Source organism: Pseudomonas bharatica (assembly GCF_048586865.1).
GTDB lineage: Bacteria > Pseudomonadota > Gammaproteobacteria > Pseudomonadales > Pseudomonadaceae > Aquipseudomonas > Aquipseudomonas bharatica.
The window spans coordinates 171,295-228,965 of the sequence record NZ_JBMAWR010000002.1; the positions used below are offsets into that span (position 1 = coordinate 171,295).

The following is a 57,671-nucleotide window of genomic DNA, read 5'->3' on the forward strand; positions in this document are numbered from 1 at the left end:
CTGCTGTGGCTCGAGAACAATCGCGAGCTTTACACGCAACTGCTTGAAGACGATGCATTACTCGATCGCCTGATCGAAGAAACCCTGCGTTTGAATCCACCTAACCACGGCACGGCGCGCACTGTTGCTCGCGATATGGAGCTCAACGGCCAACAGCTTAAGCAAGGCGACCGCGTGCTGCTGTCGTGGGCAGCGGCCAACCGTGACCCGGCGGTGTTCGAATGCCCTGCCGAGGTGCGCCTCGATCGACCTAACGGCAAAGAGCATTTCTCCTTTGGGGGCGGCGAGCACCGCTGCCTTGGTGCGCCACTGGCACGGGTTGAAATCCGCCAAATGGTCAGGGCAGTCATCACTCACATGCCTGACTACAAGATCGATCGTGAACGCCTGCGTTACTACCCTTCGTTCGCCAATACCGCCGGTATCTCGAGCATGCCGGCCACCTTCACTCCCAAATCCAGCGAGCGTTGAGTCATGGCCGTCGACAACAGATTTGCTGCTGCCGATCTTGCCGACGCCATCACCCGAGCCCGCGCCTCGCGGGATCGGGGCGTGGCTTGGCTGCTAAGGCACATCGACCCCACTGGCAAACCTGTAGGTGCCGAAAAACGCAATGGCTGGGCCAGGGTGCCCTGGGCGCTTGCCGTATCAGGCGAGACCGACACCGCCGCCCAAGTTGTGGCGTGGGCCGAGCGCACTCAGTTGTGCGGTGATGGCAACTTCACTGCCGGCCCTGCTTATGGTAGCGGCCGCTTCCTGGCCTATCCGCTGGCCCATTTTGCTATTGGCGCCTGGCTTACCGAACGCTATGACACCGCCCGATCAGTGATGGGTGCCTTACGGCGGCTGCAGGATCCAGCAACCGGTGGGTTTCCTATCGCGCCTCCACAGGACCGAGCCACCGACCTGCACGACTTACTGTCGACCGCTCAGGCTGGGCAGGCTGCGGTCATTACCGGGCAGCACGATATCGCCGAGGGTGTGTACCGTTGGCTGACGGATTTGCTGCAGCAGCAACCACCATCAGCCGGTAGCCGGTTCTATACGTTCCGCCAAGGTGCGAACCTGGTGACTCAACCGGCGCAAGCGCTGGAGTGGCTGGCGATTACCGATTTCGATGTGCCACGCCAAACCTTCTACACGCCCGGGATGGCAGCGGTGTTTCTTTGCGCCTACGCTGGAAGCCAAGGGCTTAAACACCCCGTGGAATTGGCATCAGCGCTGCTGGCGCGCAACCTGTCAGGTACCGCAGCCCAGTTCGACGACCTGTCATCTGTCCAAGCCTGCAAATTCGGCTGGGGGGCAGCTGCCCTATATCCACTCGACGTACAGCGGGACTGGACGCCACACCTGAAGCGGATGGTGGGGTGGTTCGAGGACAGGCAAGCCGAAGATGGGTCCTGGGCGCCTTCTGCATTTCTACAGCCAGCCCCGGATGATGTCGATCGCCTAGTAAAGACCGCCGAACATGTCATGGAAGTCAACACCCTACTTGGCGCGCTGGGTTCGGCAGCAGCTGCTTAGCTTTGCCCTGCAACACATATAACAAAAAGCGCCGGTCGTTGACCGGCGCTTTTTGTTATTAAGGTCATCAGGGTATTCAACTGCTTCTGTCCAATCCCAGCGAGAGCAGCACCATCAGTAACCATGCCAGGAGGAACCGCAGCAAGAGAGCCCATCGCCCACTTGCAACAGGAGCGGAGGGTGGCATGCGTGGCTCGACAAAATGGCTCGGGACCTGCTTGGAGGTAGCCTGCATTTCATCAGGATCGCACACCACGCCGCAGCCTCAGACCTTGTCTGCTTCACGCGCCCAGCGCGGCAGCGGAATACCTTGGTCGTGGTGCCAGAGCAAGCGCACCTGATCACGCTTTCCAGGGTCGAGCATTGATCTTGCCAAGTCAGCCAAGCGCTCACCAGGGCGCTCTCCCCGGTTCGCCCAACTGCGCAATCGGCGACTATACAACTGCACGTCGTATTCCATGGCAAACCCATTACCCCCGAAAGTCTGATGCACCGTTGTCGCAACGGAGCGCGCAGCCTCGATCGCTTTGGCGCGGACCATGATCGCAAATGCAGCGGAAGGCGCACCATCACCGCCCACATCTGCGCGTGCCGTAAAGGCGGCCTTGCGAACCAGTAGTTCGGCAGCGTCCAGCAGCACACTGGCATTGGCCAAACGGTTGGCCACCCCCTGGTAGCTGCCGATGATCTTGCCGAATTGCTCGCGCTCCTTCGCATAGCCCAAGCCGTACTGCAGAAGAGCCTGGCCGGCGCCGGTCATCCGCGCCGCATCCACCAAAGCGGCATAACGAGACAGCCGATCCGCCAGATCGGAATCGCCCAACCACTGGCCATCCACATGCCCGCGCTGGTGTTCAACCAGCAAGTCGCCCGCCGTCGTGCGCCGGGCATCGCCGCAAAGCGCTTCGAGATAAACACCTTGCGACCGGATCACAGCCACTTGCGCCACCGACGCAGGCACTGGACCGCTGAATGCGAGTGCCACGTTAGATCGACCGGTCAGCGCCAGTACAGGAATCGTTTCGACATAAGCGGTCGGTGCCAGCGCATGGCCCAGTTCGTAGGCAATACGAGCGAACAGATCAGGTTCCGCCTCCAGGTCATCCAGGCCAAAAGCCGAAAGATGCTCGGCCACAGCCGGCGATAGACCATCATTGCTCGCCTCCGCCGCACGTACCTGCTCAGAACTACACTGCTTTGCCAGCACTTTACGCAGCGTGCCACCAATCTCTTCGACCTCTTCACTCCAGCGTTCATCCAGCATTTCAATTGCTCCTTGGCAGGTGGAGTTGGCGATTGGCGATAATGTTGCGCTGAACTTCACTGGTGCCGCCGATCACGGTCAACACGGTCGCAACGCGCAACTGCTGCTCCAAATCCTGGGCAAGTATGTCTTCGCCTTCCTGGTATAGGGTTTGATGTCCCATCAGCTCCGTGGCCCACTCGATGAAACGCTGAGCCAGCTCCGATCCATGTACCTTGCTCATCGGCCCTGTACCGGAGGTATCTTCACCACGTGCGGCACTGAGGCCAACCCGCAGGTACAACAGCCGATCGGCCTCCAGATCCATGATGAAACGGCCTAGCTTTTCAAGATCGCTTTCTGACAACTGATCAGCCATGCCCGAAAGGCGATGAATCAATCGTGCGCACAGCAAGCGGGTCTCCGTACCGCCAAAACTCATGGCTCGTTCTTCGTCGAGATTGCCGGTGATCACCTGCCATCCTTGGTTTTCCTCACCCACCAGATTCTTCACCGGAACCCGTACGTCATCATAGAAAACCGCATTGACGCGCCAGCCACCCATCACCCAGACCGGCTGAATTGTCACACCTGGTGATTTTAGGTCGACCAGCAGCAAGGACAGGCCGCGGTGTCGGGTTTGCTCCGGGTCGGTACGCACCAGCAAGCTGCACCAGGTAGAGACATGCGCCGAAGAAGTCCACAGCTTGGCGCCATTGACCACATAGTGATCACCGTCGCGCACGGCACGGGTTTTCAATGACAGCAAGTCACTACCCGCACCAGGTTCCGACAAGCCTTGGCAGTAAGTCCACTCGGCGTTGACGATATGCGGCAGGTGCTCGGCAATTTGCTCTGGCGAACCGCTGCGCAACAACATGCCGCCGCCGCGCTGGTTGGTGGTCAAGCCATAGCCAGGGAAGCCCTGGCACTCCAGCTCTTCGGCCATGAGGAATTGCTGATCGACCCGTGCCTCTTGGCCATATGGTTTTGGCCAGGTCAGGCCTATGAGGCCACGGTCGGCCAACTGCTTCTGAAACGTCATCGAATAACGCTCGATGCTCATGGCCTCGACTTCTTCACGCAAGGCATGCATCTGTGCCCAACCGTAGCTGTCGGCCAACTCTCGCATCTGGTCGCGATAACGGTTTTCCTCATCGCCCGGGAAAAAGTTCATAACCGCTCCAAATAGATAACTTAGATAACCTAGTTAGTATAGATTGATCCTGTATGCGCTGTCATCCCACCTCCGAAACCTTCAGCCACGCAGAAGCCGACCCGCACCGACTGGCCGCTCGATCACCGAAAAGCCATCAGCCAACTTATCCAGGCGCTCGATTACATCGGCCGGAAACGCTGCCGAACGCCGGGTCTCGAGGCTGACGCTGGTCGAGACATATTCGATGGTTGCCACCAAGGCGCCCTCACCCCCCTTGCGCATTTCGTGATAGTGATAAAACCGCTTGAGATCGAAACCCAGGAGCCAGCTGCGAATGACCACCGGGTCACCCAGTTTCAGTTCACGCTCGTAGACGATATGCGCTTCGCGCTGGAATATAGTCAGCCCGCGCGCTCTATAAGCGGGGCCGAACCCCAGCGGACGAAATAGCGGCGGCAAGGCTTTCTGGAAAAGATCGACGTAATGCAAGGCCCCCATGTGCCCATTGAGGTCGATGACCTCGGGCCCGACTTGGCTGTTCAACGCTTCTATCGGCAGGGCTATGGGCAGCGGCGGTAAAGGTGTGGATGTCATCGCCAGGCTCCTGTTAGTTGCAGGTTTTCCCGGCCAACTGCCGGGCGATGGATCAACGGCCGGCCCATACCGGTTTGCGACGCTCCAGAAATGCCCTGGGGCCCTCCTTGGCATCCTCACTCTGACGAACTACTTGCCCAGCCTCACGCATGGCGGCGAACAACTGCTGTTCATCCAGATCCTGGGCCATTCGGGCAATCTTCAAGCTCTGCTGTACAGCCACCGGTGCACACTCGGCAATCTGGTTGGCCATATCCAAAGCGGCCTGAACCGCACCACCCTCATCCACCAGGCGGTTTACCAACCCCAGTGCATAGGCGCGTTCCGCAGAGATCGGCTCCCCAGTCACCAGCATCTCGCACGCGACCGCAGGAGCGATGCGCCGAGGCATACGAAACACTCCAGCACCTGCAGCAATGATGCCGCGCTTGACCTCTGGCAGTGCAAAACTGGCCCGACGGGAAGCCACCAGCAGATCGCACGCCAGGCAGATCTCCAGCCCCCCCCCATATGCCGGCGCGTCTACTGCAACGATCCACGGTTTGGTGCGGCAAGCCTGGATCAGTCCGGCGAATCCACCTGCCTCGGTCAGCAGCGCTGCATGGTTACCGGCGGCCACCTCTGCGAGATCCGCACCGGCACAGAAGCTCTGCTCGCCGGTAGAAGCTAGCACCACCGCGCGTATGTTCGGGTCCTCCTCGGACAGCTTGACCGCGGCACCAATACCTTGGGCGATCGCGCCATTGATGGCATTGCGTTTATGTGGCCGGTTGATCCTGACCAGCAGCACATGATCATTTGCACGCGTCACCTCAAGCTCTGCATCCATCCTCTTCTCCTCACGTTGCGATATGGCTTGCCAGCAAGCGCCCACATCACTATGGTTTAATAAGTGATCATAGTTAACTACGTTAGATAGGAGGTTGCAATGTCGAAGCATGATCAGGTCGATCACGACCATCTGCATTACATCGGTGGTGAATTCGTAACCTCGGCAGGCTCGGCGTCCATCGAAGTGGTCGATCCTGCCACAGGCTTGCGCATCAAGGACGTGGCGGCTGGCGACGCGCAGGATATCGATCGGGCGGTTCACGCCGCCCGCGACTGCTTCGACTCACGAGCCTGGCGCAAGATCGCGCCCGCAGATCGGGCCAACACTTTATGGACCTTAGCGGACCGCATCGCGGCCCATACCGATGAGTTCGCCGAACTGGAAACGCGTGACAATGGCATGCCTCTGATGTTCGCCAAGGCGACCATCGCCAGCCTTGTCAACGGTTTGCGCTACTACGCAGGCATGGTCACCAAACTGCATGGGCAGACGGCGGATATCTCTGGCAACGGTCGCGACTTGCACGCTTACACCCAATCCGAACCGGTCGGGGTAGTCGGCTCGATCACACCGTGGAATGCCCCCTTGGGTGTGCTGATCAACAAGATCGCCCCCGCCCTGGCTGCCGGCTGCAGCATTGTCTGCAAACCTGCCGAGCAGACCCCGTTGTCAGCAGTGCGCCTGGCCCAATTACTGGATGAATGGAAGCTGTTTCCTGCGGGCCTTATCAACATCGTCAACGGCTATGGCCACATCGCGGGTCAAGCCCTGGCGGATCACCAGGATGTCGACAAGCTGACATTCACTGGGTCCACTGCTGTTGGTAAGAAACTCGTTCACGCCTCGGCACAGAGCAATCTCAAACGCGTCACGTTGGAACTGGGCGGCAAGTCTCCACTGTTCATTTTCGACGACGCCGATCTTGAGAAAGCCATAACCGGAGCGGCAATGGCCATCTTCGCCAACAGCGGGCAAGTATGTTTCGCCGGATCGCGCCTTTACATCCAACGCGGCATCTTCGACAAAGTCATCGAAGGTGTGGCCCGGGTAGGTGCAGCCATGCGCCTAGGCAGTGGACTCGATCCCCAGACCCAGATGGGGCCTCTGGTTTCAGCGCAACAGATGGCCCGGGTACTGTCGTATGTGGAAAGCGGTATCGGTGAAGGGGCCGAACTGGTTTGCGGCGGGACCCGCCATGGTGAGCAGGGCTTCTTCGTCAGCCCTACAGTATTCGCCAACCGTGACCGCAAGCCACTGACCATCGCAGAAGAAGAGATCTTCGGGCCGGTGGTCACTGCAATGCCTTTCGATGGGCTGGAGGAACTCGAGGTCCTGGCAAACGCCACGCCTTACGGTCTGGGTTCGGGCATTTATACCAGCAATGTCTCCACCGCCCACCGGGCAGCCAAACTGATTCGTGCCGGCAACGTCTGGATCAATTGCTACGGCATTCTCGATAAAGCCATGCCTTTTGGTGGCTTCAAACAATCAGGTTGGGGCCGCGAATCGGGCTTCGAAGGTATTGCTCCGTTCCTGGAAAGCAAATCGGTTTACACCCTGCTGTAACTACAAGCTTGAGCCAGCCTTGCGTAGCCGAAAGCGGCTACGCAAGGTATGATCCAGGATTCAGGTCAGACTGACGAGTACAGGACCACAGACCGCACCGACTCCCCAGTACGCATCAATGTAAGGCCATGGTTGATCTCGTCAAGCTGCAGACGATGCGAGATCAACGCATCAAGGTCGAACTCACCAGCCACGTATTGGTCCACGTAGCGCGCTACGTCTTGGCGCTTGGCCCCCCCCATCAACGACCCCGTCCAGCGGCGACCGCTCATCAGCGTGAAGGGCGCAGTGCTGAGTTCTTTGCCAACCGGAATCACCCCGACGCATACCGCAAGCCCCCAAGCCGGATTTGTGGACTCCAGGGCTTGTCGCGCCAGCTCTGGCACCCCCACACACTCGAAGGCGAAGTCTACCCCCATTGGGCTCAACGTTTGGATCTGGGTGATTACATTGTCGACCGCCTTGGGGTCGATGAAGTCGGTCGCACCCATTGCTCGGGCCACGCTTTCTTTGCCTGGATTGGTGTCCAGCGCAATGATGCGGGCGGCACCCGCCAGCTTCGCCCCCTGAATCACACTCAGCCCTACCCCACCCGCTCCGAACACCGCCACGCTGGAACCGGGTGTTACCTTGGCGGTGATCAGCGCCGCCCCTAGCCCCGTGGAAACACCGCAGGCGATGCAGCAAGCATGCCCGACCTCAGCGTTGCGGTTGACTCGCACCAGGCTGTCAGCCGGCACCACGGTCATTTCAGCGAACGTGCCCAGACCGCAGTAAGCCGCCACTGGCTGGCCATCCAAACTGAACGGTGACCGCGGCGCCTGGCGCCGGGCTAGCATCTGTACACACAGATTAGTGCGCCCTGACGTACAGAACGGACATACACCGCAATCTGGCACCAAGTAAGGCATGACACGATCACCCAGGGCAAAGTCGGTGACGCCTTCACCAAGCGCCACCACGTCGCCAATCCCCTCATGGCCGAGCACGACCGGGAATGCCTGGGGAATCTTGCCTTCCAGCGCACTGAGATCCGAATGGCATAGACCGGTCGCCAACAGCCTGACCATGACCTCTCCCGGCCCTGGGTCGGCCAAGGTCAATTGACGAATTTTCAAGGGCTCATTGGCCGCGAATGCAACTGCGGCTCTTACCTGAACAGGCATGGCAATCACTCCGTTTCTCGTGGGAGCCGGCGCACTGGCAACAGCAGCCGGCAGATCTTGGAAATCTGCATTCAGGCTGTCATTGCAGGTAGTCGAGCAAGCCCGAGACCGCGCGATTGACACCCCGCTCGACAGTCCGCGTGACCAGGTAGTTACCCTGATAACCCCTGCGGCCGCTTTTCGAGAAGCTGATCAGGGTGCCCGCGCCACCAGCCGCAGCCGGCAGCATGCGGACGCGCTCAAGGGCCTGTTTGAGGCCCTCGGGTGTGGAGGGGGTCATGTTCGACAGCGCTACCGCCAACGTGCGACCGATGTCGAACCCGATCGCCTGATAGGTATGCGCTGCCGTTCTGGCGAAGCGTCGCTCAAAGGCCTGCACCATGGCCGCGAAAGTTGGATTGGCGGCGTCGAACTGATCGATACCGGTCCAGCCCTCGAACCACTCCGGCCCATCGAAGCCCGTCGTGGCCGCGACAAAGTTGCAGACCATCAGCTTGCCCGGGTCCCATCCAGTGCTTTCCAGCGCGCAGACAAACTGGCGGTGCATACACACCGAGATGACCAGAAGCGCATCGGCACCGCTGCGCTGTGCATTGGCCACCGCCATGTCGACACTGACTTGGTCCGGTGCAGGATCGATGGTGTAAGTGCCAGTGACCTCAAGCCCGGTTTCCCGCATGGCCTGGTTGAAGGTCTGCGCATATTCGTTCCCCATCATGCTGGCGTCACGAATCAGTGCAACGCGCCGGTAACCCTGCTTGCGGGCATGACGAACGATCATGCGGATCTCATCGCAATAGGTGCCGTTGGGTAACTGGAACAGATAAGGGCTGGCCAACTCCAATGTGCCGCCGAACGAAATCACCGGGACCTTGGCCTGATTGATTTCGTCCTCGCACGCCATCAGGTCATCCGGCAAGGTCGGTCCGATGATGCAGTGCACTCGCTGCTCACAGGCCAATTCGCGAAACGCCTGGCGCACATCCAGCGCACTGGCATTAGGGCCGCCATACACTTTCCGGGTAATCAGTTCGATGTCGCGGTCAATCACACCCTGCTCTCGGGCTTGCTCGAACGCGAGTACGATGGCATCGGCGTAATCGAGCAGCGGCTGGGTTGCATAAGCCCAGTCCATCAGCAGGCCAATGCGCCAAGGCACCTTGGTCGGACGCCTTGGGTTCACGAGCGTTTCATTTGCAGTCATGGCCGGCCCTCACTGAAAACGTGCGCGCCACGGCGCGAAGACGGTCGGCTTGAGAATGCCTGTCGGTGCTGCCGCCACCTCCGGAATGGCGTTGATGCACAGCGCCGCGATGGCCTTGCCGTTAGGGTCATAGCCACGATCGGTCAGGGCGTCGGCGCCGATCGCCTCAAGAGGCATTTCCGCGCGCAGGCGAGGTTGGCCATCAATATCGACGATCCACACGTTTCGAGTGTCCCACCCAGGCACGGGCTCGACGTACCAATGGGACTTTTGCGTGACTCGTAGACCATTGGTCATGAGTATGGTCCAGGTCCATACGGTCGCCTTAGAAGTGCCTTCGGCGATCAAGCCTGCCTTCAAATGAATGTCGTGGGTTGCCGGGATCCACTGGAGGTCGAGCGAAATGGATTCGACCTGAGTCGCCCAGTGCTCGGCCATCAAGTGGTACATCTCGCTGTACAGGGTGGTCAGCGTACGTGGCGTTTGATGGTCCACGGTGATGGTACCCGGAGGATGCCCCAGGCCGATCACATCGTAGATGGTGTGAGCGGGGCGCATGCGTAAGTCGAAGTACTCGATGAAGTCGACGCCCTGTACCTGCGTACAGAAACTGCTCAGGGTAGGACCCATCCGGTCGAAGACAAAACCTGGGCAAATGCCGTTGCCGTGCAACGTGCTGCCCCCCTGTTCGCATGCTTGAATGAACCGCTGTTCGTAGGCAGCGCCGCGCCATCTTGGCCAGTAGTAACCGCGCACCGAGATCACGTTCTTGCCTGCACCGAGCAATGCCAGGACTTGATCGTCGCTGACGTCGGTGGTCGATTCGAGCATTGGCATGTGCAGAACGAAGTCGGCATCGAGCTCAAGAATCGCAGCCATGTCATCGGTTGCTTTGATTCCAGTATCAGGTCTGCCACACAAAGCCCCAGCGTCTTGGCCGGCCTTGTCGCCACTGTAGACGAACACGCCTGCAAGCTGCAGGTCCGGATGATCGATGATCTGTCGCAGTGACTCCCGCCCTAGTTTGCCAGTTGCCCATTGCACGACCTTGTAAGGTGGCTGGGGAATACGCTTACCCATGTAGAGCTCCCTTGTTGGATGATTGACTGGAGTTGATGGCCTGGCAGTCCAGCGTCATCTCGGCGGGATATTGGCCAACGTGGCCAGCAGGATCTGCCAATCCAGTCGCCTGACGTCGAACAACCGTCTGAGGCTCCAGCGATTGGGCACATTGCTGCCGGCAGGCATTCGAGGATCATTCCTATTCATAGGGGCTCCCTTATGGTTTTTGTCGTTCGACGGAGCACAAACGAGAGTTTCAGTTTGGGCAGAATCGATCAGAGCACCCCGACAAACTAGTTAACTTATCTAACCACGTCAACAGGCCTTTTCATCTTGTATTTGCCGTCAAACCCTTGATTCACTCGCTCAGCTGCGCCTGTTGCAAGCGCCACTGCACGGCAAAGCGATGGAGCAACTCATCCAATTGCCGCCACTGATCCGTGGTAAGCGCCTGAATCACCTGCGGCGTGTCGTGTTGACGTGCACTCACTGCCATCGCGCGCCCATGATCGGTGAGACGCACCCGGCTAGCCCTGCGATCTTCGCTGTCCGCTTCCCTGACGATCATTGAGCTCTTCTCGAGCCGGTCGATGCGTTTGGACATACCTCCCGAAGAAATGTCCAGCATCGAGACCAAGTCAGTGACACGAATCGGCCGTTGCGCCCGATCCATCCTTTCAATCGTGTACAGGGTATCGAGATCCCCCGCTGAAAGACCGATCATCGCGGCTTTGCGCTCCTTGTGCTGCGTCAGCTCCTGAGCCAGGTGCATCATCCGAGCTAGGGCGAGAATCGCCGGCGCTTCCCCTGATTGTCCTTCGGACTGTGTAAGAAGCTCGGAGAACGCTGCCAGCGCCTGATCTTGAGTAGCGCTTTTCAAGGTTGCTCCACGTGCTTTGGAAATATTCACCACCATTTTCCTCGATCGATACTTGCCAAATAGCTTCCCGGGAAGATACTTTTTAGGAAGATAGTTCCACAGATGCAATTCAAGTGAATCTTGCCACAAGGCGAGTATTCGATTCGACAACGCGACAGTTGATGAGTGAACGACTATGGACGAACCCTGCGAAGTGCTACGTGTGGAGGATGTGGCGGGTGTCAGAACACTGACACTGACCCGACCGCATCGCAGCAATGCCATCGACCCCGTCTTGCATCAGGCACTGCTGTACGCCATTGATGCCGCCGGCGCCGATCCGGATGTCCGCGTTATTGTGATTACGGGTGAAGGGGACAAGGCATTTTGCGCTGGAGCGGATATCAAGGCCGCCGAAGCGACCAGCACTCAGCCGTTTCGACTGCCTATGACAGGCCTGCAGCGCAATCTCTACGAAATGCTGTTGGAAACCTGGAAACCCACCATTGCAGCAGTCAATGGTGCAGCCGCTGGCGGCGGACTGGAACTGGCACTGGCGTGTGATATCCGCCTGTGCGACCCGAGTGCTCGCTTCATCGTCCCAGAAGCCAAGCGTGGAATGGGGGCGCACTTCGCTACCACCCTGCTACCGCGCCTCATCGCCCCCACCCATGCTCTGCGCATGCTCTACCTGGGTGACCCGGTAGATGCCGAAGAGGCACTGCGAATCGGTCTCGTCAGTCAGATAAGCGCGCCAGGCTCAGTGCTCCGGCAGGCCCAGGACCTGGCAGCTCGCATTGCCAGTAATGCACCGGTAACCCTGCGCAGGATCAAGGAAACCACGGTCAAATCATCGGGACTGCCTCTGGCCGCCGCTTTGCGGTTGAACGAGGGTATCAGCCCTTACTTGAGTGAAGACCGCGAAGAAGGGTTTCGGGCCTTCCTAGAGAAACGCCAACCACAATGGAAGGGACGCTGAAATGACCGTATCGCTCAAATCCGTTTTTCATCCAAGCACGGTCGCCGTGCTCGGTGCTTCGGCAGACCCGCGAAAGATCGGCGGACGGGTCATGAACCACTTGCTGGATAACCGCTATCCCGGCACGGTGTATCCCATTTCGCTCAGTACGGCTGATATCAGTGGCATCAAATGTCTCAGCTCGATCGCCCACGCGAGTGCCCCAGTGGACATCGCTTTCCTTGCCATTCCGGCCTCCGCGACCTTGGCGGCAGTGCAGGACTGCGCAGCGGCGGGGGTAGGCGCGGTGATCATTGGTTCATCCGGTTACGCCGAAAGTGGAGAGCAAGGCAAGGCCTTGCAGGAAGAGCTGGCGCACCTGGCAAAAGCCACGGGCATTCGCCTGATCGGCCCCAACTGCAATGGCATCTATAGCGCCCACGCGGGCCTTAGCCTAGGGTTCAACAGCGGTCACAGCCTGGCGATTCCAGCTGGCGATGTGGCGATCATCTCGCACAGCGGCGCCTTGTTTGATGTCTTCGCTCGCCGACTCATCCAATACGGTGCCGGCTTGTCCTTCTTCGTCTCCGCCGGCAACGAGGTGGACTTGGGCATGCACGACTACCTGGATTACGCCATAGAAGACCCCAACACACGGGTCATTGCATTGGTTCTCGACGGCATTGGCGATGGCCAGCGGTTTCGCCAGCAGGCCAGGCGTGCCCACGCGGCCGACAAGTCGATAGTCGCCTTGAAAATTGGCCTATCTAGCCGGGGCGAAGCAGCTGCCGTCGCGCATTCCAGCCGGATGGCCAGCGGCGCCCAGGTTTATCGCTCCTTCCTACAAGCGTGTGGCATACCCTTGGTCGAAACCCCAGAAGGCCTGCTGGCCGCCGCCGCGTTCCTCTCGCGCCATGGCAAGGGATCAGGCGCAGCGGTGGTTCTGTCTACCTCGGGTGCTGGCGGCGCCATCATGGCGGATCTGGGTGAGCGCCACGGTGTTGCCCTGGCCGACATCGGCGAGCACACCCACGCAAGGCTGGCCGGCCATCAGCAGTTTTCCACCATCAGCAACCCGATCGACATCGGCGTCTTCGGCACACTGGATCATTTCGACCAAATCATCGATGCAGTCACCGATGACGCCGCCGTTGGCATGACCATCGGGCTGTTCCCTACCCTGCCTCCGGCCACCCACGCAAGCGTAGTGCAGGCCTTGGGCGCGGCACAAACGCGCACTGGCAAAGCCAATGTACTGTTGCTGCCAGGTGGGTTGAGCGATGCTGCGGCTGAGCTTTGCAAGACCCATGGGATTACCTGCTTCACTGAAACCGTCGCCTGCCTCGAAGCAGCACAGGCCTACCTAGCACCTGTCGCTAGTACCGATCCGTTTGCGCACCCCATAGCAACGTTGAAGCTACCAGGCTCGGGCCCCCTCGATGAGGCTGCCTCCTTAGCATTACTCGCCCGACACGGTGTGCCAGTAGTGCCTGCACAGGTGTGCAGGGATGCCGACAGTGCCGAGCATGCGGCACGCAACATTGGTTTCCCAGTGGTAATCAAGGGCATTGCCGAAGGCGTTGCCCACAAAAGTGACCTGGGGTTGGTCAAGCTGAACGTGGCAGACACTGCCGCAGTTCGCGAGACGTATGAGGCTCTGGGCTGCCATGCCGTATTGGTGCAACCCATGCTCAAGGGTGAGCTTGAAGTCATCGTCGGCTATAGCCATTGCAACGATGCAGGCGGCATGTTGATTGCCGGCCTGGGCGGAATTCACGCCGAAGCGATACAGGACACAGTCATGTGGGCGGTACCTGCCACCCGCCACGCTGTCGAGGCCACACTGAGTCGCAGCACCATCGGGCGCATCCTCTCCAGCTCCCGCTGGCGCCATCCCCAGGCCTTGCCAGCGTTAGTGGATGCTTTGCTTGGTGTACAAGCCTTGGCCATGGCTGGCACTGATCGAGTAGTCGGCATCGATGTGAACCCGCTGCTGCTAGGTGCCCATGGCGCGGTGGCGGTCGACGGCTTGGTGGTGTTATCGGACCCCGTTACGCCCACCTCGGCTACTAGCCTCCCGGTGCCCACTGAACAACTGAGGTAATCGACATGACCTATCCGCGTGCAATCAGCATCAACGAAGAAGGGCCACGTGAGGGGTTCCAGGCTGAACCACGTTTCATCGCTACCGAACTCAAGCTTGCCTTGATCGATGCTCTAGGCCAAACGGGTCTCAAACGGATCGTTGTCACCTCCTTCGCCAACCCTGAACGGGTGCCTTCGATGCGCGATGCCGAAGAGCTGGTGGCCCGACTGGAGCGACGCCCTGGAGTTCGTTATTCAGCTATCTGGCTCAATCAACGCGGACTTCAGCGCGCGGTTGATACAGGACGCCTGGACCTCGAGGGCACATTGGGGCTGACTGCCTCTGAAGCATTTCTGCAGCGCAACCAGCGTAGAACAGCCAAGGAGGACATTGCCGCCGCACGTGCGTCGGCACAGGCCTATGAAGCCCTCGACATCCCGGTGACCCGCCTCGGCATCATGGCAGCATTCGGATGTAACTACATGGGAAGCATCAGTGTCGAACACGTGTTGCAGCAGGTTGACACCTTGGTCGAAATTGCTACCGAAAGATGCCTGCCCGTTAGCCGCCTAACCCTCGCCGACACCATGGGCTGGGCCAACCCGCAGGCGATCAAACGACTGGTTGGCGCAGTTCAGGATCGCCACCCGCAGTTGGCGATTGCGCTGCATCTACATGATACCCGCGGGCTTGGCATCGCCAACGCTTATGCCGGCCTGGAAATGGGCATTGCCGAGTTCGATGCCTCGATAGGCGGCGTTGGGGGTTGTCCCTTCGCAGGGCCAAATGCCGCGGGTAACATCGCGACCGAAGCGCTGGCCTTTCTCTGCGCAGAGATGGGCATCGACACTGGCCTGGACCTGGCCAGTTTGATCGACGCGGCACAGTTGGCCGAGCGAATCTTCGAACGCCCCCTGCCCTGCACACTGTCTCGCATTGGCGCCAACGCATTGCGCCTTGCACGCACAGCTCAGTAGACAATTAGGACGACTAAGCCAACGGCGGCGGGTTACTCCATTGGTTGTATCCACGCCGCTTTGCGAAACTCGCTAGGCGTAGTGCCCTGGCGCTGTCGAAATACTCGAGTAAATGACGACTCCGACGCATATCCGCTCTGATGGGCCACCTCGGCAATGGTCAGCGCGGTGCTCCGCAGTAACGTGGCAGCATGGTTCAGACGGATCGACGCTACATGCTGCATAGGCGGAACTCCGGTCCTTGCCAGATACTTTTCCGCGAAGCTGGCGCGAGACATGCCGACCAGCTTGCACAACGTCTCAAGGGTCCATGGATAGCCGGGCTCGGCTGTCACTGCCGCGACAGCGCGCTCAATTCTATAGGTGCGCAGCCACACGTGGGCAAGCTCGGACACTTTGGCCATCACATGCGGGGTGCTACGCACCGCCTCAAGCAGCATGAGATCGGACAGGCGCTGCACCAGTGCCCGTCCGCCCGGCGCCATCACTGCTTCAGCCAAGGCGTCACCCGAGACAATGCCATGACCGGAACAGGGACGCTGCATTACCGCAGGCAAAGCGGCGACGATGGGATTGGCGGTCAGCGCAGGAAAACGAAACACCCCCGACAATGTGCGAAAGGCCGGCGCAGCGCCGTGACCAAGGCGCAGGAATGCCGGCACATCCCGGGCCAAAGCAAGGGGTACACGCTCTGCCTCACGCGCCGGAATCGGGCGCACCTTTGCGTCGACACTTAGACTGTGTCGACGTCCGTGGGGCAACACCACAAAGTCACCACCTTCGAGTTGAGCCTGAAACGAGCCATCTTCAGCCGCAAGGTGGCAAGCACCGTCCAAAATAAAATGAAAGGTAGGCTGCATGGCCACGAAAAGGGCGCCACGTCCGGGCGCCACCTCCATGAGCGAACACTCGAGTTCTGTGATATGAACCTGGCCTAGCACCTGCGAAGCGGTTGTCTTGTGCATGTCGAGCAGCCGGCTCCGGCATAGTGATTAGATCAAGTAGGTGATGTTACTCATGTAACCGTCATTGTTCACCAGATAGACCGTCTTGCGCACGATCCTGAAGTTCTCACCCTCGGGGCGCAGGTGGTGAACCACCCGCGCTGCCAAAGTTTCGATGATGTCCCGCCGAAACGCCGTGATATTGAACACCGAGCGCGCCTCGACCAAGCCATCGTCTCGAAGTGTCGCACGTACATTGGCCACCACCCGCAATGTTCGGGTACGCGGCGACTGTGTATGCGCGTACCCTGTCATCAAGCGCCTTACCCGGTCTTCAATACCTGAATAGGCCTCGTAGACCAGTGCAACGTGCGTCTGCGGGTCAGCGTCATCGTCATTGCAAGGTATCCAGTACTGGCAGTCTTCTGCCCACAACGCCAGCCACTGCGGGTAGGCATGCTGGTCTGCAAGCTCCGCCTCTTCGAACAGAAACGCTTCGACCCGCTCTTTCAACGTCGCCATGCTAGATCCCCTCGCTCATCAACTGCTGCCAGCGTGCGAAGAACGCGCGGTTGGACAACTCATCGGTTATCTGCCCAGACGTGGAGCCATCGTCATGCTGTGTTTCCAGATGAATGCCACGGCTGATTAACGACCAAGGGTCGACCGTGGCGGACAAGCCTATCTGATTGCGCTCGAAGATCTCGATGTCGTCGGACTGCCCTCCCCCGGCCGGCCCATAAAAGGCCTCGTGGTTGCGCAAGCGGCGGGTGTTGATCTCTTGTGGCACGCCCTTGAGCATGATCGGGAACAGATGCACCCGGGTTTCCTTGGCTGAGACAGGCTGGAACAAACGGAAATGCGCGCCCACGTAACCAAAGTTCGGGAATATGTAAAGGTGCGTGCCACTCTTGGCCAGCAGGTGGTCGGCGCGCTCCTGACCATAGCGCTCGACCAGGGCCTGGTGATAGACCCTAGTCGCCTCTTGGCCAGGCTGGTTGCCAGGAAAGCTGCGGGTGCCGCCAGCGATGATCGCACTAGAATCCCAGGCGCAATGGCCATTGCCCAGATGCCGAATGCGCGCCGGTGATGCACTGGTAGTCAGAAGGCCCGGGTTCTTGCCGGTTCTCGCCTGGACATTCTCGAAGTAACTGCGATGAACCGGCACAGCATGGTAGCCATCGATGGCGTTTTCGATCATCAGCTTCCAGTTGCCGGCGAAACGAACCTTGTGCACACCAGCATTGACCATCAGCTCGCCGACCGGTGACAAGTCGGCGATATCATCAAGCTCACTCATCACCAACGGGCCAAGGTACTCACTTAACGGCGGTACATCGGCATTCAAAGAGGCAAAGACGAACCCCCGGTGCGAATCCACCCTTGCCGCCGGTCGCAGGCCGAAGGCGCTTTTATCGAAGTCAGCATCGTAACGGTCGGGAAATGGCACCACCGCCAAGGAGCCATCGGTCTTGAAACGCCAGCCGTGATAGGGGCAAGTGAACGCCTTGGCATTGCCGCGCTCCAGGTGGCAGACCGCGTTCGCCCGGTGGGTGCAGCGGTTCATCAGGACCCTGACCACGCCCGCGTCATCACGCAAGAAAATCACTGGTTGGCGACCGATCACTCGTTGGCGATAGTCACCGGGCTCGGCGACTTCGCTGTCATGACCAATGAAGATCCAATTGCGGGAAAACAGCACATCGATTTCCCGCTCGAAAATAGCCGGGTCCTGGTATACATCACCGTGAACGCGGTCGGTTGCCACCAGTTCGGTGACCTGCAGTTTCTCACTCATGCTTCGGGCTCCTGAGAATGACAAGACACAGTGTGGCAACGCTCAGGTGAGCACACTCGCATCGGCGAGCACCTCACGGCGGATCATGGCGTGATACATACGGTTGCCTGACTTACCAGCCAACACCGAGGCCATCAATCCGTCTACCGCCTTGGGCTTCATCGGCAGGCCACGCTCGGCACCGAGTGCCTTGACCCGCCATGCCATGCGGCTGCGCATTTCCAGAGACACACAGCGCTGGTGAGCACGCGCAATGCTGTCGGCGAGCACGAACACCCCATGGTTGGCAAGAATGGCGGCGTTGGCGTCCCCCATGGCCCGCACGTTCAGCTCGGCAATCTCATTGAAGGTCACATCGGCCGCGTACTCGTTGTATAGCTCCAGCGCTCCCACCTGGGCAGAGTTTTGGTTATAGATCCCGGGGACCTCGCCCAATGCCCCCCAGACCGTTCCCCATTCGCTGTGGTGGTGGACTGCGACTTTGACATCGGGACGCAAACGGTGGGCAGCCAGATGCAGGGCAACTGCTGGGGTGACGGTCCAGCGTCCTGAAATCAGCTTCCCGTGTTCATCAATGCGCAGAACATCCGAGGCGCGGATTTCGTCCCACGGCACCTCCCACGGATTGAGCAGGATGCTGCCGTCTGGCTGCAGGTAGCTGATATGGCCCCAGTTGTGGTCGTTGTACCCTTCCCGATGCAGCATGCGTGCTAGCACAGCAACCTCGGCTTCAGGCGACAAAGAGAAATACAGGGTTTTCTGCTCAGGTTCTGCCCAAGGCTTGGGCTGAATGGGCTCGGCGCTTGTTGTTGTCATTTGGCATGTTCCTCATCACGGTCGTGTTCAACGAAAAGCTCAGATACGAGCCTCGATCAGGTGTGGACCTGGTAATGCGAAGGCGTCTTTCAGCGCGGTGCTGAAGCCGCCCTGGGTATCGACCCGGACACCTGGTACACCGAAGCCACGGGCAAGGGCGACCCAATCGATGTCCGGGCGGTCGATATCCAGCATTTCCCTCGCGTTCCCCCCCAGATCAGCAACCCCCATGCGAGCAAGCTCTGCCTGCAGCACCTTGTATTTGCGGTTGGCGTAAATCACCACAACAATGTTGAGTCGCTGCCTGGCCATGGTCCAAAGTGCCTGGAGGTTGTAGAGGCCACTGCCATCGCTTTCCAGGCACAGCACCGGGCGTTGCGGGCAGGCCACCGCGGCACCGACGGCAAGGGGCAAGGCAATGCCGATGGCCCCGCCGGTAATCTGCAGCAGGTCGTGTCTGGGAGCGGCTGCGGTGAACTCGCGCAGCCTTTCACCCGAGGTGTTTGCCTCTTCGGCGATGATTGCCTGTGATGGCAGCAGGTGCGCCACGGCGGCAGAGATGGCGGCTGCCGTCAACGCGGCTTCACCGCGAGGCAAGGGCGGCAACAGGCCAACCGGCTCGCTGTGCAAGGCTGGCGCCTCGAGCGCGCTGGCCAGCCGCTCGAGCCCGGCGCACAAGTCTTCGCGCGGTTCGGCAAAGGTGTGCACGACCATGTCGTCCGTCACCGGACTGCAGGGGCGGTCAGGGTATGAAAATGAAGCTACTGGTGCTCGCGCCCCTACAAGCACGATCAGGTCCACACCCTCGAGAAAGGCCTGTGCCTGCCGGACATCGAGTGGCAGCCGCGCAAACTCCGGCAGCCCTGCCCCTCGCTCACTCCTTGCCACCACCCACGGTGTACAAACAGTGGCCCCCGTAGCGTTGGCGATACGTGCCGCGGCCTCAAGCCCAGGCGCACGCAGTGCCGCACCATCGATGAGGATCAGTGCACGCTTGGCCTTGCGCAGCAAGTCGAGCGTCTGCTGCACCGTGGCCTCGGCCGGTACCGGGGCATGCCGAGGAGGTGCAAGTTGCGCTACCCCTTCACTGGGGCCCCAACTGGCATCGGCAGCGATGATCAAAGAGCAAACCTGCCCTGGCGCCTGCCGCGCTGCTGCGATGGCTTCTGCAGTATCTCGTGCCAGGTCACGGGAGTCGTAGGCAAGCCTGACCCAATCGGAGAACGGGCTGACGATACCTTCGATTTCAGCATCCAGAGGGAAATCGTGGCGCAGATGGCGGATGCCGTTCTGGCCGATCAGGTTTATCACAGGCGTGCGGGCCTTGTGGGCATTGTGCAAGTTGGCCAACCCGTTGGCGGCTCCAACCCCCAAGTGCAGCAGCGTGGCAGCCGGATTGCCGGCCATCCGTCCATAGCCATCGGCAGCACCGGTAACGACCCCTTCACTCAGGCACAACACACAGTTGAACTCTGGAGCCTTGTCGGCCGCTGCCACGAAGAGCATTTCGGACGTACCGGGGTTGGCAAAACAGGTGTCTACCCCCCCAGCTAGCAAGGTGTGTATCGACGCTTCAATACCGTTCATTAGTTGTCCCCTGACGTGCGATGCAAGGCCTGGTAGCCACGGCATCGCTCAAAGCTTGGTGTGATCGAAGCTTACGTCAGGGCCGCTGGTTTGAACGCGACCGAACTTTGGAATTGGACGCCTGCACAATCAATACAGACGTTCTGCACATTTTCGCCTGCCCGCAAAAACAAGCTACAGGGCTTTGGCGCTAGCACGCGAAGTCCCGACACCGGTTTGGCAAACGGTTATGCCAGACACAACGAGCAGCCGATCAGGCAGGACCGGCAGTGACCGAGTTGGAAAGCAACTTGCGGTCCCCCAAGCGCGTGCGCTCGAGAAACTCCAGCGCGCGCTCCATGTAACGCTGCCAGAATGCAGCCGCTTCATCGACCTTCCCCTTTTCCAGCAGATTGCACAGCGCGTCATAGCCGGCCACCGTCTTGGTCATGTTTTTGTGCAGGGCTTCTGGCGAGTCGGCACTTTCCGAGAGGTTGATCGAATAAATGCCATGGGAAATGGTCTGCAATACACTCAACAGCATGGCGATGGTCTTGTTGCCAGACGCCTGCGAGAGCATTTCGTGGAAGCGGTTGGTACCGGTGACGACATCAACGTAATGCCGCGCCTCGAGTTGCACCTGCAATTGCTCAACGATGGCGCGCAAGCCGTCGCTGGCTTCCTTGAGCTCAGCGCTTCGTCCTTTCAATGAACGAATGATCGCCGGCTCGAAGAACATACGCGCCTCATGAAGGTCGCGCATGGTCACCCCATCTGCTGCCAACATGAAGTTGGCGTACTGCGCCACCTTCTGAATACTGGGCCCGAGGATCGTGGCACCCGAGCGCATGCCACGTCCAATGCTGATCAGGCCTTCCGCCTCCAGGATACGTAGTGCTTCGCGCAGGGTTGGCCGTGACACGCTGAACAGCTCCAGCAACTTGCTTTCAGGTTGCAGCATCGAGCCGGCCTTAAGATTGCCCGACGCAATCTGGTCACGCAGCCTGCCAGCGACCATATGTGAAAGCTTGGGAAGCTTGAGATCATCACCGATCGACGCCATCAAAGCGCTGTCACCACCATTCTCAGACGATTTCTTAGCCATCATAACCTCCAGAAAAACCATTCAGTAATATCGCATTTGATCGCTAACTTAGCCACTTGTTTAGTTAACTCACGCAGCCGATCCACCTACGCCCGCCTCTCTTCGCATTGACATGCCACCACGTTCAACCCTTGCATACCGACAGGTTTAGCTCTAAATTGCTAACTTAGCTAACGAGGTTATCCAAATAGGCGAGGATGCAGCGTGTCGGAACTAGAACTTTCGGGCCAGGTGGCCCTCGTGACGGGTGCCAGCTATGGCTTGGGCCGGGCAATCACCGAAGAGTTGCTCAAGCGTGGCGCCACAGTGATGCTGACGGATATCACCGATCGCGTTGAGGCAACCGCCGCGCAACTGCTTGAACAGGGCCTGCCGGTGGCACACACGCAATTGGACGTCACCCGCAGCGAGTCCGTGGACAAAGCCGTCCAGGAGACGCTTTCGCGCTTTGGCAAACTGGACATCTTCGTCAACAACGCCGGCTGGTCCAGAGTGATGAAGCCGCTGCTGGAGCTCACCGCCGAGGATTGGGATGTGTATATGGACATCAACATTCGCGGCAACCTCTTCTGCATCCAGTCTGCCGCCCGGGCAATGATCGCAGGTGGCAAGGGCGGGCGAATCATCTCTATTGCCTCTACCGCAGCCACCAAACCCTACAAACGGGCAGCCGCTTACTGCACCAGCAAGGCGGCCATTCCCATGCTGGCCAAGGCAGCAGCGCTGGAGTTGGGTGAGCATGGCATTACCGTAAACTGCGTGGCGCCAGGCCCGACTCGGACCGAGACCAATTTGGCCCACAGCGCGGGTGCCATCGACCCCAAAATGGGGGAAGAAAAGCGTCGCCGTGAGGCACTGATTCCACTAGGCAAGAACGATCCGGAAGACATCGCCACTGCAGTGGCCTATTTCGCCTCACCTGCTGCACGCCGCGTAACCGGACAATTGCTGGTTGTAGAGGGTGGGGGGCTACTGCTTTCATGAACCAGCCCATGATCGAAAATGGCCTGTTCGACCTTACAGGCAAGGTGGCTCTGGTCACCGGTGCCGGCCACGGCATCGGTAAAGCCACAGCTACACTGCTTGCCGCCGCAGGGGCCACCCTCGTCATTGCCGATAAAGATTTTACGGCCGCGCAAGATGTTGCCCAGCAACTGGGCGCCGCACACCAAGCGGTCTCCTTTGACCTGGCCTCGCAGACATCGATAGAAGCCTTGTTCGCCCAAGTGGCCGATATGCACGAGCGCCTCGACATACTGGTCAACAACGCAGGTATCTATCCGCGCTTCGCCCTTGACGACGTTACCCAGGCGCAGTGGGAGCAGATGCAACACATCAATGTCTGGGGCTGCTTTGTCGTGTTGCGCGAAGCTGCTCGCTTGATGCGCCAGCATGCCAATGGCGGGCGCATCGTCAACGTGTCGTCAATCGGTGCGGCCCGTACCGCAGTCAATGACCAGGTAGCCTACAACGCCTCCAAGGCTGCGCTGGACTCTGTGACCCAGTCGGCGGCACTCGAATATGCCCCGCACGGCATTCTGGTCAACTCCATCCTGCCAGGGGCCGTGATGCCGCTCGACCCGCGCCCAAAGCCTGCAGCCCACCAACCGGCCACCGGGCCGTTGCTGTCATCAGGACGCATGCCGCTAGGGCGCCCGGCGCACGCCCATGAAGTGGCTGGCCCCATTCTGATGCTGGTAAGCGCTGCAGGTGCCTATATCACCGGGCAGACTCTGATAGTCGACGGCGGATTCTCCGTGACCTGAACCGGAGCGTGAAGGTGGATCACTCCCCGCCTCACTAGGGCACTCAGCCCTGAACGCCTTGAGCCCATTGCAACAAGAACAACCGGGTCGAGTAAGGTGAATCGTGGAAAGGTACGACTATGTAATCGTGGGAGGGGGATCGGCCGGCTGTGTACTGGCCAACCGCCTGAGTGAGAACCCAGCATGTCGAGTGCTGCTGCTCGAGGCAGGGGGGGAAGCGGACTCTTTGAAAGTAGGGCTTTCATTCGGCTTTCCCATGATGCTCAACAACCCCCATTACGACTGGTGCCTGGAAACCGCCAGTGAGCCCCACCTCAACCAGCGCAGGCTGGCCTATCCCAAAGGGCGCTTGCTAGGCGGCTCCAGTTCGATCAACGCCATGGTCTATACCCGGGGTCTAAAAGACGACTACGATGCCTGGGCCGCAGGTGGGCTGCCCGGATGGAGCTGGGACCAGGTTGAGCCCTACTTCCGCAAAATGGAAAATTACCATGGAAGCTCCCCTTGGCTGCGTGGTAAAAGCGGGCCGGTCGACGTCAACCCTGCGCCGAATTTCCACCCCCTGAGCCAGAAAATACTGGAGGCCGCCAACCAGTCACCGGTAGGCGCCAGCCAGGATTACAACGGCAGCAAGCCCACCGGTATCGGTCGGGCCCAGGTGTTCTTCCACAATGGCCGGCGGTGCGGCTCAGCAACGGCCTACCTTAAGCCTGCCCGTGAACGCGCTAATTTGCGGGTCGAAACGCAAGCCAAAGTTCAGCAGATACTCATCACCGGCAAACGCGCAATCGGGGTGCGTTATCAACGCGAAGGCGTTGGCTGGATCGTCCATGGCCGCGAAATCATCGTCTGTGCAGGTGCAATCGGTAGTCCACATTTGCTGGAGCTATCTGGCATCGGTCAAACAGCCCGCCTACACGCCCTGGGTATCTCACCCCGTCACCATCTGCCAGCGGTTGGCGAATACCTTCAGGACCACTTGCTGGTGTTCGTGGTTCATGCGCTGCATGGCATACGGGGCCTGGGCGCCGAGTACAGCGGCTGGCGTTGTGCACTGAACGCGTCCCGGTACCTGCTGTTCAACTGCGGCCATATGAATGGCACCGCCACGCAACTGTGCGGCCATGCCTACATCGACGTCGAGGGCGAACAGGTAGGGCTGCAATTCCTGGGGATGCCGCTGAGCTTCATGTACGACGCAAACCGCAAGACGGTGGTGCGTAACCCCGAAGCAGCGCTGACGCTCGGGGTAACCGTATGCCAGCCTCATAGCCGAGGGCATGTTCACGCCTGCACCGCCAACATTGATGACGCACCGCAGATCAGCACCCATTTCCTAAGCGACGATCGTGACCTGAAAGCCACCATTGCCGGCCTCAGGCTTTGCCGGGAAATCATCGCTCAGCCCTCACTGGCAGCCATCAGTGCCATAGAAACCGCACCAGGCACACAGGCGCAATCCGATGAACAGCTTAGCCAGTACATTCGCTCTGCCGGCACCCCGGCCTATCACGCCGCAGGCACCTGCCGGATGGGGATCGACCCGAACAGCAGCGTCGTTGATGGCCAGTTGCGCGTGCATGGCATTGACGGCCTGCGCATTGTCGATGCCTCGGTCATGCCGCAGCTGGTGTCCGCCAATACCTATGCGCCTACCGTGATGATCGCCGAAAAAGCCGCCGACCTGATCAAGGCTACGCGCAAGTCACAAGCGGCTTGACCCTCATTCAACACGCCTCACGCATGAGTCATGTGCTGCGTATGGCACGGCTAAACCCTGTCATTTATCGAGAGACTGGACAATGAACGACACCTCATTACAACAACCGAGTTCATACAACCAAGGTGAGTCGTCGCGAGCCCGCTGGTATGTGTTGCTTCTGCTTATCTGCGGTTATGTCATCTACACCTTGGACAAACAGATCATCTCAGTGCTGATCGAGCCCATCAAAGCAGAATTTGGCATCAGCGACACCACCATCAGCCTGTTGGCTGGCCTAGCCGTCACCCTCCCATTCGCCTTGGCTTGCATACCTATCGGCATGCTCGCCGACCGGGTCAACCGCAAGCGCCTTCTGGTCATTCTGGTGGTCGGCTGGAGCCTGATGACCGGCATGGCTGGCCTGGCAACCACGGTGGCATTGCTGTTTCTCTCCAGGGCGGGTGTAGGGGCCTTCGAGGCTGGCTTCTCTCCACTCAGCCTATCCGTGATCAGTGACAGTTTCGCCCGCCGGCAACGCGCTACTGCCATGGGCTTGTTTACCCTAGGCCCCCCCATCGGGGCATTTCTCGGCCTGGCAGTTGGGGGCTATGTAGCAGCAACCTATGGCTGGCGCATGGCATTTTTCATGTGCGTCATCCCGGGACTGCTCCTGGCGTTGCTGATCGGTCTGACGGTGCGCGAGCCGGTACGCGGACGCTACGACCCGCCAAGTGCAGATGCCACTTCGATGCCCTTGACCGCGGTGCTGCGGCATATCTGGAAAGACCGGGCGCTGTTCAACATTCTCATGGCCATGGTGTTCTGCACCGTGCTGCCAGCTGTTATCACGGTGTGGACACCGAGCTTTCTGATCCGTGTACATGGCATGAGCCTGCAACAGGCAGGCGTGGCGTCATCAATCGCCTTGGGCCTATTCGGTGCACTGGGTGCCGCAGGTGCCGGCGTCATCGCGGACCAACTGGGCAAGCAACATGAATGGCGCAAGCTACTCTGCCCGTTGATTGGCATCAGCTTGTCGATCGTGTTTGCAGCGCTCACCTTCCTCACACTCCCTGGCCCTACGCTTACCGTCGTCCTGCTGTCAGCGCTGGCCTGTTTCGCCCAGTTCTACATGGGTACTGGCTACAGCGTGGTCACCACACTGTGCCCGCCCAACATGCGCGGCACCACGCTGTCGATACTGCTATTGGCTTTTAATTTCGGCTCCTACGGTCTGGGCTTGCTGATGCTGGGCATGCTTAATGATGCCCTCCAGCCGTTGGCCGGAAGCCGAGCAATCGCTTATGGCATGTGCGCTTCAGCACTGTTCAGCGTAGTCGGGATGTTGTGTGTGTGGCGCACCATCTCTCACATGCGCAACCCACACCGCGCGACGGCAGTTCAACATGCAGCCGCTTGATACAAATGGCAGGCCGGTCAGCGAACAGGCTCATAATCTGCCAAACCGCTCACAGACTCTCACCCCCTGGATTCTGGGGGTGGCTGTACTGTTGCAGACCCTGGACGCCACCTCGATCGCAGTCGCACTGCCAGCCATGGCCAAAGACTTAGGCAGTGATGCCCTCAGCGTGTCCGCTGTCATCTCAGCCTACCTGCTGGGTTCAGCGGCAGCAGTGCCGGTTTGCGGTTGGCTGGCAGATCGGTTCGGTGGGCGCAACGTGTTCCTGACCAGCATCCTGGTGTTCGTGATCGCCTCACTCGCCTGCGCCATGTCCAGTTCCTTGCAACTGCTGACTGCTGCTCGCTTCATCGAAGGCGTGGCCGGGGCGATGCTCATGCCGGTTGGTCGGATGATCATCATGCGCACCTTCGCACGAGAGCAACGGATACAGGCTTACACCACCTTTGTGCTACCGGCTTTGATGGGACCCATGCTAGGCCCAGTGCTCGGGGGGCTACTGGTCGACCATGCTGACTGGCGCTGGATTTTCCTGCTCAACATCCCACTTGGAATTGTCAGCCTACTGGCCTTGGGTTTGCTGGTGAAAAATTTTCGGGAGTCGTCACCCAGGCCGATCGACGCGCGCGGCATGGCCCTAACCTGCACAGCCATGCTGGGGCTGTTCTATGGCTTCATACAGCTGTCCAAAGGCCAGTGGTGGAGTGGGCTGCTCGCTGCCGGTGCCGGCTTCGCCTTGTGCTTATTGGCCGTGCGCTATTCGCAGGGCCGCGAACATGCCCTGTTGAAGCTTTCCCTGTTCAAGCTTGTCCTGTTCCGCCGCGCGCTGGGTATAGATCTGAGCTGGCGCTTGCTGATGAACGCCGCGCCCTTTCTGCTTTCGTTGCTCCTGCAGACTGAACTAGGCCTATCAGCGTCGTTGGCCGGCCTGCTGATCGTCATGCTGGCGATGGGTTCGTTGCTGACCAAACCTATTACCTATCGCTTAGCGAATGCTTTCGGGGTACGTCCAGTGATGGCGGTTTCTACAGTAACGGCGGTACTGGCGCTAGTAACTTGTGCCTTCTTGCCCATCGGAACATCACCCACCTGGATTGCCACGCTGCTGCTGACGTTCGGGTTCTTTCGCTCACTGGTCATCAGCATCACGGCAGTGAAGATATTCGACCCTGTACCGCCTGAAGACACTGGTGCCGCCACCACCCTCGCGGCAATTGGGCAGCAAGGTTTTCAGGTCATGGGGCTGACCTTCGTGACATTGCTGATGCAGGTGTTGAACAGCACCTTGCTGGCAATGCACTCCATATCCATCGCTATCACCATCAGCGGGCTTGTAGCGCTGGCTAGCCTCTACTTCATCTGGAACCTGCATCCGGCATCAGATGGTGCCTGATAACCGCTATTCACTTACCTGCATGCAAAGAGAACAACAATCATGAAACGCTTATCTGCACGGCCCACCTGGCTGATCATGCTGGCCTTGGCAATTGCCGAAATCACCAGTTCGTTCGAAGTCAGCATGGCATTCGTCGCCTTGCCGACGATGAATAGAGTGTTCGCTGACCCTGCAACCGTCAGTTGGATCTTGTCGGGCTTTTTCATCGCCTCGGCAGGCAGCGTCGCCCTGTTTTCCCGCCTTGGCGACATGTACGGCCGGCGCCGCATGCTGATTCTGATCCTGCTGGTGGCAGCCATTGGCTCACTCATGAGCGCCATGTCGGACAGCCTCGCCGGCGTGATCGCTGGACGCACCCTGCAGGGCCTGACGGGTGCAGTGCTGCCACTATGCCTAGGCCTGATGCGGGAGAATATGCAGCCGAAAACCTTGGCGGTTAACATCGGGATCATGAGCGGCATCCTTGGTGTCAGTGCCGGCCTTGCTTTTCTGGTGGCAGGCGCGATCATTGATCACTTCGACTGGCGCGCCATGTTCTACTTCAGTGCCGGCATGGCACTGATTGGTGCGATCGCCATCTGGGCCTGGGTACCGGCCTCCCAGCCGGACGCCAACCGCCCGCGGCTGGATACGCTGGGCGCGGTGTTGTTCGTACCCGCCATCAGTGGCGTCATGCTTTCCATTACATTCGGCAAGGCCGGCTGGCTGCAGCTGCAAAGCGGCGGGTTACTCATCGCCAGCTTGCTATTGCTGGCAGTTTGGGTACGGCACGAACTGCACCACCCGTGGCCGTTGATCAATGTTCGCCTGCTTGCCGACCGCCGAATCCTGCTGGCGAATCTGGTCTTCGCCGCCATCGGTATCGGTCCTATGCTTAGTGCCACGGTGATCCTCGCTATCGCGCAGCAGCCTGAATGGACGGGCGCAGGCTTGGGCCTCAGCGCGACAGCATCTTCGCTGCTAACCCAACCGACCACCTTCATGGGTTTCATCGCCGGCCCTGCTGCCGGCCTGCTAGCTGCGCGCTATGGGGTCAGGACAGCGATGATGACCGGAGCAGCGATCGTGGCATTGGGTTGGCTACCTTTACTTGTCAATCTGACGGCCATGCCCATTCTGTTGCTTAATGTGATTGTCTTCAGCTTCGGCATCGTTGTGCTGTTCAGCGCGGCCAGCAACCAGATAGTTCTGGCATCACCGCTGGAACGCACCAGCGAAGCCATGGGCCTTGCCCAGGTGTCCAGGGGAGCCTGTGCAGCGCTGGGTAGTCAAGTCATCGCGCTAATTCTGGCGGGCTCAATGGTCGAGCCGAATGGCCCAGGTCAAGCCTTTCCGGATGCGGGGGCTTACCGTCTGGTATTGATTTACCTGGTTCTATGCAGCCTGGCGGCCTTGATCAGTGCATGGCTTTTGCCACGACCGCCCAAGTCCTTGGACGGTGCAATGACCCAAAGGGTCTGCTGATTCCGGCAAAAAAAAGGGGCGCCTGAGCGCCCCTGATTTTCGTGCGGTAGATCAGTGAAGCGGTAAGCTCACGGTGACGCTACCCGGCCCCACGCTCAAGCCACCAGCGTTTTCCGACCAAATTTTGATCTCAGCCAAGCCCCGCTCGCCTTCACGCCAGGTACTCACTACTTCGCCACGTACGGTCACCGTGTCCCCGACCAGATTGAAGCGGCTCATGCGAAATCCCTTCATGGCCAGCATCTGACCATCCAGACCGATGAAGTCGCGCACGGCGCGCTCCCACATACCTTGCAAGAACAGGGTATTGGCATACATCTCTGGGGCGCCGGTCGACTTGGCATATTCACTGTTATGGTGAATCGCATTAAAGTCCCGGTTCGCACCTGCGGCGACAACCAGACGGATCACCGAAAGCGGAAAGGCCACTGGGCTTAGTTTTTCGCCAACCGAAAGATCGTTCCAGTATCGAGTGTTCACGCCAGATTCTCCTGTTTAGCAACTACTGGCTTGTAGAAAAACAAGGTGGTGCGCACGCGTGCAACCACTTCAAGTTGGCGCGTGACGATCTCGGACTCGAACGTGACGAAGGCGCCACGCCCCACTTTGGTTTCCTTGACCGAGCAGCCCACCAGCTTGCGCCCGCGCTTGCCCAGGTGCTCACCGACCAGTACCGGGCGCAGGTAATCCATTTCGATATCTGTGGCGAAGTAGCCTTCACAGTACGGCGCCTCTTCCGGCAACAGAGGGCGGATCGCAGGGCCGGCAATCTGCGCATCTCTCTGCTCGGAAACGAATACTGACCGCCCGGGTGTCCATAATGCAGGCATGGCAAAGGACAGCAGGCTGCTACTAGGCGCTACGAGATTCGTATGACCATGTGCTTTGGCCATCTCAACGTCGGTGTGCAGCTGGCAATCGAACTCCAGTGGTTCCAGGAAACGTCTCACGGCCCCCTGCTCCACCGGATCAGCGCCCCACTCCACCTCTTCCCCGCCAAACGATTGGCCGATCTTCGCCTGCAGTGGCAACCATTCTTCTTTCCAGGATTCACTCATGATCAGGTCCTTACTTGAAAACGCCCTGCTCTTCGAGCTCGGTAATACGTGCCTGCGAGTACTCCAGCAAAGTCTGGAGAACGTACGCATTGTCTCTGCGATAATGCGGTGCCGGGCGTTCGAACTTCGGTGGCGTGGCAGACAGCTGGTAACTGGCATTCTCGACAATGGCCGTGCCCATCAACTCGTGGGGCAACTCGATGAAGTGCTGGCGATGGCGAAGCTGAGCATCCTCAAGCAAGTCCTGAGAACTGGCGACGTTGTGTGCGGCGATACCGGCATGCTGCAAGGTGACCTCAACCTGCAACGCAGTCAGCGAGGCAGTCCACTGTGCGACCAGTTCTTCGAGTAATTGCTCGTTGTGCTTGCGCGCGGTGAGTGTGTCGAAACGTGGATCACTCGCCAGTGGCTCACCACCAATGATGCCCGCGAGGCGTTGCCACTGGGCGTCAGAGGCCACTGAAATCGCCACCCAAGACTCGTCCTGCGTGTTGACGGAAGCACACCTGAAAACGCCATGCGGGGCCATGCCAGGGTCACGATTACCCTGTGTCTCGACAATCCGGCCGGTGGCTGCGCAGTCAGCTATCTGTGGCGCGAGGAACTGAATACCTGCCTCGCATTGTGAGACATCCAGATAGCAACCTTCACCCGTCCTGCGACGATGATCCAAGGCGCCGAGTAAGGTCAAAAGCGCGAAACGCGGTCCAACGAAATCGGTGTAAGGGCCATACGGCCCGGCAGGCAATCGTTCAGGCCATCCGACCAGGGCCTGGTAGCCGGAGATCGCCGCGCCAACGTTGCCAAAACCGGCAAAGCCCGACCATGGACCGGTCTGCCCCATCAGTGAAGTACTGAGCATGATGATGTTGGGGTTGATGACCCGTAGGTCATCATACCCCAGCCCCCAACTGGCCATTTGGCCGGGCGAGAACGATTCGAGCACGACATCCGCCCATGCCACCAGCTCACGGACGATGGCCTTGCCCTGCTCGGTAGACATGTCCAAGGTCAGGCCCAGCTTGCCAACGTTGCAGCTTTCGAACAGTGCAGACTTTTCGGTGTTGGCGACGCCATCTGGGAATGGCCCCATCATGCGAGCAGTGTCGAGGCGAGTCGACGACTCGACTCGCACTACGGTCGCGCCATTGATCGCGAGGGCGCGACCGATCAGTGGGCCGGCTACCACCCACGCCATGTCCAGTACACGCAAATCCTTGAACGCAGTGATCTGGCTCATGCAATGACTCCGTCGATTTCAAGCTGGTCAATCTGTTCCGGCCGCAATCCCAGCCACTGCTGAAGTACCTGTGGGCCGTCGACCCCAAGTGCCGGGGCTGGGTTTACCTGGGCGAAGCCCGCTGGTGCCCCATGGGCATAACCACCTGGCAGGGTGCGTACTCGCCCGGCATCTTCCTCGACAGTGACGAAATACCCACGCGCCTTCAGCTGCTCGCTGTCCAGCAGGTCTTGGATCGTCGCAATCGGCGCACACAGAAAGCGCTGTTTGAGTGCGTGCTCAAGCATCTCGCTTTTGCTGAAACGAGCAAAAAAATCAGCGACGCATTGGCGGGCGCGCTCTATATCCTGCTCGGTCACCTCATCCTCGAGAATACGCTGGGGCAGTTTTACCCAGTCCCACGCTGCAATGTCCGCTGGGCACGCCCCACACTCAGCCATCCAGCTGAACAGGTTGTTGGTGAAGCGCCCACTGCCTGGCCCGATACCCAGGTGCATTTCCACCAGCCCATCACGTACATGCCATTTGGATCGTCGTGTCCGTGCACCACTGCCACTGAGGTCCAATTGCTTTTTGTCGCTCTTCACCCCCGAGGCAGCGCCCAAGGTAAAATTCTCATGGCGGTAGGCTGCCGACAGCGATGCTGCGAGCGTGCACAGCGTAGCGCTCTGCTGCGCCGACACATCTACGTGCTGGCCAGTTCCGCTCTGTAGCCTCGCAAAGTGCGCAATCAATGCGGCATTCGCGGCGTCTGCCGCAGCATTGAGAAAACTCTGCGGAACACTGAAACGCAAAGGGGCGAGCTCGGCGTCACGGGTCAGGCGCATGGGCCCGCCCGCGGCCCAGACCGTCAGGTCGCTGGTGACGTAATCCGCTTTAGGGCCCGTAGAGCCAAAACCTGTGATCGAGACATGGATCAGCCTGGGGTTGAGCTGTAGAGTCTGCTCCGCATCAAGGCCCAGGGCCTTCATGGCCCCGGGGTCTGCAGACTCGATGAAGAAGTCGGCCGTCTTGAGCAGCTCCCGTATTAACTCTCGCCCTTCGGCGGACGACAAGTCACAAGCGAGGCTCTTCTTGCCCGCAGCATATGCCGACCAGTAGAACGAGTTGTTACCCGCCTCTGCGTGTGGGTCAAACGGCCCTGAGAAACGTGCGCTCGAGCCTTCCAGCGGCTCAATCTGTACAACCTCGGCGCCCAGCCTGGCCAGCATGCAACCGGCCAACAGCCCTCGCTCATCACTCATGTCCACGACACGATACGGGGATAAGAAACCTGCCATATCCACCAGACCTCCAATGATCCATTGTTGTTTTACAGCCTGTCACTCAACCGAGTTGGGCCAGCAATTCCTTCACCGCAGGGCGGCTGATCTTGTCTGAAACCGTGCGTGGCAGCCGGCTGACGACATGCACCCGAACAGGCACTTCATAGGGCGATAGCCGCTGCTTGGCGAATGCCCGGATGGCCTCGCCGTCGAGCTCACTGCCTGGATAGGCCTCGACCACAGCCACCGGTACTTGACCAAGGCGCTCATCGTCCAGGCCGAGCACGATCGCGTCGTAAACCCCTGGGAATTGCTTGAGCGCTTCGGCGACTTTTCCCGCCATGACCTTGAAGCCACCGCGAATGATCGCGTCATCTGCGCGCCCAACGATGTACAAAAATCCATCTTCATCCAGGCGAGCAAGATCAGTGGTCGCGATCCAGGAGGCCCCCCCGTCGATACGCTCCAGCTTCGCTTCCAGGATTCCCTGCTCACCTACCGGCAGTTCTGCCCGTGAGGCGGGATCGACGATTCGTAACTGAACTCCTTTGGAAACCCGGCCCACGCTGCCGCGTTTGGTGTGCGCATGAAGGCGGTGGTCATCCAACGTCCAACTGGTGACGACGCCCATGAATTCGGTCGCGCCATAAGTAGTCAGCACTGGCACGCCAAACCTGGACTCGAAGGCTTCCTGCAATTCCACCGACAGTGGCGCGGTTCCCGCCCTGACCGCACGCACGCTGGCGAAGTCTTCGCGGGTCGCATCGCTATCGACCATCATCTTTATCGCGGTCGGCGGCAATGGCGCGAACTTGGGGCGGTACTTGATCAGTGCCTGACGGTAATGCTGGGCATCGAATTTCTCGAAAAGCACGATCGGACGGACTTCGAACACGGACATCAACGTATTGAAGGTACCACTGGTATGCACCAGTGGGCTGAACATCAGCGTCGGCGAGGTTTGCGGCTTCAGTTCAAAGTTTTCCACCGTCCCCTTGGCACTGCGCACGCCATCACGCAACGACGCGCTAATCGTATGCTCTGATACCGGTATGCGTTTAGGCGCACCGGTCGTACCGCTGGTCTGGATCTCGATCAAGGTACCCACCGGCCGCAGTCGGTGGGCTTGACCTCCAAGTGGGGTCAGCGTCTCGAAGAAGACGCCGTCTGGCGTGACATCGACCGCGATCACCAACGTCCCCGATGCACGGGCAGCTGCAACCACATCACTCCCCAGATCTTCGCGCTCCCCGATCAGGCAGGCAAGGTTGAGCTCGGCGACCTCCTCGGCGATCAGTCTGGTCGGGCGTATGGCATTGATCAGTACCATGGCGTGATCCGCCCCAAGGATGGCGATGAATGCGCTGACCGCTTCGAGTCGGTTACGCCCCAGCAGACCGACCATCTTGTCGTCACCGACGCCCTGATGCCCAAGCACAGTGGAGAGATCGTCAATGGCTGCGGACAGTTGCTGCCAACTGAGCAATCGGCCTTCGAAATCAATGGCAGTCAGTCTTCCACCCGCCTGTGTGGCACGCAGAATGTGATCAGCGATAGCAGCCATTCAGCGCACCTCGTAGCTTTTACGTTTGCCACTTTGCAGCATGTTTTCGATCTGAGAGATACCGATCGGATTGCCCAACTGGGTGTAGCTGAGCCCGCGTGCCATGGCCTGAGTTCGCCCGCTGTCCAGAGACTCCCAGATCGCGCGCACCGTGCCTTGGGTGGATACACTGGGTTTGGCGGCAATGATCGCTGCGACCTGGCGTGCCCGCTCATGCAAGGCATCGTGAGGTACCAGTTCGCTGACCAAACCGATTTGGTGAGCGCGCTGAGCGCTCATGCGCTCCTCCACCCCCATCAACGAAACCCGCAGGATCTCGCCCAATGGCATTCGCCGTGCCATGCTGATCGGCTCAAGCGCTGCGACCAAGCCAAAATCCACATGGGGGTCGAAAAACGTTGCGTCCTCGGAGGCGATCACGATATCAGCCCCTCCGACCACGTAGAACGCGCCACCTGCGCACATACCGCTGACCGCGCAAATCACCGGTTTCCAAACCTTGTGGTGTTTAGGATCCAGGCTTTCACCCGGGTCTGGCTTGTTCCAGATGTTGTCGGGGTAGTTGAAGCCTTGGACGCGGTCCAGCCCCGTGGAGAATGCGCGGTTGCCGTCAGCACGGAAAACCACGGCATGAATGTGGTCATCATCACGCACTACCTGCCACAGGCGCTTGATTTCCAGCATCATCTCGGCATTGATGGCATTGAGCTTGTCAGCGCGGTTGAGCGTGATCGTGGCGACGTGATCGTCACCCACATCGAATTGCACTAGGTCAGTCATGTTCAGGCTCCCGGGCGCTGGCGCGGCGTCACATAGTCACCAGAGGCGTCGCCAAGCTTCATGCCCCCGTCACAGTCAAGGATGGTTCCAGTGATATAGCTGGCATTCTCGGACGCCAGGAAGATGGCGGCCTTGGCGATGTCATCCGGAGTGCCGAAGCGACGTAGTGCGGTGTGCGCACTCCACTTGGCCTTATCTTCAGCCGTCGGCGCCATGCGCTCGACCCCCTCGGTACCCTGAATGGGCCCAGGCGAGATGGCATTGACCCGCACTCCCGCTTGCCCCCACTCCATCGCCAGCACCTTGACCACCATGTTGACTCCAGCCTTGGCGGCGCACACGTGTACCTGCTCCGGCAGCGGCTGAACGGCCTGCGGCGCGGTGATGGCGATCAGCGAAGCACCTGGTTTGGCGAGCAGGTCGAACGCTGCGCGGAAGACGTTGTAGGTCCCCAGCAGGTCAATGTCGACCACCGTCTTGAAGCCATTAGCCGAAATGTTCACGGCTGGCGCCATGAAGTTGCCTGCAGCCCCCGCGATAACCACATCAGGGGCGCCCAACTTCTGTGCCGCATCACGAAACAACGCGCTGATGGCGTCTATATCACGCACGTCGGCACTGCCGGCCAGGGCGATACCGCCAGTCTGCTCCATGATCTCACGGGCAGCCATTTCGGCCTTGTCGGGATCCCGACCAAATACCAGAACCTTGTCGCCCTGCGCAGCGAAGGCCTTGGCGATACCCAGATTGATGCCACTGGTTCCGCCGGAAATAAAAACGCTCTTGCCTGCCATGTGCTTCCTCTCTTACCAGTCGTTCATCGCCGCTACACGGCTGCGATGGAGCTGGGGCATGCCTAGATAAGCCTGATTGAACAGTGCACGCTTGAGCCACACGTGCGCGCCGTACTCCCATGTGTAGCCAATACCGCCATGGGCTTCGATCATGCGCCGGGTGACCTTGGGATACATTTCGCTGATATGCGACTTGGCCAAGGCAGCCGCTTCGGAACTGCCGGGCATGTCCGTATCGAACTGGTGCGCTGCGTACCAGTAGAGGCCAACACAGGGTTCGACCATCAGCGCCATGTCGGCCAACTGGTGCTTCACGGCTTGGAAAGCCCCGACAGGCTTGCCAAACTGTTCACGCTCCTTGCAGTAATCAACTGATAGCTTCACGGCTTGTGAAGCACCGCCGAACGCGTCTGCCGCCAACAGTACGAGACCGGCATCGACCACCTTGGCACCAGCAGAAACAGGCAGGTGTTCAAGCCTGACGTCACTGAACTCGACATGGGCCAACTGCCGCCCGGCATCTGTAGATACCAGCGGCGTGCACACGATTCCTGGCGCATTGCCTTCAACGATCGCTAACCTACCCCCTTTCAGACCCACCACGATCAGGTCGGCACCCTCCGGATGTAGCACGTAGCGTTTGCTCCCCGTCAAAGTCCGATCACCTTCAAGGGTCCAGCTATCGACGCACCATTGCCCCTTGCCCTCGGCCAATGCCACGGTGGCACGCAACTCACCACTCACCAGCCCAGGCAGCCACTTGCTCTTCTGCTCGTCGCTGCCGGCAAGCGTGATGGCCAGCGTTGCCAAGGCATGCTCGAAGAACGGACCGGGCATGGCGTATCGCCCTACCGGCTCAGCCACCACCGCCAGGTCGAGCAAGCCCAGACCCAGGCCACCGTAAACTTCCGGCACCATCATGCCGCCGATGCCCAGGTCCATCAGGCCTCGCCAGAGCTGAAAGTCCGCTGCGGCCTGATCATGCGGTTTCAGTGCCCGATGAACCGGACACTCAGCCTGCAGGTAGTCCACCACGGCGTCCTGGAACGCGCGTTGCTGTTCGTCTAGATCGAACCTCATTCTTGATGGCTCTCCCGCGGTAGACCAAGCCCTCGCTCGGCGATGATGTTGCGTTGGATATTCGAGGTACCACCGGCAATGGCGGCTGCAAGCGAATTCATGTACTGGTTGACCCAGCGCTCGCTGCCCGGTCGTGGGTTGCCGATGGGCGATACCAGCGCGTCGTCTTCGATCAAGGCATTCGCCAGCTCCGCTACCGCAGCGGCGAAGTTGGACTGTGCCAGTTTGTTCATCATCTGCAGCATGCCGCCGCCTTCACCGGACAGCTCCCGGCTCATCTGGATCAGGCTGGAGCAGCGCTGAACCTCCAGTTCGGCCTTCAGAGCCGCAAGGCGGTCACGCACCCACGGGTCCAGCAAGGCAGCCTGGCCACGCAACTCGCAACGCCTGGCCAACCCGACCACACTCTTGAACAGTGACTCCGAGCGGTCGATCCCGCCGAGCATGTTGCGCTCGTGCTTGAGCAGGGACTTGGAAACACTCCAACCTTCGCCCCGCGCGCCAACAATCCAGTCCGCTGGCGTCACTGCGTCGGTGAAGAAGACTTCGTTGAAGTCGTTGCCACCGTTGATCTGCTTCATGGGGCGAATATCAACCCCTGGCTGATCAAGGTCGATCAGCAGGTAGGAAATACCATCGTGCTTGCCTGCCTGCGGCTCGGTGCGAATCAAGGCGAACATGTACTGGCATTCACGAGCGTAAGAGGTCCACACCTTCTGCCCATTGATGACCCATTGCCCGTCACGCAGCTCGGCCTTGGTGCGCAGGCTCGCCAGGTCACTGCCTGAACCAGGTTCGCTGAATCCCTGCGCCCAGCGGTACTCGCCAGTCAAAGTCTTCGCGATAAACCGCTCTTTCTGCCACTCTTCGCCGCGTTCGAGCAACGTGGGCACCAGCATCTGTACACCATTGCCCTTGATTTCGCCCGGCGCCTTGGCGGCCGCGAACTCTTCGCTGATGATCCTTGCGCGGATCACATCGGAAGGTTGCTCCGAGCCGCCGAAGCGCCTGGGGATACCACGATAGAGATAACCTGCCTCGACGGCGGCACGGCGAAAGGCCGCTACATTCGTACCTTCGCGCCACTCGCTGCGCAGAAACGCCCGCACCTGCTCTCGGAAGGTGTCGTGCTCCGGCCCGTAATTCAGTTCCATAGTTGCTTACCTCAATCGAAACCGAGGTCGTCCCAGACCTTGTTGATGTTCTGCATGGCCTGACGTCCGCCTACCCGGTCACGCTCACGCAAGAAGTTGATTTCGTCCTCGCGCCAGACCACATTGGAGAACAGCGGATGGCCAACACTGGCAAAGTTCAGGAAGGCGCCAACCCCGAGGCCATGGAAGTATTGCTGCAGGGCTCGCTTACCCAGCATCAGGTTGTCAGTGCTGTGGGCAGCAACAGCGCGGGCATAGCGCAGAGCCTCGTCTTCAAGTTTGTCGCGAGGCACCACCGAGTTGGCAACGCCCCACTCCTTGAGCTCCTGAGCAGACATCTTGCGGCCGGTCAGCAAGATCTCCATCCCGCGGTTCAAGCCCAGACGCAGCATGGTCATTGGCAGTTGGGTTTCGAAGGCGGCGAAACCGATGCGGCTTTGCCTGCGGGCAACATAAGCATCCTCCGAAAGAATGAGAATGTCGGCAGTCATGGCAAATGAGAAACCCTGCCCCAACACGGCGCCCTGCGCCGCAAGAATGACCACCTTGTCACCCCAGACAGTGCCTGTGAGCGTGCTGTCCAGCAGCTTGCGGATACCGCGCATGCGCTTGGACTGCCCAAGCCTGCCGCCCTTCTTCAAACCGAAGGCTTCGACCGGCATCTTCTTGGTGTCTTCGCCGGAACAGAAATCACTGCCTGCCCCAGCGAGAATGATGACCTTGATTTCATCGTCATCCTGCGCCCTGGAAAAAGCCTGGGACAGCATGTCGTTCATGTCGGGAGTGAGAATGGCATTCTTTCGGTGCGGGCGATTCAGCGTGATCCGCGCGATGTGACCATCGATCACTTCATACAGAATGCTCTGGGAGAGGTCTTCCTCGGGGGTGTCTGGCATTGTGTTCATGGGCTACTTCTCTTGAGCATTGATGAAATCGTCGATGCGACGGTGGTAGTGGCGAATGCGCGCCTCTTGATACTTGGCCAGGACCAGGCCTTTCTTGACCGTGGATTGCAATCCCGCCCACACACCTTCGATGTTCTCGTAGTCCTGATCGAAGATGGGGGCCAACCGGCCCAAGGCAGCGCAATCGACGAAGGGGCGATCGTCTGGCAGCTTGATGAGCTCGGGTGCCTTGGGCATGGGCTCAGATAGGTTGCGCGGGGTCATCACGTACACTTCCATGATGCAGCTGTCGTGGCGGTCACGATCTGGGCGGAAGCGGTAGACGATCGGCAGCCCCATGCCGTACCAGGGCATGAAATTTGGGAACAGGAAATATTCGATGGCGTCGAGCAGCTCTACATCGTTCAGATGGTCGAGCGACTTGCCCATGGCTGCTGCTGCGGCCTGGCGGCGCTGATCAGCCAACGCACTGCGATAGGTCATACCCTCCGGAACCTGGATGGGTTCGCGGCCCGTACCCTTGGCTGCGTAGTCAGCAAACTCCTGCTGCGTCATCCTCAACGTCACACCAGAGGCCTGCGCCACCGACACGGTCGCCAGTCGGCTGACGTTGCGGTCAAAGATGTCATACTGGGTTTCGGCGTACTCGGATACCGGCACCGACTGCGGGTGGGTCGGCATCACGTGATAGGACTCGATAAACGCTTCCATCGCTACCTTCCAGTTTCCTGGCACAGTGCGCGCGACATGCACGCCCACCCGGAAATCTTCCAATGGAAGCCGGCTGAAGTGGTCTGGCAGCACACCGATCCAATCGTCGAAAGGCTCCGCGTTATCAGGGTCGGGATTAATGAACACGAACCCACCCCAGCGCCCCACCTTGGCTTCGGGCAGATTCATGTTGCGCTCGCAGGTCTGGGGAAAATCCCAATCCTCGGTGATGCGACGCTTGCAGCCATCCAGCTCCCACGACCAGCCATGGAACGGGCAAGTGAATGCCCCGGCCTTACCTTGGCCTTTGACCAGGCGCATTGCCCTGTGCAGGCACGCATTCGGATAGGCCTTGATCTCCTCGACGCCCGAGCGGACCACGATGAAGGAGCGATTGCCGATCTCATAGGTGATGTAGTCACCTACCTCAGGGATATCTCCTTCGTGGCAGGCCATTTGCCAAACCGTGGACCACAGCGACTGCATTTCGCGCTCATGGAAATGCCGAGAGGTGTAGCGCTCGACAGGTAGATCCTCGACGCCCATGTCGAATGACGATCGCGTCGCGAACGCCCCCTCCACCGGACGCTGAGCGTCTTCTGCCATGCGCATGCCGAGCGTGGGCTGTTTTGCTTGTTCTGTGCCGGACATCTCCCCTCCTGAATTCATCTGGGTACCCGTAGATTTTGGGCGGGCACCTGGCTTCTTCGCGAGCAACATCACCAATATAGTTAACTAGGTTAGCGAACACAAGCGCTTTGATTTAGGGTGGCGGTGACGGAAAAAAGAAAACTGCCCGCGCTGCAGGAAGAAAAAACAGATAGATAAATTAGGTATACAAGTTACCTCTGTGGCGCTATTTTGTTGTCACAAGACTCAAGAGCGCCTCACCCGGCGCCCGCTTGCTAATTCACTTGAGCTGCTAATGACAGGAGATCAACGCGTGTCAACGCCAACCCAATCCAACAAGTCCCCTCTCACGACCGTCGAGATGTTGGCCGTATACCGTCGCGTCGCGCTGATACGGGCTGCCGAGCAAGCAATCGCCAAGCAACTGCGCGCCGGCAAGATTTCCTTCAGTTTCTATCCGGTCACCGGCCAGGAACTGGCGCCGGCGGTGCTGTCGCAGTGCCTTGGGCAACAAGACCAACTTGTCACGATCTATCGCGGCCTGGCCGACACACTGGCGCGTGGCCTGCCACTGCGCGAGTTGCTCGCCGAATGCATCGGTCATTCTGCTGGTGTATGTGGCGGTAAAGGTGGTGGCATGGGTGTGGCCCGGGCCGATTTGGGCTTGATGATGACCACTGGCATCGTCGGCTCCAGTGCACCAGTGGGCGTCGGCCTCGCACTGGCATCACAACTGCAGAAGACCGGTAAAGTCGTGACGGTGAGTTTCGGAGACGGCGCCACCAGCATCGGCGCCATACACGAAGCCATGCTTTTCGCTTCGCTGTGGAAGCTGCCGATCATCTTCGTTTGCCATAATAATGGCTGGGCAGAGTCGACCCCCTTGGCCGAGTACTCGGTATTGGAGAAGCTGGCGGAGCGGGCCGATGGTTATCGCATGCCCGGCGTCACCGTCAGCGGCCGTGATCCGCAGGCGCTGGCCAGTGCCTTCCAGGAAGCGATCGAGCGGGCGCGCAGCGGCAATGGCCCAACCTTCGTCGAGTCGGTGACTTATCGCCTGTGCGGCCACTACTTCGCCGACGCCGGTGCTTATATGGATCAGGATGAACTGGCTGCCGAGCGTGCACGCGACCCGATTGCCGCTTTGCGCAGCCAATTGCTTGAGGAAGGCCACGCCACCGAAGCCGAGCTTGCCGCCCTTGAGCAAAAGGTCGCCGACGAAGTGGCTGCAGATGTGTCGACCGTGTTGGAGACACCTGTTGCACCATTCACCCAGGCCGACGTCACCCGGGACGTCTACGAGCAATCCTGCTTCACCCCTATCAGCCGCCAGCGGCCTGCAGCTGACGCACTGCCGCAGGGCCCGCTGCGTAAAGCAACCATGCGCGATGCGTTCAACGAGGCGCTGGGCTTCGCCATGGCCCGCGATGAGAAAGTCATCATGCTGGGCGAAGATATTGCCGACCCCGCCAGCGGCGTAGTCGGCATCAGCCGAGGGTTGTCGACGCGCTTCGGTGACCGCGTTCGCTCTACCCCTATCGCTGAACAAGGAATCTTCGGCGCCTGCGTGGGTGCTGGCCTGGCCGGTATGAAGCCGGTTGGCGAACTGCTGATGATGGACTTCCTGCCCGTGGCCATGGACCAGATGGTCAACCATGCCGCCAAAGCCCGCTACATGTCGGGAGGGCAGATGTCGGTGCCCATGACCATGATGACGCTGGTCGGCGCAGGTAACGGTGCACAGCACTCGCAGTCCACTGAGGCCTGGCTGATGCATACACCTGGCTTGAAGGTGTGCTACCCCAACAACCCGACCGATGCCAAAGGCCTGTTGCTTTCGGCCATCTTCGATCCAGACCCGGTGGTGGTCATCCACTCGATGCTCAACCTGTTCGGCAGTTCGGAAATGCTTGAAGGCGAATACCGCATTCCACTGGGGTTGGCGGCCGTACGCCGGGAGGGCTCCGACGTTTCGATCATTTCCTACGGACCGGCAGTAGGCGACGCGTTGAAAGCCGCCGAAGCCCTGGCCGCTCAAGGTATTCAGGCCGAGGTCATCGACCTGCGTAGCCTGGTGCCCCTCGACGGCCAGACCATCCTCGAATCGGTCAACAAGACCGGTCGAGCCGTCATCGCCCACCGCGCCACCGATTTCATGGGGCCAGCCGCAGAGATCTCCGCACTCATTCATACCGAGTTGTTCGGCAAGCTGAAGGCTCCAGTACAGCGTATTGCCGGCGCTTACGCGCCAGTTCCGAAACACACTGGTCTGCTCGGCCTGCACTACCAGGGCGCAGATGCCATCGTCAAAGCTACTCAGGAAATCATGAAATGACAGAACTCCGTATCCCTGCTGCAGGCGACGCCGTATCCGAAGTCCAGCTGGTGGAATGGATTGCCGAAAACGGCGCAAGCGTCAAGGAAGGCGACGTGATCTATTCGATTGAAAGCGATAAGTCCGTGCTCGATGTGGAGTCCCCGGCCAGCGGCACCTTGACCATCCTGGTCAATGCCGGGGAGATCTTCCCGATCGGGCACCTGGTCGGCCGAATCAACTGACAACCCGGCACTGCCAGCCGCCACTTCAGGCCGCTGGCAGGCCGGAACGACAGCATTGCCATCGTCTGGAGGCAACATGATTGAAGAAGCAGGAATCGTCATTCTCGGCGCGGGCCAGGCTGGCGGTGAAGTAGCGAGTGAATTGCGCAAGCTCGGTTATGCAGGGCTTATTACATTGGTGGGGGACGAGCCTCACGTCCCTTATCGTCGACCTCCTCTCTCCAAGGCTTATTTCGCCGGCACTGTCAGTGCAGAAGAACTGTACGTAGTGCCGCCGGCAAGCTTGGACAAGGCACAAATTCGTTTCATTGGCGGTGTCAGCGCCACCCACATCGACCGTGAGCAAAAATGCGTAAATCTCGCCGACGGTCGACAACTGGGCTACCAGAAGCTGGTAATCGCCACCGGTGGGCGCGCTCGGCCTCTGACTTTGGACGGTGGCGATCGCTCTAACGTATTTCTGCTGCGCACCATCAATGATATCGAGCAGATACGCGCACGAGCGACTCCTGGCGCACGCATGGTGATCATAGGCGGCGGGTTCATCGGCCTGGAAACCGCAGCAGTAGCAGTCAAACTTGGCCTGGACGTCACGGTACTGGAGGGGCTGCCCAGAGTGCTGGCGAGGGTCACCGTACCTGAAGTGTCAGCATTCTTTGAACGCGTACACCGAGAGGCCGGTGTCGACCTTCGCACAGGCGCCCAGGTAGCCGCACTGGAGGGCGACCCTCTGGTAACCCATGTTCACCTGACCGATGGCAGCCGGATAGAGGCTGACCTGGTTGTGGCCGGGATCGGACTGATCGCCAATACCGAACTTGCCGAAACAGCAGGACTGGTGGTCGACAATGGCGTGCTGGTGGACGAGTACGCCCAGACCAGCGACCCGGACATCGTGGCTGCTGGTGATTGCACCAACCACCCTAGCGAATACCTGGGGCGACGCGTGCGACTGGAATCGGTTCCCAATGCCATGGAACAAGGCAAGGTGGCTGCCAACACCCTGCTTGGCAACCGCGTACCGTACCGCTCCGTACCTTGGTTCTGGTCCGATCAATACGACTTGAAACTGCAAATGGTAGGCATGTCTGCCGGCTTCGACCAATTCGTAGTTCGAGGCAATCTGGAAGACCCGGCAACACGGGCATTCTCTGTTTTCTACTTCAAGAACGGCCGGCTTCTATCTGTTGATGCCGTCAATCGCCCTCAGGAATTCATGCTGTCGAAAAAATTGGTAGCTGAGGGCGCTCGCCTGGACTTGGCCGCGCTAGCGGATGAGTCGATCCCCTTCAAGCTCATCGCCGCCACAGCGCACGCCTGATCACACCAAGGCACGAAAGTATAAAAAGGACCCAAGCATGACGAAGTCTTTTTCTTCCGCCACCGTGTTACTCGAAGTCGATGGCGCCATTGCTCGAGTAACACTGGACCGCCCACAGTCCCTGAACGCGATAACTACCGAACTCGCCCAGGATTTCCTCGCAGCAATGCGAACTATCGAGAATACGCCTTCGGTACGGGCGGTGCTGATCAGCGGCCAGGGGCGAGCGTTTTGTGCTGGCGGCGACCTTGGAAGCCTCGCAGGTGCGGACGAACAGCAAATTCGGGCACTCATTGATCCTCTGCATGAAGCCATCACGCTCATGACCCAGCTCCCGGCACCAGTCGTCTGCAGTGTTCATGGAGTGGTTGCCGGTGCAGGTGTCAGTCTGGCGATGGCGTGTGATTTCGTTCTGGCAGCACAGGGGACTCGCTTTAACCTGGCCTACACCGGCATCGCGACCAGCCCGGACGCCTCTGCATCCTGGCACTTACCTCGTCTGGTTGGCCTGCGCAAAAGTCTTGAGCTACTGCTTCTGAACGAACCGTTCGATGCCGATCAGGCACTCCATCTGGGCCTGGTAAACAAAGTGCTGCCGACCGACGCATTGGATGACGCTTGTAATGCGTTGCTTGAACGCCTCGCGACTGCTCCGACTGTGGCGCTTGGCCAAACCAAACAGTTAGTTCGAGCAGCCGTCGACCGAACCTTGCAAGAACAACTCGACGCTGAGCGCGAAAGTTTTTGCCATTGCGCAAGCTCCAGAGACTTTGCCAACGGAATCAGTGCATTCCTCAACAGGAGCAAACCCCTTTTTGTCGGTGCCTGAGTCAGTACCACCGCTTTGCTCCGGCTAACGTTTTCACTACAAGAAGAATTGCCATGATTCCAGCCTTGCTCACCCGCGTCTTTGCCCCGGCAGCCCTGCTAGCCACTGTAGTCGCATGCCCGGTAATGGCCGCCTACACCGATCCGCTGGATACGCCAGCTAGCCTTTCTCAGCTCGCCAGCAAAACGCAATTGATGGATGTCACCCACGCGGGTGAGCGTCTGGTAGCGGTCGGCTGGAGAGGCCATATCATTTATTCCGATGACCAAGGGCGCACTTGGCTACAGGCAAACTCGCCCGTGGATATCGATCTGACTGCCGTGACATTTTCCAGCGCACAACAAGGGTGGGCAGTGGGTCATGGCGGCGTGATATTGCACACCACGGATGCGGGACTGACCTGGGTGAAGCAACTCGATGGCAGAGATTCAGGACCATTGATGCTTGCCTACTATGAGCAACGGTTGAAAGAAGGTGTCCCCGACGCAGAGAAATACATCGAGGACGTTCGCCTGAATACCGAAGGCGGTGCCGAACAACCTTGGCTTGATGCACTTTTCCTGGATGACCTGCATGGGTACGTAGTCGGCACGTTCAATCAAATCATGTACACAGCCGATGGCGGCAGATCATGGACGCCGCAATTGGATCTGGTCGACAACCCCGAGTCACTGCACCTCAATGCGATTACCCGGCAAGGCAATACGCTCTATATCGCCTCCGAACGCGGCACGATCTTCAGAAAGACGCCGACCGACGAACACTTCGTGGCCTTGTCCACCGGATACAACGGCACGCTCTTCAACGTGATCGCAGACGGGAAGCGAATCTTCACCTTGGGGCTGCGCGGCACGTTGCTGCGTAGCGACGACGACGGCGCCACATGGGTAAAAGTCGATACCGACGCAGACACTGCGCTTACAGGTGGGCTCTTTCTCGAAGACGGTAGCGTGCTGGTCACCAGCCAGGCCGGGCAACTGCTCAAGGCCGGGCGTGGCGAGACCGTGTTCCACCAGCTCGAGGTCAAACGCCCAGCCATGTTCACGGCCCTGGCGCCGACGCGCACCTCGCAAGTGGTGGTGGTCGGTACCTCGGGAGCGAACCTCGAGTCCGCAGACACCGTCCGTTGAAACTCCGATTCCACGATGCTGATTAAATTACAAGAAATGAGGTATTCCCGTGGCCACAGGTGCTCACAAGACCGTACTGCCGGTTATCCGTGATCCGAAAGATTTTGACAAGCACTCTGGCGATCGCCTTGAGCGCCTGGTGTTCAACAACCGGATCTGGGTTGTCATCTGCTGCCTCTTGGTAACCCTTTTTTTTGGTTACCGAGCCAGTCAGTTATCGATCAATGCCAGCTTCGACGACATGGTGCCGCACAACCACCCCTACATTAAGAACTATTTTGAAAACAAGGATTCGCTCAAAGGCCTGGGCAATTCGGTTCGGGTAGTGGTGGAAACCAGCGGCAAGGATATTTTCGACGCCGAATACCTGGAGGTTGTGAAACGGATCAATGACAAGATCTTTCTAACGCCAGGTGTTGACCGGGCGCTGATGCGTTCAATCTGGACGCCTATCGTACGCTGGACCGAAATCACTGAGGAGGGCTACAAGGGCGGCCCCGTCATGCCCTTTGACTACGATGCCAGCGCCAAGGCCTTGTCGACATTCAAGCTCAATGCCCTGCGTGCCAATCTGCGAGGGAGCCTGATCGGCTCGGACTACAAGTCCAGCATGATCGTGGTTCCACTGCTCGACCGCATCGCCGAAACCGACCAGCCCATCGACTATCCTGCCCTGTCGAAAACCTTGGAACGGGAAATTCGCGGGCCTCTGGAGCACCCGCAGCCGGGGACGGAGTTCGCTTCGCTCAAGGGCCAGTATAAAGTGCATATCATCGGGTTCGCCAAGCTGACCGGGGACTTGATCGATGGCCTGACCCAAGTGTTTTTCTTTTTCGGCATTTCCGCGCTGATTGCCACGGCAATCATCTACGCCTATACCCGTGACTTGCGTAGCACCGCGTTGCTGGTAGTCACCTCGGTTTGTGGGGTGGTCTGGTTGTTGGGCTTGATGCAGTTGCTGGGTTACGACCTGAATCCCTACTCCATCCTGGTGCCCTTCCTGGTCTTTGCCATCGGCATTTCCCACGGCGCACAGAAGATGAATGGGGTGATGCAGGACATTGGCCGCGGCACACACAAATATGTTGCTGCGCGTTATACCTTCCGCCGCCTGTTTATGGCTGGCCTTACCGCGCTGCTGGCCAACGTGGTCGGCTTCGCAGTGCTGATGATCATCGACATTCCGGTCATCCGTACCTTGGCGCTGACCACCAGTCTCGGGGTGCTGATCCTGATCTTCACCAAACTCTTCTTCATCCCAGTGGCCCTGTCGTATATCGGCGTCAGCCCACGTGCGGCACAACGCAGCATTGCCGCCGCGGAAAAAGCCCAGGGTACGCGGTTCAACCTGTGGTCGCTGCTGGTCCGTTGCACCCAGCGCCGCTTTGCGCTGCCACTGGTACTGTTCTCCCTCACCATCGGCGCCAGCGCCGCCGTGATCAGCTTGAATTACCTGAAAATGGGCGATCTCGACAAGGGCGCCCCAGAATTGCGTCCGAGCTCCCGCTACAACCAAGACAATGCCTACATCAATGATCATTTCGGCCTATCTGGTGACCAGTTCGCGGTCATTGTCAAATCTAGCGAAGCAGACGGCGTGTCGAGCTACCAGTCGCTGATCGAACAAGACCGTCTGGCTTGGCTGCTCAAGCAACAGCCAGAGGTTCTGGCCACCAGCTCGCTGCCCGACAGCATTCGTCAAACTGCATTCGGCCAATTCGAAGGTAACCCCAAGTGGAGCACCATCCCCCGCAACAGCAGCGCCATCGGGCAGGCAGTTGCCCAGACCATCGTCAACAACCCAGGGGGTATCAACAGTAACGGCACCATCACTCCGATGATCGCCTACCTCAAGGATCACAAGGCCGATACACTCAGTGCGGTTTCCCGGACCGTCGAGCAGTTTGCCAGCCAGCATACGGAGGGTGGCACTCAGTTCCTGCTGGCAGCGGGCTCGGCAGGTATCGAAGCAGCGACCAACGTTGTGGTCAAGGAAGCCAACTATCGAATCCTGGGCTTACTCTATGCCGCCGTCATCGTCCTGTGCTTCATCACATTCAGGAACTGGCGCGCTGTACTGGTAGCGATGGTCCCCCTGTTGATCACCTCTTTCCTCTGCGAAGCGTTGATGGTGATGCTTGGCATCGGTATCAAGGTCGCGACACTGCCAGTCATTGCGTTAGGCGTCGGGGTGGGCGTGGACTACGCATTGTATCTGTTGAGCGTTCAGATTCGAGCCCAACGAATGGGAGCCACCCTTGCCGAGTCGTACGAACTGGCGCTCGGATTCACCGGCAAGGTCGTCGCGCTTATCGGGGTCACGATGGCTGCAGGCGTGGTGACCTGGGCCTGGTCGCCTATCAAGTTCCAGGCTGATATGGGGATCTTGCTCACGTTCATGTTCATCTGGAACATGCTCGGTGCCTTGGTGCTGATACCTGCCCTCTCCTATTTCCTGCTGAATCATCAGCGCGCCACACCTCATCAGTCTGGCCAAACACCGGCCACCTCGGCGTTGGAAAGCGACATGCAGCAGTGCGACGCTGCATGCGAGCAACACCGCGTGCTCAGGTCCTCTGCAGGCTGACTATCTAACCTAATTGCAATCGGTAAAAGCCAGGGGCGTGTATCACGCCCCTGGCCGTTTAACGCTGCGACGCGAGTTTCTGCACTGACGGCACTGCATCTCAAGAAGGAGTATTGAAAATGAATAAAACCTGGTTAATCACCGGCACTTCCACAGGGATCGGGCGTGAGCTGGTCGAGCGCCTGCTCGAGCGCGGCGATACTGTGGCTGCGACCTTACGCAAGCCTGGGGCGCTGGATGACTTGAAAAAGGTCCATGGTGACCGACTGTGGATCGGTATCGCCGATGTCGCTGACGTCAGTACCTTGCGCAAGGTGGTCAACGACGCGTTCGCTCAGTTAGGGCGCATCGACGTCGTGATCAGCAATGCCGGGTACGGCTTGTTCGGTGGCGCTGAAGAAGTCAGTGATGAGCAGATCCAGCGACAGCTCGACACCAATGTCATGGGCTCGATTCAATTGGCCCGTGCTGTCCTGCCCCACCTGCGTGAACAGGGCGGCGGTCACCTTATTCAGGTCTCCAGTACCATGGGGCAGCGCACTATGCCCTTCGCCAGCCTCTATTGCATGTCTAAATGGGCGATCGAAGGCTTCTGCGATGCCTTGTCCCAGGAAGTATCAACGCTGAACATCAAGGTCACCATCATCGAGCCTGGTGCCACGCGCACTGATTTCGGTAGCCGCAGCGGCGACTTCGCGCCAGCGATGAATGCGTACAAAGATACTCCAGTCGGCCGCGCCCGAGAGATGATCACGAACAGCTCCGGCCTGGCCAAAGGCGACCCCAGGAAAGTGGCCCAGGCGATCATTGATTGCGCGGGCCAGCCCGAGCCCCCTCTTCGGCTGACCCTGGGCAGCGATGCCTACGGGGTGGTACGTGCCGCGCTGGTACAACGCCTGGCCACACTTGATGCGCACAAGGACATCGCCTTCTCCACCGATTTCGACGCCTGATCACAGCCCCCACTGCTGGGGGCTGCTCTTGCGAACCTCACATGTTCGCCTGTCAATACCTCCGCGGCCTAAGCCTTCCAAGCAGGAAATAGGCTTCGACGCTCGCTGCACGGCCGTCTGAGCCGCCTGCGCATACTTCTCCATAAGAACAAGAAGAGATCCCACATGAAAAAGCTGCTGGAGCCCGGTATTGGGCTCATGAACCGTCTGAGCTTCGGAATGAAGTTCAGCCTCATCACTACCCTGTTTGTCGCACCCTTGCTAGCAACGAGTGGCAAACTGACCGTCGATGCCTTCGACAGGTCGCAGTCCAGCAAGGACGAGCGCAACAGCCTCACGGCGCTGCAGCTGTGCCTGAAACTACGGCGGACGTTACTGGAGCTGGCGAGTGCACAACAGGTCAGGATCAAAGCGCCGCTAATTATCCAGAGCAGTGACATCGACACTCAGATCGACCGAATCAAGCGAGACGCCATCGCCCTCCTACAGCAGCTTGCGGACCTCGAACATTTGGGCCAGGCGAGCGTGAGCTTGATCAACCAACAGCATGAGTTACTTCGCGCCCTGCAGTCCATCGCCCCGACTGGACTACAAGGGCAGGAGCAGGAAACAGCGCTGCAGCAATTAGCGAATGTGCAATTGCTGCTCGAATCACAAATTGCCGTTAGCGGGCTCAGCATCGATGCACAGCCAGACATCCGGGAAATGGCCGAATTGTTGGTGGGCTCAGGTGGCGAGCTGGCTAACACCTTGAATCAAGTCCGCACCCACGCCTCGTCAGCTTTGGCCTTGGGGATGCTCAGTTCGGCGGATGGCGACGTGGTGCAGGGCGATCTCAACCAGCTGGACAAGGCTGGCGATCTTTTCCTCACCAAACTTCAGCGCTTGCATGAGCGGACCCCGCAACTTCAAGCTGTGCTTCAAGAGTTTATGACGCAGACGCAAATCTCTGTCGATTCAGTCAAAGCAGCCACCGAAAGCCAGCTGTTATTCGCCGAAGATCTCGGTACCGACTGGCAACCTTATTATCGGTCGATCAGCCAAGCCATGGACAGGATTGGCGGTTTCGATCAGCTCGTGCTGCCTTACATTTTCCAGCAGCTCGACGACAGGCTCGTACGTGATCAGCAAAGCTTGGCGCTGCTACTGACTACGCTCTCACTAACTCTGCTGACCATCGGTTACTTGTCAGTTTCATTTCACGTATCCATGCGCAGAACTTTGAGCCAACTGAACGCAGTCATGGCCGATGTCGCCGCGGGGGACATGACGGTGAGTATCACCTCTGACAGCAGAGATGAACTTGGAGAGGTCAGCCGTGCATTCAATGGCTCAATTGGCAAATTGCATGATTTGATCGAACGCGTCGGCCAGACCGTTACCATGGTGGGAGAGCAAGCCGAAGGGGTCGCGCTCGCATCCAGCCAAAGCAACCAGGCCTTGTTAAGCCAGCGCGAACAACTGGAGCAGATCGCCACGGCGATGAACCAAATGGCCGTTACCGTCCAGGAAGTCGCCAAGGGTGCCGCGCAAGCGGTTGTACACGCCAGTAGCGTCAACGACCACAGCAAACTAGGACAAGCACTGCTTGGCGGTCAGGTCGAAAGTATCCGGGCGCTGGCCACCACTATCGCGCAATCGGTAGGGGTGACCAACAAGCTGGCAAGTGACAGCCGAGTGATCAGCGAAGTGCTCAGCGTCATCCGCGCGATTGCCGAACAAACCAACCTGCTGGCGTTGAACGCGGCAATCGAAGCGGCTCGTGCCGGGGACCAGGGCCGAGGCTTTGCTGTCGTAGCCGATGAAGTGCGAAGCCTCGCGTTACGCACTCGGCAATCTACCGAACAGATCGAGCGCATCATCGATCAACTGCAGGCCGGTGTGGGCGAGGCGGTACTGGTCATGGACAGCAGTAAGACCATGGCTGAACGCACCGTCGCTGAGACCGATAGCATGCAGGCAGCATTTGCCCATATCCTGCAACTGGTGAGCCAAATCGTTGACCAAAGCCAGCACATTTCAATGGCAGCGCAACAACAGGCTAGCGCCGTCATCGATATCGATAACCGCATCGAGCGCATCAATGCATCGAGTGAAATGACATCGATAGCTGCGCAAAGTACCGCTCATGCCAGCCAGCAGCTAAGGCTGCAAGTAACGACCTTGAGAACGCTCACCGACGCATTCCACATCCGATAAGACCACACCTACTGCGACCAATTTCCTGACCGTAGCGACGGCTTCATTTTGAATGGAGCCTGAGCTAGCCGCTCAGCACTTAAAAAAAAAAACCGGCCGAAGCCGGTTCGAAGAGGTAACCAGAGGGGTACTACGATGTACGCGTATTGCTTTTGTTGCCCTTACCGAACGCCACGACCCGCCATTGCTTCAGGGGTGAAGACATTAGCCGGGTGGCTGGCCACCGGTTTGTAATAGGATTTAGGATCGCCGAAGTTAGCGACGACGGTGTAACCACCTCGTGCCAGATCGTAGCCTGTCAAGCCAGAAACGAAGTCGACCACGCCTATGCCCGAAACGTAATTGGCGCCGAAGCAGGAGAACAGCACACGGAAGATCTTGCCCGCCTGGTCATAGCCTTCACTGGCGACGATCGACCAGGAATCTTCGTCCAGGTAGTAATAACGTTTGGAAGCGGCATGGCGCATGCCGTTCTTGAGCGTGGCTTCAACGACCCATACACGGTGCAGCTCCCAGCGCCCGACATCAGGATTGGCATGTTTTTTACCAATGATCTTGTCGATCGGCGCCAACGCGGTCTTATAAGCGTTGTAGGGAACAATCATTTCCTTCTTACCGACAAGCTTGTAATCGAAGCGGTCCATACGCCCGTTGAACATGTTCGCTTCGTCGAAGTACAGCACGCCGCCCAAGGGTGTCACAGGTGTATCGTACGAGAACTCCGGCGCCAATCTGACTCGACGCTGTCCGGTCGAGTAACTCCAGCTACGCTGGTCCTTCTGGTCATACCGGAGCGGGTACCAGAGCAAGATCTTGTTGCCTGAGTCGCGCGCAGGGGAAAGCGTACTGGTCAATGTGCGATAGTAATAATCGCCCCCGCTCGTCCAGAAAGGTGAGTCGGTGGACACATTGAACACTTGTGGCGTTGCCAGATTGCCGGCGGAGTCGACCACCAGGTTGGTTCCTCGACCCTCGAACCCGCCAGGGTTTCGCTCCCTGAGCAGATGGTTCCACATCGCCTCGTAGCCGGATTTAGGAATCGGAAATGGCACGCCACCCACGCATCCCGCAAGCCCCACACCATCGGCGACAGTCTTGCATTCGGGGTCAGTGGCATTCTTGATGCTAGTGGCGGCCCGCTCCGCGGACATTTGGGGATAGGTACGATGGCTCTGGTAAACGTCGACTCGGAAAGTGTCCGGCCAGCGACGAATCAGCTCCTGCGTCCCCGCAGTCAACTTGTCTGCGTACTGTGCAACGTTCTTCGAGTCAATCGAGTAAAGCGGTTTCTCATCCGCAAACGGATCGATCCATTTGCCGGAGCCCTCCACATAACCCGCTGGGGGCTTGGTCATACCGCCGGTGTAAGCTGGAATCGAACCATCCGCATTACCCGCTTTTTCGGCCCCCCACGGCAGCAAAGAGGTGCCCAGTTTGCCCGCTTCTTGTGGCGACACCGTTGCAGCATGCGACGAGAGGGCAAAACACGACAGTAAGGTAAGCGACAACGCCGTTTTTTTGTTCATTTGATCTACTACCTTTCAGCTGTAAATGCTTCAGAAACTGGTTTTGACAGTCAGCCCGAGCCGGCCACGGTCCGTGGTTTGCCAGGCACCATTGCCGTAATACGAATTACCGTTGCGAGAGATTCTTGCTGTCGAATCGGCGTAGGTAAGCGCCACAGTCCACTGGTTGCGGATGTTGAATTCGGTTCCGATGGAATAGGTCCCAGCGCCTTGGTTGGTCCCCCCAAAATCTGCAGTATTACCTTTCAAACCACCTTGGTAGGTGACCGGAACCGTCAGGTCCACACCTGGAAATACTTGCGACCACTGTGGAGCGAAGCGAATCCCGATACCAATCGCGTCATCAGTGGCACAACCGGACCATTTGCCAAGTGGGCAATTGGCGGTGTCCTCACCGTAGAACAACTCCTTGTTCTTAGTGACTTTGATCAAGTGGTCGTAGGTCAATTCAGCCGAAACAGTGCCCGCATCCCACAAGGCATTTTGCGTGAGCCCATACAGCGTGTTGAGCACAACGTGGTAGGTGTCGCCTCGCGCCCCTTCATCGGCGAGAGAGAAGCCAACCGTATTCAGACCAGCATTCTTGCGGTATGCCAACTCGGCCCCAACAGCAAACACACCTAAGGTTGCATCAAGGCTCAAACCAACCAGTTTGGTCTTCTCCGGGAAGACCGCCCGGTACTCCAGAGGGTTTTCCGGATTGCGCAGTAGCCACAAACCATTCTTCTCATCGAACTCGCGGTAGTACAGACCTACCGTCGTAGCGTTCCAGTCGATGAAGTTGTACTTAGCATTAACACCCCAGTTGCCCCGTTTGCTGTCGGGCTCGACAGTGTTGCCGCGTATGAATGGCAGGCCTGCTCCTGTGCGGTCCGGACCTTCCAAGGTGAAGTCGGAGCCCGCCAGGAAGGTGCCACCTTCGGGAGAGCGGACATGATCCCAATCAAGAAAGTACTGGGCTGCCACCGACAGGCTGTCAGTAACCTGCATTGTGGCTGAGACCTGATTGAGTGGCAGGAACAGTTCGCGTACTTCGGTACCAGGAATCGCTGCGCCTTTGCGGCCATCGACGGGAGACTGGCTGTACGCGATGCCCGACTGAGTGAATATCGAGTTGCCCCAGAACACCACATGCTGCCCCGCCTTCATCGACAGCGGCATGGTGCCGACATCGAAGTTGCCGTAGACGAATGCGTCGAGGATCTCACCTGAAGGACCACGGTAATAGCGCTTGGTGGTAGAGGAGTACTTGTTGTTGTCGTACGAGGAAGGCAGGCCTCGCAGCGACGGATTTTGCTCCACATCGGTATCGCTATATGCCTGGTCCACCCACCCTGCTGCAGATACCCGGAAACCGTGGGTGTTGCGCCAGCCAACCTCCAGCTCGCTCAGGATGTCGAGGCGGTTCGAAGTGATGTCGCCCCGGTCGAATTTGTAATCCCCATCATCATAGGCCGGGTTACCAGCAATGCGGCTATCGCGGCCCTCCAAACGTGTCTGGAGGTTGTAGCGGAACGTATTGTCCCAGCGAACCGACCAGTCTGGGCTGCCCGTCTCGATCTCCATCGCCGAAGAGCTGCCGGCGAAGGACATGGAGGCGCAGAGGGTCGCTAATGCAAGGCTGAGCTTTTGTTGGCACGCGGTCGTTTTCATGTCGTCTCGTTCTTGTTGTACAAACATGGGAGGTCGCCACCTAGGTAACTTGGTTAACATAGTTACAACAGATCGATTGCCCACGACAAGCGTTTTTTTCAGCAGATGGTGAGCTATCGAAAGGTTTGGGCAAGGCCCTTGCGTAGATGCGAGCGCATGCGTATGCTCGCCAACATAGATAACTTAGTTACCTAGCAATCTGCTTCAGCAGGCTTTCTCGCTCGGCTTGCGGACCCAAGAGCTCGCACATTTCGGTGTGCAGCACGAAATCGCCCCCCTTCCACGAATAGGGGGGGCGATTTCAATTCACGGTCTTGAAGCGCGACTTGGATCGACGGTACTTGCCGAACGGAAGGCTGGAACCTAGGATAGTTAGATAACCAGGTTATCTTGGTTTGATATTGCTTGAGTATGCGCAGCACAAAAACAAAAAGAGGGTTGCCTCATGCGTACACAATTGATGATCGTCGTTTGCCTCGTGCAACTGCTCGGTTGCGCGGAGAGCCATGGGCCAGCGAAACCAGGCCAAGCCCTCACGAGCTATCAGGGTTGCCAGTACCAGGCGTCACCCGATTGCGCCCGCCCTTCCCATCTTTCCCTGGGTGAGGTGTTTCGTTGAGTCCGACAAACCACTGTTTGCAGTTCCTGCGCCGTATGCGTTACGCCGGGGTATTGGTCACTGCGCTCTGCACTTGTCAGCTGACTTTTGCTGCCCCTGCACCAGAGGATTACGAAGCTCAAGCGAACCAGGCGCGCTTGCTCGTTACAAAGGCCGTGGAAATTTATCGCAAGGAGGGCGATCTCGTACTAGCTCAGATAAGTCGTCAAGGTGGGTTCACCACCGCTGAGAGCTATGTGTACGTCATCAGTACACAAGGTGTAATGCTGGCGAGCGGAGGCCCTTCGGCGGTGTACATTGGCAGGAACATCAGGCCCATGCTTGATGACCAGCTGCGATCAGCCCTTGACCAGGCACTAGCCGAACCTGAGACCGCCGCACCTCAAAGCCGGGATTACCGCTGGATGAACTGGAAAGATGGTAAACGTGAGCCCAAAAGGGTTCTCTTCCAGCGGGTAGGCGACAAGGTATTTGCGGCAGGCTACTTCATGCCCCGATCTTCCGAACAGGATGCTCAGCGACTTCTGAATGACGCGGTAGGCAGATTGCAAGCGGAGCGAACGCAGAGCATCGAGCGTATCAACAAGCTGGATCCATTTTTCAACCGTGATGACCTGTATGTCTTCGTGATCGACGAAAAAACCAGGCGTTTCGTGGCGCACGGGGCACTCGCCCGCCTGGTTGGCAGCGATGTATCGGTCCTTAGAGCTGCGGACGGCGAGTTGATCGGCGAGAAGATCATCAATGCTCTGAAAGATCGTGAGCAGGGCGAGGTTAGCTATGTATGGCGCAACCCTGTAACAGGGGCGAAAGAAATCAAACACACGTTGCTCCGGCGTCAAGGCCAATTGCTCATCGCGGTTGGCTACTACACGGTGGCTCCCACTGCCCGTTAATCACTAGGAAAACTCAATCGATGCCAACCGATACGACAGGGTTCGGACAGCTGGTCGCAGACGTCGCTCGCTCGATGCGACAAGGATTCGAACAGAACCTGAAACACCAGCGGCTGACCGTGACCCAGACCCGCGCACTTCTGTGCATTTCGAATAACCCCGGCTGCAGGCAAGTCGACCTGGCCCGCATGCTTGGATTCAAGGCGTCCTCACTGGGCAACATGCTTGACCAATTGGAGCACGCAGGATTGGTTCGACGAGAACCAACTCCCTCTGATCGACGGGCATTCCGGCTTTACCTCGAAGACCATGCCGATGAAGAGCTGACCCTGATCGCCTCGGCCTCAGAGAAAATACGCAATGCGGCTTTGTTCAACCTTTCCCCGGCGCAGACAGACAGCCTGATGATCGCGCTGCAACAGATCCAAGCTAACCTCGAAAACCTGCCGGCCCGCTGACAGCAGGCCACCCACAGGACAGATCCCATGCACGAACAGCACCCACCCTATAGCCCGGAAGCTCGCGAGCTCAGACCCTCTCGAATTCGAATTCCGTATCTGCAGAAATTGAAACAACAAGGCAGAAAGTGGGTCATGCTGACCTCGTACGATATGTATACCGCGGCAATCTTCGAAGAGGCGGGAATTCCTGTCCTCCTCGTCGGCGACTCTGCCTCGAACAATGTCTTCGGCAACCAAACCACGCTTGATGTGACGGTGGACGAGTTGTTGCCATTGGTCCGAGCGGTGTCCAAGTCTACTCAATCTGCCTTGGTCATTGCGGACCTACCGTTCGGCTCTTACCAAGCCTCCCCAGAACAGTGCTTCCAGACCGCGGTCCGTTTTTTCAAGGAAGCTGGAGCCCACGCGGTAAAACTCGAAGGCGGGCTTGAAATGGTTCCTCAAGTAGAGAAACTCACCCGCTCGGGTATCCCGGTCATGGCACACATCGGATTCACGCCCCAAATGGAGCATCAATTGGGCGGCTACCGTGTTCAGGGCCGCGGAGCAG

Annotated in this window: 50 protein-coding genes and 1 pseudogene (2 of these 51 only partly in view); 24 read left to right on the plus strand and 27 right to left on the minus strand. The window is 58.9% G+C overall.

Translation table 11 applies throughout. The features are described 5' to 3' along the window. On the plus strand, window positions 1–471 hold the 3' portion of the coding sequence (locus ACKLLE_RS03195) for a cytochrome P450 (protein ID WP_420056791.1). It extends 747 nt beyond the left edge of the window; the window shows 471 of its 1,218 coding nt (coding positions 748–1,218); the start codon falls outside the window, past its left edge; its stop codon occupies window positions 469–471. Between the two features lie 3 nt (window positions 472–474). Further along, the gene (locus ACKLLE_RS03200) at window positions 475–1,524 is read left to right on the plus strand and encodes a hypothetical protein (RefSeq protein ID WP_420056792.1); all 1,050 of its coding nucleotides are present in this window, start codon (window positions 475–477) and stop codon (window positions 1,522–1,524) included. Window positions 1,525–1,789: 265 nt separating this feature from the next. Here the strand turns inward: ACKLLE_RS03200 and ACKLLE_RS03205 are convergent, their stop codons facing one another. The 4 genes from ACKLLE_RS03205 to ACKLLE_RS03220 all read right to left on the minus strand — a co-directional run bounded on the left by ACKLLE_RS03205 (window position 1,790) and on the right by ACKLLE_RS03220 (window position 5,475). After that, the gene (locus ACKLLE_RS03205) at window positions 1,790–2,788 is read right to left on the minus strand and encodes an acyl-CoA dehydrogenase family protein (RefSeq protein WP_420056793.1); all 999 of its coding nucleotides are present in this window, start codon (window positions 2,786–2,788) and stop codon (window positions 1,790–1,792) included. Window position 2,789: 1 nt separating this feature from the next. Beyond that, a complete protein-coding gene (locus ACKLLE_RS03210; protein ID WP_420056794.1) occupies window positions 2,790–3,944 on the minus strand; it encodes an acyl-CoA dehydrogenase family protein in 1,155 nt (384 codons plus the stop codon). A gap of 81 nt (window positions 3,945–4,025) precedes the next feature. Next, window positions 4,026–4,520: a thioesterase family protein gene (locus ACKLLE_RS03215; protein ID WP_420056795.1), complete on the minus strand. Its 495-nt coding sequence runs from the start codon at window positions 4,518–4,520 to the stop codon at window positions 4,026–4,028. A 52-nt stretch (window positions 4,521–4,572) separates the two neighbouring features. Further along, window positions 4,573–5,475 carry an enoyl-CoA hydratase-related protein gene (locus tag ACKLLE_RS03220; RefSeq protein WP_420056796.1) on the minus strand — a complete coding sequence of 301 codons (903 nt, stop codon included), beginning with the start codon at window positions 5,473–5,475 and terminating at the stop codon, window positions 4,573–4,575. Between ACKLLE_RS03220 and ACKLLE_RS03225 the strand changes: the two genes are divergently transcribed. Beyond that, entirely contained in the window at window positions 5,449–6,918 is a 1,470-nt protein-coding gene (locus tag ACKLLE_RS03225) for an aldehyde dehydrogenase family protein (RefSeq protein WP_420056797.1), read from the plus strand. The two genes, ACKLLE_RS03220 and ACKLLE_RS03225, sit on opposite strands and share 27 nt — an antisense overlap. 65 nt (window positions 6,919–6,983) lie before the next feature. On the opposite strand, the gene ACKLLE_RS03230 is transcribed toward ACKLLE_RS03225, so the two are convergent. The 4 genes from ACKLLE_RS03230 to ACKLLE_RS03245 form a co-directional block, all read right to left on the minus strand. Continuing rightward, on the minus strand, window positions 6,984–8,084 hold the full coding sequence (locus tag ACKLLE_RS03230) for an alcohol dehydrogenase catalytic domain-containing protein (protein ID WP_420056798.1): 1,101 nt from the start codon (window positions 8,082–8,084) through the stop codon (window positions 6,984–6,986). Window positions 8,085–8,163: 79 nt separating this feature from the next. Next, complete coding sequence (locus tag ACKLLE_RS03235) at window positions 8,164–9,288, minus strand: ABC transporter substrate-binding protein (protein WP_420056799.1); 1,125 nt, start codon at window positions 9,286–9,288, stop codon at window positions 8,164–8,166. Window positions 9,289–9,297: 9 nt separating this feature from the next. Next, window positions 9,298–10,368 (minus strand): hypothetical protein, encoded by a 1,071-nt coding sequence (locus tag ACKLLE_RS03240; RefSeq protein WP_420056800.1) that lies wholly within the window; start codon window positions 10,366–10,368, stop codon window positions 9,298–9,300. A gap of 340 nt (window positions 10,369–10,708) precedes the next feature. After that, window positions 10,709–11,260, minus strand: a complete 552-nt coding sequence (locus tag ACKLLE_RS03245) for a MarR family winged helix-turn-helix transcriptional regulator (protein ID WP_420056801.1) — start codon at window positions 11,258–11,260, stop codon at window positions 10,709–10,711. 145 nt (window positions 11,261–11,405) lie between these two features. Here ACKLLE_RS03245 and ACKLLE_RS03250 point away from each other — a divergent pair, with 145 nt between their 5' ends. From ACKLLE_RS03250 to ACKLLE_RS03260, 3 genes are read left to right on the plus strand one after another with little or no spacing between them, the layout of a single operon-like run. Then, window positions 11,406–12,188 (plus strand): enoyl-CoA hydratase/isomerase family protein, encoded by a 783-nt coding sequence (locus ACKLLE_RS03250; protein ID WP_420056802.1) that lies wholly within the window; start codon window positions 11,406–11,408, stop codon window positions 12,186–12,188. A gap of 1 nt (window position 12,189) precedes the next feature. Beyond that, a complete protein-coding gene (locus tag ACKLLE_RS03255) occupies window positions 12,190–14,271 on the plus strand; it encodes an acetate--CoA ligase family protein (protein ID WP_420056803.1) in 2,082 nt (693 codons plus the stop codon). Window positions 14,272–14,276: 5 nt separating this feature from the next. Then, a complete protein-coding gene (locus ACKLLE_RS03260) occupies window positions 14,277–15,230 on the plus strand; it encodes a hydroxymethylglutaryl-CoA lyase (RefSeq protein ID WP_420056804.1) in 954 nt (317 codons plus the stop codon). Window positions 15,231–15,262: 32 nt separating this feature from the next. Here ACKLLE_RS03260 and ACKLLE_RS03265 read toward each other — a convergent pair whose 3' ends face one another. From ACKLLE_RS03265 to ACKLLE_RS03290, 6 genes are all read right to left on the minus strand, one after another. After that, window positions 15,263–16,195, minus strand: coding sequence for an AraC family transcriptional regulator (locus ACKLLE_RS03265; RefSeq protein ID WP_420056805.1), 933 nt, complete (start codon window positions 16,193–16,195; stop codon window positions 15,263–15,265). Window positions 16,196–16,222: 27 nt separating this feature from the next. Continuing rightward, window positions 16,223–16,696 carry an aromatic-ring-hydroxylating dioxygenase subunit beta gene (locus tag ACKLLE_RS03270; RefSeq protein ID WP_420056806.1) on the minus strand — a complete coding sequence of 158 codons (474 nt, stop codon included), beginning with the start codon at window positions 16,694–16,696 and terminating at the stop codon, window positions 16,223–16,225. 1 nt (window position 16,697) lies between these two features. After that, window positions 16,698–17,972 (minus strand): aromatic ring-hydroxylating oxygenase subunit alpha, encoded by a 1,275-nt coding sequence (locus ACKLLE_RS03275; RefSeq protein WP_420056808.1) that lies wholly within the window; start codon window positions 17,970–17,972, stop codon window positions 16,698–16,700. A gap of 42 nt (window positions 17,973–18,014) precedes the next feature. Further along, window positions 18,015–18,788 (minus strand): class II aldolase/adducin family protein, encoded by a 774-nt coding sequence (locus ACKLLE_RS03280; protein WP_420056810.1) that lies wholly within the window; start codon window positions 18,786–18,788, stop codon window positions 18,015–18,017. A 39-nt stretch (window positions 18,789–18,827) separates the two neighbouring features. After that, entirely contained in the window at window positions 18,828–20,375 is a 1,548-nt protein-coding gene (locus ACKLLE_RS03285; RefSeq protein ID WP_420056812.1) for an acetolactate synthase large subunit, read from the minus strand. Window positions 20,376–20,628: 253 nt separating this feature from the next. Continuing rightward, window positions 20,629–21,459, minus strand: a complete 831-nt coding sequence (locus ACKLLE_RS03290; RefSeq protein ID WP_420056814.1) for a FadR/GntR family transcriptional regulator — start codon at window positions 21,457–21,459, stop codon at window positions 20,629–20,631. Window positions 21,460–21,663: 204 nt separating this feature from the next. Here ACKLLE_RS03290 and ACKLLE_RS03295 point away from each other — a divergent pair, with 204 nt between their 5' ends. The 6 genes from ACKLLE_RS03295 (at window position 21,664) to ACKLLE_RS03320 (ending at window position 29,207) form a co-directional block, all read left to right on the plus strand. Next, entirely contained in the window at window positions 21,664–22,443 is a 780-nt protein-coding gene (locus tag ACKLLE_RS03295) for an SDR family NAD(P)-dependent oxidoreductase (protein ID WP_420056815.1), read from the plus strand. A gap of 8 nt (window positions 22,444–22,451) precedes the next feature. Beyond that, window positions 22,452–23,225, plus strand: coding sequence for an SDR family NAD(P)-dependent oxidoreductase (locus ACKLLE_RS03300; RefSeq protein ID WP_420056816.1), 774 nt, complete (start codon window positions 22,452–22,454; stop codon window positions 23,223–23,225). A 103-nt stretch (window positions 23,226–23,328) separates the two neighbouring features. Next, window positions 23,329–24,945 carry a GMC family oxidoreductase gene (locus tag ACKLLE_RS03305; RefSeq protein ID WP_420056817.1) on the plus strand — a complete coding sequence of 539 codons (1,617 nt, stop codon included), beginning with the start codon at window positions 23,329–23,331 and terminating at the stop codon, window positions 24,943–24,945. Window positions 24,946–25,027: 82 nt separating this feature from the next. After that, window positions 25,028–26,347 carry an MFS transporter gene (locus ACKLLE_RS03310; protein WP_420056819.1) on the plus strand — a complete coding sequence of 440 codons (1,320 nt, stop codon included), beginning with the start codon at window positions 25,028–25,030 and terminating at the stop codon, window positions 26,345–26,347. Continuing rightward, the gene (locus ACKLLE_RS03315) at window positions 26,334–27,740 is read left to right on the plus strand and encodes an MFS transporter (RefSeq protein WP_420056820.1); all 1,407 of its coding nucleotides are present in this window, start codon (window positions 26,334–26,336) and stop codon (window positions 27,738–27,740) included. Before ACKLLE_RS03310 ends, ACKLLE_RS03315 begins: the two co-directional genes overlap by 14 nt. A 42-nt stretch (window positions 27,741–27,782) precedes the next feature. Next, window positions 27,783–29,207 (plus strand): MFS transporter, encoded by a 1,425-nt coding sequence (locus ACKLLE_RS03320; RefSeq protein ID WP_420056822.1) that lies wholly within the window; start codon window positions 27,783–27,785, stop codon window positions 29,205–29,207. A gap of 51 nt (window positions 29,208–29,258) precedes the next feature. On the opposite strand, the gene ACKLLE_RS03325 is transcribed toward ACKLLE_RS03320, so the two are convergent. From ACKLLE_RS03325 to ACKLLE_RS03375, 11 genes are read right to left on the minus strand one after another with little or no spacing between them, the layout of a single operon-like run. Then, window positions 29,259–29,687, minus strand: a complete 429-nt coding sequence (locus ACKLLE_RS03325; RefSeq protein ID WP_420056823.1) for a hotdog family protein — start codon at window positions 29,685–29,687, stop codon at window positions 29,259–29,261. Further along, entirely contained in the window at window positions 29,684–30,265 is a 582-nt protein-coding gene (locus ACKLLE_RS03330; RefSeq protein WP_420056824.1) for an FAS1-like dehydratase domain-containing protein, read from the minus strand. The genes ACKLLE_RS03325 and ACKLLE_RS03330 overlap by 4 nt, the downstream gene beginning before the upstream one ends. Window positions 30,266–30,275: 10 nt before the next feature. Then, window positions 30,276–31,505 carry a CaiB/BaiF CoA transferase family protein gene (locus ACKLLE_RS03335; RefSeq protein WP_420056825.1) on the minus strand — a complete coding sequence of 410 codons (1,230 nt, stop codon included), beginning with the start codon at window positions 31,503–31,505 and terminating at the stop codon, window positions 30,276–30,278. Further along, the gene (locus tag ACKLLE_RS03340) at window positions 31,502–32,785 is read right to left on the minus strand and encodes a CoA transferase (protein WP_420057059.1); all 1,284 of its coding nucleotides are present in this window, start codon (window positions 32,783–32,785) and stop codon (window positions 31,502–31,504) included. The genes ACKLLE_RS03335 and ACKLLE_RS03340 overlap by 4 nt, the downstream gene beginning before the upstream one ends. Window positions 32,786–32,831: 46 nt before the next feature. Next, window positions 32,832–34,334, minus strand: coding sequence for a class I adenylate-forming enzyme family protein (locus ACKLLE_RS03345; RefSeq protein ID WP_420056826.1), 1,503 nt, complete (start codon window positions 34,332–34,334; stop codon window positions 32,832–32,834). Next, complete coding sequence (locus ACKLLE_RS03350; RefSeq protein ID WP_420056827.1) at window positions 34,335–35,114, minus strand: enoyl-CoA hydratase/isomerase family protein; 780 nt, start codon at window positions 35,112–35,114, stop codon at window positions 34,335–34,337. Window positions 35,115–35,116: 2 nt separating this feature from the next. Further along, entirely contained in the window at window positions 35,117–35,908 is a 792-nt protein-coding gene (locus tag ACKLLE_RS03355; protein ID WP_420056828.1) for an SDR family oxidoreductase, read from the minus strand. 12 nt (window positions 35,909–35,920) lie between these two features. Next, a complete protein-coding gene (locus ACKLLE_RS03360) occupies window positions 35,921–36,988 on the minus strand; it encodes an acyl-CoA dehydrogenase family protein (protein ID WP_420056829.1) in 1,068 nt (355 codons plus the stop codon). Beyond that, complete coding sequence (locus ACKLLE_RS03365; RefSeq protein ID WP_420056830.1) at window positions 36,985–38,142, minus strand: acyl-CoA dehydrogenase family protein; 1,158 nt, start codon at window positions 38,140–38,142, stop codon at window positions 36,985–36,987. The genes ACKLLE_RS03360 and ACKLLE_RS03365 overlap by 4 nt, the downstream gene beginning before the upstream one ends. 11 nt (window positions 38,143–38,153) lie before the next feature. Further along, a complete protein-coding gene (locus ACKLLE_RS03370) occupies window positions 38,154–39,047 on the minus strand; it encodes an enoyl-CoA hydratase/isomerase family protein (protein WP_420056831.1) in 894 nt (297 codons plus the stop codon). A 3-nt stretch (window positions 39,048–39,050) separates the two neighbouring features. Further along, the gene (locus tag ACKLLE_RS03375; protein WP_420056832.1) at window positions 39,051–40,409 is read right to left on the minus strand and encodes an aromatic ring-hydroxylating oxygenase subunit alpha; all 1,359 of its coding nucleotides are present in this window, start codon (window positions 40,407–40,409) and stop codon (window positions 39,051–39,053) included. A 292-nt stretch (window positions 40,410–40,701) separates the two neighbouring features. Between ACKLLE_RS03375 and ACKLLE_RS03380 the strand changes: the two genes are divergently transcribed. From ACKLLE_RS03380 to ACKLLE_RS03420, 9 genes and pseudogenes are all read left to right on the plus strand, one after another. Then, window positions 40,702–42,723, plus strand: coding sequence for an alpha-ketoacid dehydrogenase subunit alpha/beta (locus ACKLLE_RS03380; RefSeq protein WP_420056833.1), 2,022 nt, complete (start codon window positions 40,702–40,704; stop codon window positions 42,721–42,723). Continuing rightward, a complete protein-coding gene (locus ACKLLE_RS03385) occupies window positions 42,720–42,947 on the plus strand; it encodes a lipoyl domain-containing protein (RefSeq protein ID WP_420056834.1) in 228 nt (75 codons plus the stop codon). The genes ACKLLE_RS03380 and ACKLLE_RS03385 overlap by 4 nt, the downstream gene beginning before the upstream one ends. Before the next feature lie 76 nt (window positions 42,948–43,023). Then, on the plus strand, window positions 43,024–44,268 hold the full coding sequence (locus ACKLLE_RS03390; protein WP_420056835.1) for an NAD(P)/FAD-dependent oxidoreductase: 1,245 nt from the start codon (window positions 43,024–43,026) through the stop codon (window positions 44,266–44,268). A gap of 37 nt (window positions 44,269–44,305) precedes the next feature. Then, entirely contained in the window at window positions 44,306–45,097 is a 792-nt protein-coding gene (locus tag ACKLLE_RS03395) for an enoyl-CoA hydratase/isomerase family protein (protein WP_420056836.1), read from the plus strand. A 53-nt stretch (window positions 45,098–45,150) separates the two neighbouring features. Beyond that, window positions 45,151–46,227 carry a YCF48-related protein gene (locus tag ACKLLE_RS03400; RefSeq protein ID WP_420056837.1) on the plus strand — a complete coding sequence of 359 codons (1,077 nt, stop codon included), beginning with the start codon at window positions 45,151–45,153 and terminating at the stop codon, window positions 46,225–46,227. A 49-nt stretch (window positions 46,228–46,276) separates the two neighbouring features. Then, a complete protein-coding gene (locus ACKLLE_RS03405) occupies window positions 46,277–48,814 on the plus strand; it encodes an efflux RND transporter permease subunit (RefSeq protein WP_420056839.1) in 2,538 nt (845 codons plus the stop codon). 119 nt (window positions 48,815–48,933) lie between these two features. Beyond that, window positions 48,934–49,767 carry an SDR family oxidoreductase gene (locus ACKLLE_RS03410; protein WP_420056840.1) on the plus strand — a complete coding sequence of 278 codons (834 nt, stop codon included), beginning with the start codon at window positions 48,934–48,936 and terminating at the stop codon, window positions 49,765–49,767. A gap of 1,209 nt (window positions 49,768–50,976) precedes the next feature. Next, window positions 50,977–51,105, plus strand: a pseudogene (locus ACKLLE_RS03415) (HAMP domain-containing protein); the annotation flags it as partial. Window positions 51,106–51,258: 153 nt separating this feature from the next. Beyond that, on the plus strand, window positions 51,259–51,966 hold the full coding sequence (locus ACKLLE_RS03420) for a methyl-accepting chemotaxis protein (RefSeq protein ID WP_420057060.1): 708 nt from the start codon (window positions 51,259–51,261) through the stop codon (window positions 51,964–51,966). A 161-nt stretch (window positions 51,967–52,127) separates the two neighbouring features. Here the strand turns inward: ACKLLE_RS03420 and ACKLLE_RS03425 are convergent, their stop codons facing one another. Together ACKLLE_RS03425 and ACKLLE_RS03430 are read right to left on the minus strand one after the other, a co-directional pair. Beyond that, on the minus strand, window positions 52,128–53,492 hold the full coding sequence (locus ACKLLE_RS03425) for a DUF1329 domain-containing protein (RefSeq protein ID WP_420056841.1): 1,365 nt from the start codon (window positions 53,490–53,492) through the stop codon (window positions 52,128–52,130). A 30-nt stretch (window positions 53,493–53,522) separates the two neighbouring features. After that, window positions 53,523–55,145, minus strand: coding sequence for a DUF1302 domain-containing protein (locus ACKLLE_RS03430; RefSeq protein ID WP_420056842.1), 1,623 nt, complete (start codon window positions 55,143–55,145; stop codon window positions 53,523–53,525). Between the two features lie 615 nt (window positions 55,146–55,760). Between ACKLLE_RS03430 and ACKLLE_RS03435 the strand changes: the two genes are divergently transcribed. The 3 genes in view from ACKLLE_RS03435 to panB are tightly spaced (at most 27 nt apart) and all read left to right on the plus strand, a layout consistent with a single transcriptional unit that may run on beyond the window. Beyond that, window positions 55,761–56,660 carry a cache domain-containing protein gene (locus tag ACKLLE_RS03435; RefSeq protein ID WP_420056843.1) on the plus strand — a complete coding sequence of 300 codons (900 nt, stop codon included), beginning with the start codon at window positions 55,761–55,763 and terminating at the stop codon, window positions 56,658–56,660. A gap of 20 nt (window positions 56,661–56,680) precedes the next feature. After that, window positions 56,681–57,118: a MarR family winged helix-turn-helix transcriptional regulator gene (locus tag ACKLLE_RS03440; protein ID WP_420056844.1), complete on the plus strand. Its 438-nt coding sequence runs from the start codon at window positions 56,681–56,683 to the stop codon at window positions 57,116–57,118. A 27-nt stretch (window positions 57,119–57,145) separates the two neighbouring features. Beyond that, window positions 57,146–57,671, plus strand: partial view of a 3-methyl-2-oxobutanoate hydroxymethyltransferase gene (gene panB, locus ACKLLE_RS03445; RefSeq protein ID WP_420056845.1) — the 5' portion only. The gene runs 317 nt beyond the window's last position; 526 of the gene's 843 nt are visible here — the first part of the coding sequence; its start codon is at window positions 57,146–57,148; its stop codon lies beyond the right edge, outside the window.

Coding starts and splice junctions, on each gene's coding strand:
- ACKLLE_RS03430 (WP_420056842.1), bottom strand. CDS start 55,145: ATGAAAACGACCGCGTGCCAACAAAAGCTCAGCCTTGCATTAGCGACC.
- ACKLLE_RS03300 (WP_420056816.1), top strand. CDS start 22,452: ATGATCGAAAATGGCCTGTTCGACCTTACAGGCAAGGTGGCTCTGGTC.
- ACKLLE_RS03360 (WP_420056829.1), bottom strand. CDS start 36,988: ATGAGGTTCGATCTAGACGAACAGCAACGCGCGTTCCAGGACGCCGTG.
- ACKLLE_RS03350 (WP_420056827.1), bottom strand. CDS start 35,114: ATGACTGACCTAGTGCAATTCGATGTGGGTGACGATCACGTCGCCACG.
- ACKLLE_RS03230 (WP_420056798.1), bottom strand. CDS start 8,084: ATGCCTGTTCAGGTAAGAGCCGCAGTTGCATTCGCGGCCAATGAGCCC.
- ACKLLE_RS03395 (WP_420056836.1), top strand. CDS start 44,306: ATGACGAAGTCTTTTTCTTCCGCCACCGTGTTACTCGAAGTCGATGGC.
- ACKLLE_RS03385 (WP_420056834.1), top strand. CDS start 42,720: ATGACAGAACTCCGTATCCCTGCTGCAGGCGACGCCGTATCCGAAGTC.
- ACKLLE_RS03200 (WP_420056792.1), top strand. CDS start 475: ATGGCCGTCGACAACAGATTTGCTGCTGCCGATCTTGCCGACGCCATC.
- ACKLLE_RS03365 (WP_420056830.1), bottom strand. CDS start 38,142: ATGGAACTGAATTACGGGCCGGAGCACGACACCTTCCGAGAGCAGGTG.
- ACKLLE_RS03210 (WP_420056794.1), bottom strand. CDS start 3,944: ATGAACTTTTTCCCGGGCGATGAGGAAAACCGTTATCGCGACCAGATG.
- ACKLLE_RS03410 (WP_420056840.1), top strand. CDS start 48,934: ATGAATAAAACCTGGTTAATCACCGGCACTTCCACAGGGATCGGGCGT.
- ACKLLE_RS03320 (WP_420056822.1), top strand. CDS start 27,783: ATGAAACGCTTATCTGCACGGCCCACCTGGCTGATCATGCTGGCCTTG.
- ACKLLE_RS03400 (WP_420056837.1), top strand. CDS start 45,151: ATGATTCCAGCCTTGCTCACCCGCGTCTTTGCCCCGGCAGCCCTGCTA.
- ACKLLE_RS03275 (WP_420056808.1), bottom strand. CDS start 17,972: ATGAGTGAGAAACTGCAGGTCACCGAACTGGTGGCAACCGACCGCGTT.
- ACKLLE_RS03355 (WP_420056828.1), bottom strand. CDS start 35,908: ATGGCAGGCAAGAGCGTTTTTATTTCCGGCGGAACCAGTGGCATCAAT.
- ACKLLE_RS03335 (WP_420056825.1), bottom strand. CDS start 31,505: ATGAGCCAGATCACTGCGTTCAAGGATTTGCGTGTACTGGACATGGCG.
- ACKLLE_RS03225 (WP_420056797.1), top strand. CDS start 5,449: ATGTCGAAGCATGATCAGGTCGATCACGACCATCTGCATTACATCGGT.
- ACKLLE_RS03420 (WP_420057060.1), top strand. CDS start 51,259: ATGGCCGTTACCGTCCAGGAAGTCGCCAAGGGTGCCGCGCAAGCGGTT.
- ACKLLE_RS03315 (WP_420056820.1), top strand. CDS start 26,334: ATGCAGCCGCTTGATACAAATGGCAGGCCGGTCAGCGAACAGGCTCAT.
- ACKLLE_RS03235 (WP_420056799.1), bottom strand. CDS start 9,288: ATGACTGCAAATGAAACGCTCGTGAACCCAAGGCGTCCGACCAAGGTG.
- ACKLLE_RS03345 (WP_420056826.1), bottom strand. CDS start 34,334: ATGGCTGCTATCGCTGATCACATTCTGCGTGCCACACAGGCGGGTGGA.
- ACKLLE_RS03270 (WP_420056806.1), bottom strand. CDS start 16,696: ATGGCGACGTTGAAAGAGCGGGTCGAAGCGTTTCTGTTCGAAGAGGCG.
- ACKLLE_RS03250 (WP_420056802.1), top strand. CDS start 11,406: ATGGACGAACCCTGCGAAGTGCTACGTGTGGAGGATGTGGCGGGTGTC.
- ACKLLE_RS03340 (WP_420057059.1), bottom strand. CDS start 32,785: ATGGCAGGTTTCTTATCCCCGTATCGTGTCGTGGACATGAGTGATGAG.
- ACKLLE_RS03255 (WP_420056803.1), top strand. CDS start 12,190: ATGACCGTATCGCTCAAATCCGTTTTTCATCCAAGCACGGTCGCCGTG.
- ACKLLE_RS03375 (WP_420056832.1), bottom strand. CDS start 40,409: ATGTCCGGCACAGAACAAGCAAAACAGCCCACGCTCGGCATGCGCATG.
- ACKLLE_RS03290 (WP_420056814.1), bottom strand. CDS start 21,459: ATGGCTAAGAAATCGTCTGAGAATGGTGGTGACAGCGCTTTGATGGCG.
- ACKLLE_RS03390 (WP_420056835.1), top strand. CDS start 43,024: ATGATTGAAGAAGCAGGAATCGTCATTCTCGGCGCGGGCCAGGCTGGC.
- ACKLLE_RS03280 (WP_420056810.1), bottom strand. CDS start 18,788: ATGACAACAACAAGCGCCGAGCCCATTCAGCCCAAGCCTTGGGCAGAA.
- ACKLLE_RS03330 (WP_420056824.1), bottom strand. CDS start 30,265: ATGAGTGAATCCTGGAAAGAAGAATGGTTGCCACTGCAGGCGAAGATC.
- ACKLLE_RS03285 (WP_420056812.1), bottom strand. CDS start 20,375: ATGAACGGTATTGAAGCGTCGATACACACCTTGCTAGCTGGGGGGGTA.
- ACKLLE_RS03440 (WP_420056844.1), top strand. CDS start 56,681: ATGCCAACCGATACGACAGGGTTCGGACAGCTGGTCGCAGACGTCGCT.
- ACKLLE_RS03215 (WP_420056795.1), bottom strand. CDS start 4,520: ATGACATCCACACCTTTACCGCCGCTGCCCATAGCCCTGCCGATAGAA.
- ACKLLE_RS03240 (WP_420056800.1), bottom strand. CDS start 10,368: ATGGGTAAGCGTATTCCCCAGCCACCTTACAAGGTCGTGCAATGGGCA.
- ACKLLE_RS03425 (WP_420056841.1), bottom strand. CDS start 53,492: ATGAACAAAAAAACGGCGTTGTCGCTTACCTTACTGTCGTGTTTTGCC.
- ACKLLE_RS03370 (WP_420056831.1), bottom strand. CDS start 39,047: ATGAACACAATGCCAGACACCCCCGAGGAAGACCTCTCCCAGAGCATT.
- ACKLLE_RS03310 (WP_420056819.1), top strand. CDS start 25,028: ATGAACGACACCTCATTACAACAACCGAGTTCATACAACCAAGGTGAG.
- ACKLLE_RS03265 (WP_420056805.1), bottom strand. CDS start 16,195: ATGCACAAGACAACCGCTTCGCAGGTGCTAGGCCAGGTTCATATCACA.
- ACKLLE_RS03260 (WP_420056804.1), top strand. CDS start 14,277: ATGACCTATCCGCGTGCAATCAGCATCAACGAAGAAGGGCCACGTGAG.
- ACKLLE_RS03205 (WP_420056793.1), bottom strand. CDS start 2,788: ATGCTGGATGAACGCTGGAGTGAAGAGGTCGAAGAGATTGGTGGCACG.